General features: G+C 64.8%; 60 protein-coding genes, 2 tRNA genes and 1 riboswitch (1 of these 63 only partly in view). Of the genes, 17 read left to right on the forward strand and 45 right to left on the reverse strand.

What is annotated here, in order from left to right:
* The 3 genes from RMO95_RS02915 to RMO95_RS02925 all read right to left on the reverse strand — a co-directional run.
* Positions 1-583 (reverse strand): hypothetical protein (locus RMO95_RS02915; protein ID WP_409574920.1); only part of this gene is annotated, 583 nt, incomplete at its 3' end.
* 16 nt (positions 584-599) lie between these two features.
* Positions 600-1,250, reverse strand: a complete 651-nt coding sequence (locus tag RMO95_RS02920) for a TetR/AcrR family transcriptional regulator (RefSeq protein WP_310449093.1) — start codon at positions 1,248-1,250, stop codon at positions 600-602.
* 92 nt (positions 1,251-1,342) lie between these two features.
* The gene (locus RMO95_RS02925) at positions 1,343-1,840 is read right to left on the reverse strand and encodes a phasin family protein (RefSeq protein ID WP_310449094.1); all 498 of its coding nucleotides are present in this window, start codon (positions 1,838-1,840) and stop codon (positions 1,343-1,345) included.
* A gap of 207 nt (positions 1,841-2,047) precedes the next feature.
* On the opposite strand from RMO95_RS02925, the gene RMO95_RS02930 reads away from it, so the two are divergent.
* A complete protein-coding gene (locus RMO95_RS02930; protein ID WP_310449095.1) occupies positions 2,048-4,033 on the forward strand; it encodes an SDR family oxidoreductase in 1,986 nt (661 codons plus the stop codon).
* Between the two features lie 165 nt (positions 4,034-4,198).
* Here RMO95_RS02930 and RMO95_RS02935 read toward each other — a convergent pair whose 3' ends face one another.
* Genes RMO95_RS02935 through RMO95_RS02950 form a run of 4 tightly spaced genes read right to left on the reverse strand, consistent with a single transcriptional unit; the run spans position 4,199 to position 8,708 of the window.
* Positions 4,199-5,110, reverse strand: coding sequence for an esterase/lipase family protein (locus RMO95_RS02935; protein WP_310449096.1), 912 nt, complete (start codon positions 5,108-5,110; stop codon positions 4,199-4,201).
* A gap of 9 nt (positions 5,111-5,119) precedes the next feature.
* Positions 5,120-6,730, reverse strand: coding sequence for a GMC family oxidoreductase (locus RMO95_RS02940; RefSeq protein WP_310449097.1), 1,611 nt, complete (start codon positions 6,728-6,730; stop codon positions 5,120-5,122).
* Complete coding sequence (locus RMO95_RS02945; protein WP_310449098.1) at positions 6,727-7,257, reverse strand: twin-arginine translocation signal domain-containing protein; 531 nt, start codon at positions 7,255-7,257, stop codon at positions 6,727-6,729. The genes RMO95_RS02940 and RMO95_RS02945 overlap by 4 nt, the downstream gene beginning before the upstream one ends.
* Before the next feature lie 5 nt (positions 7,258-7,262).
* Positions 7,263-8,708, reverse strand: coding sequence for a coniferyl aldehyde dehydrogenase (locus tag RMO95_RS02950; RefSeq protein WP_310449099.1), 1,446 nt, complete (start codon positions 8,706-8,708; stop codon positions 7,263-7,265).
* Between the two features lie 114 nt (positions 8,709-8,822).
* Between RMO95_RS02950 and RMO95_RS02955 the strand changes: the two genes are divergently transcribed.
* Positions 8,823-9,542 (forward strand): FFLEELY motif protein, encoded by a 720-nt coding sequence (locus tag RMO95_RS02955; RefSeq protein ID WP_310449100.1) that lies wholly within the window; start codon positions 8,823-8,825, stop codon positions 9,540-9,542.
* On the opposite strand, the gene RMO95_RS02960 is transcribed toward RMO95_RS02955, so the two are convergent.
* The 4 genes from RMO95_RS02960 to RMO95_RS02975 are packed head-to-tail and all read right to left on the reverse strand — an operon-like array spanning position 9,543 to position 11,728.
* A complete protein-coding gene (locus tag RMO95_RS02960) occupies positions 9,543-10,343 on the reverse strand; it encodes an alpha/beta fold hydrolase (RefSeq protein ID WP_310449101.1) in 801 nt (266 codons plus the stop codon).
* 47 nt (positions 10,344-10,390) lie between these two features.
* Entirely contained in the window at positions 10,391-10,942 is a 552-nt protein-coding gene (cobU, locus tag RMO95_RS02965) for a bifunctional adenosylcobinamide kinase/adenosylcobinamide-phosphate guanylyltransferase (protein WP_310449102.1), read from the reverse strand.
* A 13-nt stretch (positions 10,943-10,955) separates the two neighbouring features.
* Positions 10,956-11,333: a MarR family transcriptional regulator gene (locus tag RMO95_RS02970; RefSeq protein ID WP_310449103.1), complete on the reverse strand. Its 378-nt coding sequence runs from the start codon at positions 11,331-11,333 to the stop codon at positions 10,956-10,958.
* Between the two features lie 2 nt (positions 11,334-11,335).
* Positions 11,336-11,728, reverse strand: a complete 393-nt coding sequence (locus tag RMO95_RS02975) for a DUF6516 family protein (protein WP_310449104.1) — start codon at positions 11,726-11,728, stop codon at positions 11,336-11,338.
* A 106-nt stretch (positions 11,729-11,834) separates the two neighbouring features.
* A riboswitch (cobalamin riboswitch) is annotated at positions 11,835-12,039 on the forward strand.
* A gap of 73 nt (positions 12,040-12,112) precedes the next feature.
* Here RMO95_RS02975 and cobT point away from each other — a divergent pair.
* Genes cobT through cobC form a run of 3 tightly spaced genes read left to right on the forward strand, consistent with a single transcriptional unit; the run spans position 12,113 to position 14,501 of the window.
* Positions 12,113-13,195 carry a nicotinate-nucleotide--dimethylbenzimidazole phosphoribosyltransferase gene (gene cobT / locus RMO95_RS02980; protein WP_310449105.1) on the forward strand — a complete coding sequence of 361 codons (1,083 nt, stop codon included), beginning with the start codon at positions 12,113-12,115 and terminating at the stop codon, positions 13,193-13,195.
* Positions 13,195-13,962 carry an adenosylcobinamide-GDP ribazoletransferase gene (locus RMO95_RS02985; protein WP_310449106.1) on the forward strand — a complete coding sequence of 256 codons (768 nt, stop codon included), beginning with the start codon at positions 13,195-13,197 and terminating at the stop codon, positions 13,960-13,962. Before cobT ends, RMO95_RS02985 begins: the two co-directional genes overlap by 1 nt.
* Positions 13,947-14,501 (forward strand): alpha-ribazole phosphatase, encoded by a 555-nt coding sequence (gene cobC / locus RMO95_RS02990; RefSeq protein WP_310449107.1) that lies wholly within the window; start codon positions 13,947-13,949, stop codon positions 14,499-14,501. Before RMO95_RS02985 ends, cobC begins: the two co-directional genes overlap by 16 nt.
* 12 nt (positions 14,502-14,513) lie before the next feature.
* Here cobC and RMO95_RS02995 read toward each other — a convergent pair whose 3' ends face one another.
* Positions 14,514-15,407 carry a MaoC family dehydratase N-terminal domain-containing protein gene (locus tag RMO95_RS02995; protein WP_310449108.1) on the reverse strand — a complete coding sequence of 298 codons (894 nt, stop codon included), beginning with the start codon at positions 15,405-15,407 and terminating at the stop codon, positions 14,514-14,516.
* Between the two features lie 27 nt (positions 15,408-15,434).
* Complete coding sequence (locus RMO95_RS03000; RefSeq protein ID WP_310449109.1) at positions 15,435-15,869, reverse strand: thioesterase family protein; 435 nt, start codon at positions 15,867-15,869, stop codon at positions 15,435-15,437.
* A gap of 819 nt (positions 15,870-16,688) precedes the next feature.
* On the opposite strand from RMO95_RS03000, the gene RMO95_RS03005 reads away from it, so the two are divergent.
* The 3 genes from RMO95_RS03005 to RMO95_RS03015 all read left to right on the forward strand — a co-directional run bounded on the left by RMO95_RS03005 (position 16,689) and on the right by RMO95_RS03015 (position 18,213).
* Complete coding sequence (locus RMO95_RS03005; RefSeq protein WP_310449110.1) at positions 16,689-17,213, forward strand: hypothetical protein; 525 nt, start codon at positions 16,689-16,691, stop codon at positions 17,211-17,213.
* A gap of 314 nt (positions 17,214-17,527) precedes the next feature.
* Complete coding sequence (locus RMO95_RS03010) at positions 17,528-17,782, forward strand: type II toxin-antitoxin system prevent-host-death family antitoxin (protein WP_310449111.1); 255 nt, start codon at positions 17,528-17,530, stop codon at positions 17,780-17,782.
* The gene (locus RMO95_RS03015; RefSeq protein ID WP_310449112.1) at positions 17,782-18,213 is read left to right on the forward strand and encodes a type II toxin-antitoxin system VapC family toxin; all 432 of its coding nucleotides are present in this window, start codon (positions 17,782-17,784) and stop codon (positions 18,211-18,213) included. Before RMO95_RS03010 ends, RMO95_RS03015 begins: the two co-directional genes overlap by 1 nt.
* A gap of 145 nt (positions 18,214-18,358) precedes the next feature.
* Here the strand turns inward: RMO95_RS03015 and RMO95_RS03020 are convergent.
* From RMO95_RS03020 to rluD, 14 genes are all read right to left on the reverse strand, one after another.
* Positions 18,359-18,434 (reverse strand) — tRNA-Glu (locus tag RMO95_RS03020).
* 8 nt (positions 18,435-18,442) lie between these two features.
* Positions 18,443-18,518: transfer RNA gene (locus tag RMO95_RS03025), tRNA-Ala, on the reverse strand.
* Between the two features lie 59 nt (positions 18,519-18,577).
* Entirely contained in the window at positions 18,578-19,981 is a 1,404-nt protein-coding gene (locus tag RMO95_RS03030; RefSeq protein WP_310449113.1) for an FAD-binding oxidoreductase, read from the reverse strand.
* Positions 19,978-20,874 carry a patatin-like phospholipase RssA gene (rssA, locus tag RMO95_RS03035; RefSeq protein ID WP_310449114.1) on the reverse strand — a complete coding sequence of 299 codons (897 nt, stop codon included), beginning with the start codon at positions 20,872-20,874 and terminating at the stop codon, positions 19,978-19,980. The genes RMO95_RS03030 and rssA overlap by 4 nt, the downstream gene beginning before the upstream one ends.
* Positions 20,875-20,886: 12 nt before the next feature.
* A complete protein-coding gene (gene rimO, locus RMO95_RS03040) occupies positions 20,887-22,245 on the reverse strand; it encodes a 30S ribosomal protein S12 methylthiotransferase RimO (RefSeq protein ID WP_310449115.1) in 1,359 nt (452 codons plus the stop codon).
* 14 nt (positions 22,246-22,259) lie between these two features.
* Positions 22,260-22,613: a hypothetical protein gene (locus RMO95_RS03045; protein ID WP_310449116.1), complete on the reverse strand. Its 354-nt coding sequence runs from the start codon at positions 22,611-22,613 to the stop codon at positions 22,260-22,262.
* Positions 22,610-22,897 carry a DUF6516 family protein gene (locus RMO95_RS03050; RefSeq protein WP_310449117.1) on the reverse strand — a complete coding sequence of 96 codons (288 nt, stop codon included), beginning with the start codon at positions 22,895-22,897 and terminating at the stop codon, positions 22,610-22,612. The genes RMO95_RS03045 and RMO95_RS03050 overlap by 4 nt, the downstream gene beginning before the upstream one ends.
* 130 nt (positions 22,898-23,027) lie before the next feature.
* Entirely contained in the window at positions 23,028-23,585 is a 558-nt protein-coding gene (phaR, locus tag RMO95_RS03055) for a polyhydroxyalkanoate synthesis repressor PhaR (protein ID WP_310449118.1), read from the reverse strand.
* Positions 23,586-23,682: 97 nt separating this feature from the next.
* A complete protein-coding gene (locus tag RMO95_RS03060; protein ID WP_310449119.1) occupies positions 23,683-24,423 on the reverse strand; it encodes a beta-ketoacyl-ACP reductase in 741 nt (246 codons plus the stop codon).
* 80 nt (positions 24,424-24,503) lie between these two features.
* The gene (locus tag RMO95_RS03065; RefSeq protein WP_310449120.1) at positions 24,504-25,244 is read right to left on the reverse strand and encodes a beta-ketoacyl-ACP reductase; all 741 of its coding nucleotides are present in this window, start codon (positions 25,242-25,244) and stop codon (positions 24,504-24,506) included.
* Positions 25,245-25,328: 84 nt separating this feature from the next.
* Positions 25,329-26,996: a class I poly(R)-hydroxyalkanoic acid synthase gene (locus tag RMO95_RS03070; protein WP_310449121.1), complete on the reverse strand. Its 1,668-nt coding sequence runs from the start codon at positions 26,994-26,996 to the stop codon at positions 25,329-25,331.
* Positions 26,997-27,292: 296 nt separating this feature from the next.
* Positions 27,293-28,084, reverse strand: a complete 792-nt coding sequence (locus tag RMO95_RS03075; protein WP_310449122.1) for a ZIP family metal transporter — start codon at positions 28,082-28,084, stop codon at positions 27,293-27,295.
* A gap of 19 nt (positions 28,085-28,103) precedes the next feature.
* Positions 28,104-28,838, reverse strand: a complete 735-nt coding sequence (gene pgeF, locus RMO95_RS03080; protein ID WP_310449123.1) for a peptidoglycan editing factor PgeF — start codon at positions 28,836-28,838, stop codon at positions 28,104-28,106.
* The gene (gene rluD, locus RMO95_RS03085; protein WP_310449124.1) at positions 28,831-29,814 is read right to left on the reverse strand and encodes a 23S rRNA pseudouridine(1911/1915/1917) synthase RluD; all 984 of its coding nucleotides are present in this window, start codon (positions 29,812-29,814) and stop codon (positions 28,831-28,833) included. The genes pgeF and rluD overlap by 8 nt, the downstream gene beginning before the upstream one ends.
* Between rluD and RMO95_RS03090 the strand changes: the two genes are divergently transcribed.
* From RMO95_RS03090 to RMO95_RS03105, 4 genes are all read left to right on the forward strand, one after another.
* Positions 29,813-30,637 (forward strand): outer membrane protein assembly factor BamD, encoded by an 825-nt coding sequence (locus RMO95_RS03090; RefSeq protein WP_310449125.1) that lies wholly within the window; start codon positions 29,813-29,815, stop codon positions 30,635-30,637. The genes rluD and RMO95_RS03090 overlap by 2 nt on opposite strands.
* Before the next feature lie 72 nt (positions 30,638-30,709).
* The gene (locus RMO95_RS03095; RefSeq protein ID WP_310449126.1) at positions 30,710-32,242 is read left to right on the forward strand and encodes a 3-hydroxyacyl-CoA dehydrogenase; all 1,533 of its coding nucleotides are present in this window, start codon (positions 30,710-30,712) and stop codon (positions 32,240-32,242) included.
* Between the two features lies 1 nt (position 32,243).
* Positions 32,244-32,690, forward strand: coding sequence for a thioesterase family protein (locus RMO95_RS03100; RefSeq protein ID WP_310449127.1), 447 nt, complete (start codon positions 32,244-32,246; stop codon positions 32,688-32,690).
* Positions 32,691-32,800: 110 nt separating this feature from the next.
* Positions 32,801-34,408 carry a diguanylate cyclase domain-containing protein gene (locus tag RMO95_RS03105; RefSeq protein WP_310449128.1) on the forward strand — a complete coding sequence of 536 codons (1,608 nt, stop codon included), beginning with the start codon at positions 32,801-32,803 and terminating at the stop codon, positions 34,406-34,408.
* Positions 34,409-34,456: 48 nt separating this feature from the next.
* Here the strand turns inward: RMO95_RS03105 and rlmB are convergent, their stop codons facing one another.
* Genes rlmB through RMO95_RS03145 form a run of 8 tightly spaced genes read right to left on the reverse strand, consistent with a single transcriptional unit; the run spans position 34,457 to position 41,502 of the window.
* Complete coding sequence (gene rlmB / locus RMO95_RS03110; RefSeq protein ID WP_310449129.1) at positions 34,457-35,206, reverse strand: 23S rRNA (guanosine(2251)-2'-O)-methyltransferase RlmB; 750 nt, start codon at positions 35,204-35,206, stop codon at positions 34,457-34,459.
* Positions 35,199-36,473: a mechanosensitive ion channel family protein gene (locus RMO95_RS03115; protein WP_310449130.1), complete on the reverse strand. Its 1,275-nt coding sequence runs from the start codon at positions 36,471-36,473 to the stop codon at positions 35,199-35,201. The genes rlmB and RMO95_RS03115 overlap by 8 nt, the downstream gene beginning before the upstream one ends.
* 1 nt (position 36,474) lies before the next feature.
* A complete protein-coding gene (locus RMO95_RS03120; protein WP_310449131.1) occupies positions 36,475-37,092 on the reverse strand; it encodes a phospholipase D family protein in 618 nt (205 codons plus the stop codon).
* A complete protein-coding gene (locus tag RMO95_RS03125) occupies positions 37,089-38,669 on the reverse strand; it encodes an RsmB/NOP family class I SAM-dependent RNA methyltransferase (protein WP_310449132.1) in 1,581 nt (526 codons plus the stop codon). Before RMO95_RS03125 ends, RMO95_RS03120 begins: the two co-directional genes overlap by 4 nt.
* Positions 38,670-38,709: 40 nt before the next feature.
* Positions 38,710-39,453 carry a DUF3108 domain-containing protein gene (locus RMO95_RS03130; protein WP_310449133.1) on the reverse strand — a complete coding sequence of 248 codons (744 nt, stop codon included), beginning with the start codon at positions 39,451-39,453 and terminating at the stop codon, positions 38,710-38,712.
* Positions 39,450-40,091: a phosphoribosylglycinamide formyltransferase gene (gene purN, locus RMO95_RS03135; RefSeq protein WP_310449134.1), complete on the reverse strand. Its 642-nt coding sequence runs from the start codon at positions 40,089-40,091 to the stop codon at positions 39,450-39,452. The genes RMO95_RS03130 and purN overlap by 4 nt, the downstream gene beginning before the upstream one ends.
* Positions 40,088-40,843 carry a hypothetical protein gene (locus RMO95_RS03140; protein WP_310449135.1) on the reverse strand — a complete coding sequence of 252 codons (756 nt, stop codon included), beginning with the start codon at positions 40,841-40,843 and terminating at the stop codon, positions 40,088-40,090. The genes purN and RMO95_RS03140 overlap by 4 nt, the downstream gene beginning before the upstream one ends.
* Before the next feature lie 2 nt (positions 40,844-40,845).
* The gene (locus RMO95_RS03145) at positions 40,846-41,502 is read right to left on the reverse strand and encodes a DedA family protein (protein ID WP_310449136.1); all 657 of its coding nucleotides are present in this window, start codon (positions 41,500-41,502) and stop codon (positions 40,846-40,848) included.
* 56 nt (positions 41,503-41,558) lie between these two features.
* Here RMO95_RS03145 and mutL point away from each other — a divergent pair, with 56 nt between their 5' ends.
* Positions 41,559-43,391, forward strand: a complete 1,833-nt coding sequence (gene mutL, locus RMO95_RS03150; protein ID WP_310449137.1) for a DNA mismatch repair endonuclease MutL — start codon at positions 41,559-41,561, stop codon at positions 43,389-43,391.
* A gap of 247 nt (positions 43,392-43,638) precedes the next feature.
* On the opposite strand, the gene bktB is transcribed toward mutL, so the two are convergent.
* The 3 genes from bktB to RMO95_RS03165 all read right to left on the reverse strand — a co-directional run bounded on the left by bktB (position 43,639) and on the right by RMO95_RS03165 (position 46,538).
* Positions 43,639-44,826, reverse strand: coding sequence for a beta-ketothiolase BktB (gene bktB / locus RMO95_RS03155; RefSeq protein ID WP_310449138.1), 1,188 nt, complete (start codon positions 44,824-44,826; stop codon positions 43,639-43,641).
* Between the two features lie 22 nt (positions 44,827-44,848).
* Positions 44,849-45,784 carry a CobD/CbiB family protein gene (locus RMO95_RS03160; RefSeq protein WP_310449139.1) on the reverse strand — a complete coding sequence of 312 codons (936 nt, stop codon included), beginning with the start codon at positions 45,782-45,784 and terminating at the stop codon, positions 44,849-44,851.
* A gap of 184 nt (positions 45,785-45,968) precedes the next feature.
* Positions 45,969-46,538, reverse strand: a complete 570-nt coding sequence (locus tag RMO95_RS03165) for a CoA pyrophosphatase (protein WP_310449140.1) — start codon at positions 46,536-46,538, stop codon at positions 45,969-45,971.
* A gap of 55 nt (positions 46,539-46,593) precedes the next feature.
* On the opposite strand from RMO95_RS03165, the gene RMO95_RS03170 reads away from it, so the two are divergent.
* Complete coding sequence (locus RMO95_RS03170; protein WP_310449141.1) at positions 46,594-47,304, forward strand: type 1 glutamine amidotransferase; 711 nt, start codon at positions 46,594-46,596, stop codon at positions 47,302-47,304.
* 192 nt (positions 47,305-47,496) lie between these two features.
* Here RMO95_RS03170 and RMO95_RS03175 read toward each other — a convergent pair whose 3' ends face one another.
* From RMO95_RS03175 to RMO95_RS03200, 6 genes are read right to left on the reverse strand one after another with little or no spacing between them, the layout of a single operon-like run.
* Positions 47,497-47,991 (reverse strand): YajQ family cyclic di-GMP-binding protein, encoded by a 495-nt coding sequence (locus tag RMO95_RS03175; RefSeq protein WP_310449142.1) that lies wholly within the window; start codon positions 47,989-47,991, stop codon positions 47,497-47,499.
* Between the two features lie 15 nt (positions 47,992-48,006).
* Complete coding sequence (locus RMO95_RS03180) at positions 48,007-48,318, reverse strand: pyrimidine/purine nucleoside phosphorylase (RefSeq protein ID WP_310449143.1); 312 nt, start codon at positions 48,316-48,318, stop codon at positions 48,007-48,009.
* A gap of 1 nt (position 48,319) precedes the next feature.
* Entirely contained in the window at positions 48,320-48,529 is a 210-nt protein-coding gene (locus tag RMO95_RS03185) for a DUF2788 domain-containing protein (protein ID WP_310449144.1), read from the reverse strand.
* 32 nt (positions 48,530-48,561) lie between these two features.
* Complete coding sequence (locus RMO95_RS03190) at positions 48,562-49,830, reverse strand: argininosuccinate synthase (protein WP_310449145.1); 1,269 nt, start codon at positions 49,828-49,830, stop codon at positions 48,562-48,564.
* Positions 49,831-49,840: 10 nt separating this feature from the next.
* The gene (argF, locus tag RMO95_RS03195) at positions 49,841-50,764 is read right to left on the reverse strand and encodes an ornithine carbamoyltransferase (protein ID WP_310449146.1); all 924 of its coding nucleotides are present in this window, start codon (positions 50,762-50,764) and stop codon (positions 49,841-49,843) included.
* Between the two features lie 2 nt (positions 50,765-50,766).
* Positions 50,767-51,939, reverse strand: a complete 1,173-nt coding sequence (locus RMO95_RS03200) for an aspartate aminotransferase family protein (RefSeq protein WP_310449147.1) — start codon at positions 51,937-51,939, stop codon at positions 50,767-50,769.
* 215 nt (positions 51,940-52,154) lie between these two features.
* On the opposite strand from RMO95_RS03200, the gene RMO95_RS03205 reads away from it, so the two are divergent.
* Together RMO95_RS03205 and RMO95_RS03210 are read left to right on the forward strand one after the other, a co-directional pair.
* Complete coding sequence (locus RMO95_RS03205) at positions 52,155-52,910, forward strand: ParA family protein (RefSeq protein ID WP_310449148.1); 756 nt, start codon at positions 52,155-52,157, stop codon at positions 52,908-52,910.
* Positions 52,911-52,941: 31 nt separating this feature from the next.
* Complete coding sequence (locus tag RMO95_RS03210; RefSeq protein WP_310449149.1) at positions 52,942-53,223, forward strand: hypothetical protein; 282 nt, start codon at positions 52,942-52,944, stop codon at positions 53,221-53,223.
* A 159-nt stretch (positions 53,224-53,382) separates the two neighbouring features.
* Here RMO95_RS03210 and rpsT read toward each other — a convergent pair whose 3' ends face one another.
* Entirely contained in the window at positions 53,383-53,643 is a 261-nt protein-coding gene (gene rpsT / locus RMO95_RS03215) for a 30S ribosomal protein S20 (protein WP_310449150.1), read from the reverse strand.
* A 103-nt stretch (positions 53,644-53,746) separates the two neighbouring features.
* Here rpsT and murJ point away from each other — a divergent pair, with 103 nt between their 5' ends.
* Positions 53,747-53,808, forward strand: partial view of a murein biosynthesis integral membrane protein MurJ gene (gene murJ, locus RMO95_RS03220; RefSeq protein ID WP_310449151.1) — the start only. The gene runs 1,474 nt beyond the window's last position; only the first 62 of its 1,536 coding nucleotides appear in the window; its start codon is at positions 53,747-53,749; the stop codon falls past the right edge of the window.

Here is a 53,808-nt window from a genome sequence, read left to right on the forward strand (position 1 = left end):
TTGCTTGGGCAAGGCTATCACTCATCTCGCTGTCCGATTTCCTGGGGCCGGCTCTCTTGTCCACCACCTCGGCATGGTAGGCGCCCAGCGCGCTGTACGCGTCGGCGTGCTTGGGGTCGAGCTTCAGCGCGGTTTCCAGCGCCGCCTTGATCTTGCCGCCGAGGCCCTGCGCCAGCGCCTTGATCACCGAGATGCCCTGGCTGTAGCGGCCCAGCGCATAGGCCTGGATGTAATAGGCATTGGCGTTCTTCGGCTGCACCTGCTGCAGTTCCTCGCAGCGCGAGGATATCTCCTGGAACAGCGTCAGCTTGCGCTTGTCGTCCGTCTCGATGTAGTTGGCATAGATCATCGCCGCCTTGTTGGCCGCGTTGTAGCCGTCGATGCCGGCCGCCAGCCCGGCCTCCAAGGCCTTGTGGAATTCGCCCTGATGATGGAGGCGCCACGCCTCCTGTACCTCGGCGTCGGCCGGGAAGGGTTCGCGGTCGCCGCGATGCAGGCGCTCCCAGTTTTTCTTCAGTGCCGCACCGGTGAAAACATAAGCCTTGTCCGCATACGGAAATTTCTTCCAGGCCGCCTTTGCCATGATGGGTCTCCTCCGCTCAGTCAGTTAGGTAGTTCTTCGACAGTTCCACGAACAGCTCGCGCGAATGCCCCGTCAGGTAGGGCGCGGCCAGCGCCATGACCTGGAAGGCGCCACGCGCCAGGCTCTTGCCGTCGATCTTTTTGCGCGGGTCGCTGACGAACTCGAACGACAGCCAGTAAGTCGCCACCACGGTCATGTTGATCGCCAGCGCCTGGATTTCCGCCGGGCTGGCCCGCATGTCGCCGGTCGACACCAGGCCGCGGCAAATCACCGCGGCGGTATGAACTTTATGGGCGACGATGCGCTTGAAGTGGGTTTCGAGCACCCGGTTGCGCGACAGCAGTTCGTTGATGTCGCGGTAAAGGAAGCGGTACTGCCATATGCCCTCGAATACCAGGTGCAGGAACAGCCAGATGTCCTCCACGTTCGGCGGCCGCCGCGTCGGCGCCGCCAGGGTTTCCTCGATGCCGCGCTCGAAATCGGCGAACAGGGACTCGATGATCTCGTCCTTGTTGTGGAAGTGGTAATAGAGATTGCCCGGGCTGATGCCCATTTCATCGGAAATCAGCTGGGTCGTGACGTTCGGCTCGCCGAATTCGTTGAACAGCGTCAACGAAGTTTCCAGGATGCGCTCGCGCGTGCGGCGCTTGGGCTTCTTTTCGCTCATCGATCACCAGTCCCGAACAGTCCGGCGAGGATAGCAGAAACCAGCGCCCGGCCCGGCGTCGGGCGGCACGGCGCCCGACGCCGCCATTCCGTTCAGGAATCCAGCTTGGTCGCGGGCTTCCGCACTGCTGCCTTCCGGGGCGCGGCCTTCTTCGTTGCCACCGCAGGCTTGGCGGCTGGCTTGGCAACCGCGGCCTTCGGCTTCGCGGCCGTGCCGAGCTTGTCCACCGCGGCCTGCAACTCGGCCACGCGCTTGCTCAGCGCCGCGACGTCGTCCCTGGTCGGCACGCCCAGGCTGTGCAGCGAACGGGCGACGCGATTCTCGAATACCTGTTCCAGCTTGTCCCAGGTGCCGGTCGCCTTGGATGCCATTTCCGTAACCTTCTCTTCGGCCACCTTGCGGGTTGTCTTCTGGATCGTCTCGCCCTCGCGCACCAGCGCATCGAACACCTTGCTGCCTTCCTCCTGCGCCTTGGCAAAGGCGCCGAGTCCGGCCAGCCAGATCTGCTGAGCGGATTCGCGAATGGTGGCGGAAAGCTGACTGTCCTTGCCGACGGATTTGAGTTTCTTTACCACGAGTTTCTTGACCATGAAAATCTCCTGAAATGACTAAGTCATGGGCCCCGGCGTCGAGACCGCGGCAGACGCCCTGCCTGCCATGAAGGCGAGTCTAGCGAGTCCGATTAGAGAGGTCACACTAATGACCGGCGCCAAACCCGCTTAGGCTTCGGCTTCTGTATCATTCCGCATACGCACACCCCATCAGGCCGCAGTTCAAACAATAACGAGGAGGCAGCAATGAACTATTTCGTTACCGGGGCGACCGGGTTCATCGGCAAGCGACTGGTTGCCAAACTGCTGGAAAAACCGGCAGCCACCGTCTACTTCCTCACCCGCGACAAGAGCCCCGAACGCCTGGAGGCGCTGTACGACTTCTGGCAGACCGACAAGAGCCGCGCCGTCCCCGTCGTCGGCGACCTGCGCCAACCCGGCCTCGGCGTCGGCAAGGCCGAGCTCAAGAAGCTCAAGGGCAAGGTCGATCACTACTACCACCTCGCCGCCGTGTATGACCTGAAGGCCAGCGCCGAAGACCAGATGGCGGCCAACGTCGATGGCACGCGCCATGCCGTCGAACTGGCGCAGCAGATCGACGCCGGCTGCTTCCACCACGTCAGTTCGATTGCCGCCGCCGGCCTGTTCGAGGGCATTTTCCGCGAAGACATGTTCGAGGAAGCCGAGAACCTCGACCATCCCTACTTCGGCACCAAGCACGAATCCGAACGCATCGTGCGCGCCGAATGCAAAACTCCCTGGCGCGTCTATCGCCCCGGCGTGGTGGTCGGCGATTCGCGCACCGGCGAAGCGGAGAAGATCGACGGCCCCTACTATTTCTTCAAGCTGATCCAGAAAATGCGCGGCATGCTGCCGCCCTGGATGCCCAGCATCGGCCTCGAAGGCGGCCGCATCAACATCGTCCCGGTCGATTTCGTGGTCGACGCCCTGGCCTATCTCTCGCACCAGAAGAATCTCGACGGCCGCTGCTTCCACCTCACCGATCCGCACCCGATGCGCGTCGGCGACGTGCTCAACATCTTCGCCCGCGCCGGCCATGCGCCGGAGATGGGAATGCGCATCAACGCCGCGCTGCTCGGCTTCGTCCCGCGCAGCGTGCGCAAGTCGCTGATGGCACTGACCCCGGTGCGCCGCATCCGCAACGCCGTGATGAAGGATCTCGGCCTGCCCGAAGACATCATGCAGTTCATCAATTACCCGACCCGCTTCGATTGCAAGGAAACCCAGAAAGCCTTGGCCGGCAGCGGCATCTCGGTGCCATCGCTCGACAGCTACGCCTGGAAGCTGTGGGACTACTGGGAACGCCGCATGGACCCCGACCTGTTCATCGACCGCAGCCTGAAGGGCCGCGTCGGCGGCAAGGTGGTGCTGATCACCGGCGGCTCCAGCGGCATCGGCAAGGCGGCGGCATTCAAGATCGCCGCGGCCGGTGCGATCACCGTCATCGTCGCGCGCGACAAGGAAAAGCTGGACGAAACCGTGGCCGAAGCCAAGGCGCAGGGACTCACGCTGATCCCCTACTCCGCCGACGTCGCGGATGAAGCGCAATGCGCCGAGGTGGTGCGTCGCGTCATCGCGGAGCATGGCGGCGTCGACATCCTGGTGAATAACGCCGGCCGCTCGATCCGCCGCGGCATCGAGAACTCCTTCGACCGCATGCACGATTTCGACCGCACCATGCAGGTCAATTACTTCGGCTCGCTGCGCCTGACCATGGGCTTGCTGCCGAAGATGCTCGACAAGCGCGCCGGCCACGTCATCAACATCTCATCGATCGGCGTGCTGACCAATGCCCCGCGCTTCTCGGCCTACGTCGCCTCGAAGGCCGCGCTGGACGCCTGGACGCGCTGCGCGGCTTCAGAGTTCGTCGATCGCGGCATCGAGTTCACCACCATCAACATGCCGCTGGTGAAGACGCCGATGATCGCCCCGACCAAGCTCTATGACCACGTGCCGACCCTGACCCCGGACGATGCCGGCGACATGATCGTGGATGCCATCGTGAACCGGCCGGTGCGCATCGCGACGCGGCTCGGCATCTTCGGCCAGGTGCTGCATGCGGCGGCGCCGCGCGTGGCGCAGATCATCATGAACACCACCTACCGGATGTTCCCCGACTCGTCGGCGGCAAAGGGCAAGGGTGAAGCGCCGGCCATGCCCTCGGCCGACCAGATCGCGTTTACGCAGATCATGCGCGGCATTCACTTCTAGAGTGGCGTATGGAGTAGTCGTGGGGCTGAAGGGCGGACGTAGGGCGGACTTCAGTCCGCCATCCACCTTGGCCGACTGAAGCCGGCCCTACCGCGCCGTCCACCTTGGCCGACTGAAGTCGGCCCTACAGCGTTTCGACATTTGCGCGGCCGATCGGCTCCTGCCTCACGGCGACTCCAGCACCTCGCGCAGCTTTCCCAGCAGGCGGGGTGAAATTGCCATACCCAGATGGCTGACGCCGCTGATGGCGACATGGGCGGCGCCGTCCAGCCGCGTGGCGGCTTCCTGCGGGTAGACGTAGTTGTCGTGGCCGCTGTAGATCGACATCGAGCCTTGCGGAAGGACATCCCGCGCCGCGAGCTCGGTCAGCCAGGAACTGCCGAGGCGCATCTGGCGCGCGTTGCTGCCCGGCCCCAGGCGCGCCAGGCGCGTGCCGCGATGCGGCGTACCGAGCGTTATCAGGCGCGCCACCCTGGCCTTGCCGTGGCGCCGCAGGTAGGCGCGGATGGCCAGCCCGCCCATGCTGTGGCCGACCAGGATCAGCTGCGCCGCCCCGGTCGCCGTCAGCACCTCGTCGATGCGCCGCGCGATGCCGTCAGCGTAGCCGTCGATATCCGCAAACACCGGCTCCAGGTTGTGCGTGGCCACGGTCCAGCCGGCGGCTTCGAGCTTGCGCCGCAACCAGAACCAGAAGCCGCGGTTGCACTGGTAGCCGTGGATCAGCAACAGCGGCGTGCGCCGGGCGGCGCAGTGGCCGAGCCGGTCCGGCCCCAACCAGAACTTCTCGAAAGGCTGCACCACGGTGAACAGCAGAATCAATGCCGCATATTCTTCCAACACCATGCGCAGCGCCTGCAGCGGGCCGATGCGCAGACTCGTGGGCACGCTGCGCTCACCCCCCAGCATCAGGCCGAAGCTCAGCAGCACGAAGTACAGGCGCATACCGAGAGCGCCTGCCAGCCCGAGGCAGACCGCCTGCAGCGGCGTCCAGCCGCCGCGCGACACCAGCCAGTTGCCCAGCAGCGTGTAGAACAGCAGTTCGCCGCACAGCAGCCAGCGCAGTTGCCGTGCCGCCATCGCCAACTCTCAGACCAGCGGCGCCGCGGCGCGGCCGGCGAGCGCCCCGGCCAGCGCCGAGATGTTGCGCGCGACGATGCCATACACCGACTGCTGCGGATTGGCGCCGATACTGGTGGGGAACAGCGAACCGTCGGCTACCGTCAGGTTGCCCAGCTGGTGGTGGTGCCCGCGCGCATCGACCACCGATCTGGCGGCATCCGGACCCATGGCGCAACCGCCCATGACGTGAGCGCTGACCACGCGCATCGAGAGCAACTGCATCGGCAGCTGCGCGATGCCCTGCTTCGCCGCCGCCCAGCTGTCCCAGCCGGCGCACTCTTCGTGCACCGCGTAGACCTTCTTCGCACCCGCCGCGAACTGGATCTCGGCCATGGAGAGCAAGGCGCGCCGGGCGCCGTCCCAGATGACGTCGTCGAGCGGGTAGTCGAGCAGCGGCGTGCCGTCGTCACGCAGGCGCACCTGGCCGCCGCGACTGGCGGGATTGAAGCCGTCGCGCAGCAGCGCGAGCAAGACATGGGCGTGGTTGAACTGCTGCATCAGGGCGGCATGGCCCGCGCCGAAGCCCTGCAGCGTGGTGGCGAACAGCACCGGATGCAGCGGCGGCGCTTCGAGCTTGTAACCGAGCGGGCCGTCGATCGGCAGCTTGTCGAGGAAGTGATCGGAATACAGGCTTTGCGGCGCGCCCGCGTGACCGGCGACCACGGAGTCCATCAGCGCCGAACTGATCACCGTCGGATGCAGGAAGCTGCGCCGGCCGAGCTGGCCCGAGGGATCGGGCGCGGCGCTGCGGAGCAGCAGCGCCGGGCTGCCGATGGCGCCGCCGGCGAGCACGAAATGTTTCGCCCGCAGCAGCACGCGGCGCGCCTGCGGATGGATGCCGGCCGCATCCATGGCGCGGCATTCGAGGGCCGTAACCTGGTCCCCGCTCAGCACCAGGCGTTCGGCACGCAGGCCGGAATAGATCGTCGCGCCGTGATCGAGCGCGGCCGGCAAGGTGGTCACCAGCATCGACTGCTTGGCATTGGTCGGGCAGCCGGTGCCGCAGTAGCCGAGGTTCCAGCAGCCATTGACGTTGCGCCGTATGACCTGGGTGGCGATGCCGAGCTTGCTCGCGCCCGTGCGCAGCAGCTCGTTGTTGGCATTCGGCGGCACATACCAGGCGCTGATCGACAGCCGCCGCTCGACCATCTCGAACCAGGGCAGCAAGGCTTCCTGCGTGTAGTCGGCGAGGCCGAACTGGCGCTGCCAGAACTCCAGCGTGGCCGGCGGCGTGCGAAAGCTGCTGGTCCAGTTGACCGTGGTCGAGCCGCCGACGCAGCGCCCCTGCAAAATGTTGACGCCCTTGTCGGCCGTCTTGCGCGCCGCGGATTCCTGGTAGAGCTGCGGGTAGGCCTCGGCCTCGCGCATGTGGAAATCCGCGGTGGAGCGCAGCGGGCCTTCCTCGACGACGATCACGGAGAGGCCCGACCTGGCCAGGATCTCGGCGCTGATGCCGCCGCCGGCGCCGCTGCCGACGATGACCACGTCGGCCTCATCCTCGCGGTCGCTTTCCAGCCGCGCCGCGTCGACGATTTTCCAGCCGCGCGCGATGCCTTCCGGGTAGGGGTCCCTGATCATGATTTCACCAGCACTGGAGGACCGGGATAGCCGATCGCCGCCCAGGATTGCGGATCGGCATACCAGGCGCCGAGCACCAGATCGTGCAGCGCCTGATAGCCGCTTTTCAGCAGGTCGAGGCGGCTGTGCTGCCAGCGCCGCAGGAAGCTTTCGATGTCGGCCACGCCGGCCTGATCCCAGGACGGCGTGAGGCCGGCCACTGCGATGCGGGTCGGCGCGAAGGCCAGTAGGGCGAAGAGTTCCGCCACTTCCTTTTGCGACGCGGCGCTCAACGCGCCGACCGCCAGCGCCACGCCCTTGGTGATGCGCTCCAGCGCCGCGGCGCGGTCGGCGCCGGACGGAAAGACGCCCAGCAGTATCACCGGTGCGATCACCGGAACCACCGTGCGCATGGAGGCATCAAGCGGATTGCCGGCCACCAGCGCCTGCTTGCCGGCACGATCCAGCGGCTTCTGCAACATCGCCGCGGCGGCCAGCAGCAGCGCGCCGGCGATGCCGGTCTTGATGAATTGGCGTCGGCTGAACATCGCCATCAGCGAATGAGGAATTTGGTGAGGCGCTCGAACAGCGCGCCATAGGGCGGATTGAACAGCGACATGCCGTTGAGCCCCGACTGGTAAAACACCGCCTTCTGCTTGGAGAAGGTCTTGAAGCCTTCGCTGCCGTGGTAATGGCCCATGCCGCTGGGGCCGACGCCGCCGAAGGGCAGGTTCTCCTGCGCGATGTGCAGGATGGTGTCATTGACCGTGACGCCGCCCGCGATCGTCTCGTGCAGCACGCGGTCGCGGCGTCCCGCGTCGTTCTCGAAGCAATACAGCGCCAGCGGGCGCGGATGCTGGTTGACGTAGTCGATGGCGGCGTCGAGGTCGGTGTAGGGCAGGATAGGCAGCAGCGGGCCGAAGATTTCGTCCTGCATCACGCGCATGTTGTCGTCGACATTCAGCAGCGCCAGCGGCGGCAGCTTGCGCCGGGCGGCATCGGCGGCCGCCGTCGACAGCGGCTCGAGGCGCGCGCCGCGCGCCTCGGCGTCGGCGACGTAGCCCTGCAGGCGCTGGTAGTGGCGGTCGTTGACGATCGCGGTGTAATCCGGCGTGCTTGCCATGGCCGGGAAGCACCTGGCCACCACCGCGCGCGCGGCGTCCACGAAAGCCTGCTCACGCCCCGCCGGCACCAGCACGTAGTCGGGCGCGATGCAGGTCTGGCCGGCGTTCAGCAGCTTGCCGACCATGATGCGCTCGGCCGCTTTCTGCAAGGGATAGTCGGGGCCGAGGATCACCGGCGACTTGCCGCCGAGTTCCAGCGTGACCGGCGTCAGGTTGTCGGCCGCCATGCGCATGATGTCGTGGCCGACCTTGGTCGATCCCGTGAACAACAGATGGTCGAAGGGCAGGCGGGCGAAATCCGCGCCGACCGCCGCATCGCCCAGCACCACCGCGACATCGTCGGCGGCGAAGTACTTCGCCGCCAGTTCGGCCAGCAGTTCGCCGGTGCGCGGGGTGAATTCCGACATCTTGACCATGACGCGGTTGCCCGCCGCCAGGGCCGCAGCCAGGGGCGACACGGCGAGGAACAGCGGGTAGTTCCAGGGCACGATGATGCCGACCACGCCCAGCGGCTGCGGGATGATCTGCGCCCACCCCGGGCGGAACCAGATCGACGCCGCCTTGCGCTGCGGCTTCATCCATGCGCCGACGTGGGAGCGGTTGTGGCGTATCGATTCGAGGCTGGGGAAGAGTTCCAGCAAGCGGGTTTCGTGCGCGGAGCGATGGCCGAAGTCGGCCGAGATCGCGTCGACGAAACGCTCGGCGTTGTCGTGCACCAGGGCGGCCAGCGCGTCGAGGCGCGCCTCGCGCAGGCCGCGCTCGACGCTCGAACTGCGCCGGGTCGCGGCGTGCATGCGCGCGAAGAGGTTCTTGTAGGCTTCAGCCCCAGCGGCATGAGGCGCCGATTGATGTGCTGCCGGTTCGATCGCGGTCATTCCAAGCTCCTCCTGGATGGGCACAGCATATTGCCGTAGTTTAGGCGCGCGGGCAGCCTCCGATTAGGCAAGGCACTCTAACGAAGCCCCTTGTGCGGGATGGATAATCCGCCCATGGATGAACACCTCGACAAGGACGCGATCGGCCACGAACTGGCGACCTGCATCGCCGAGGCGCGCGAGTTGCGCGCGGCGCGGGCCGACGATCCGCGCGCCGAGGATTATCCGCACCTGAAGGAATACCAGGCGGCCCGCCTCGCCCACAGCTACGCCGATTTGCTGGCCAGCGCACGCTACAAACCGGCAGCCGAGTTCTTCCTCAGCGACCTTTACGGTCCCAAGGATTTCCGCACGCGCGACGAGGAACTGGCGCGCGTCGTACCCCTCATGGTCCATGTGCTGCCGGCGCGCGCCTTGGCCACGCTGCTCGAAGCCGTGAAGATGGATACGCTGTCCGAGTCGCTCGACACGGCGATGGTGCTGGCCCTGCGCAAGGCCGGGCGCAACCGCGCCATCGACTGGCCCGCCTATGTCGCTGCCTATCGCAGTTGCGGGCGGCGCGAGGATCGCGAACTGCAGATCGCCTTGGTCGACCAGATCGGCAAGACCCTGGACCGCCTGACGCGCATGCCCTTGGTCCGCTACTCGCTCAAACTCATGAGCGGCCCCGCGCATCTGGCCGGGCTGGAAGCACTGCACGGATTTCTGCAGGGCGGCTACGACGCCTTCAGCCGCATGAAGGGCGCCGACGAATTCCTCGCCATCGTCGGCGCGCGGGAGACGGCACTGATGCGGGAGCTGTTTGCCAATCCGGACGCGAGTTATCCGGTGTAATCAGCGCGCCGCTTCGCGGGTCCAGCGCAGTATTTCGTCGAGCGACGCGGACGGCGCCCCGAGGTGCGTCGCGTCGGGCTCGTAGAGTTTGGTCAGCGGATGCCGCGGCAAGGCGTCGAACATGGACTGCTTGATTTTCTGCAGACCGGGATAGTCGCCCTTCGGCGCAATGAACAGGACCGGAACTTTCGGATTCATGTTCTTCATGGCGATCACCTGGTTCATTGCGCCGTCTGGATCGAACCAGGCAAGGTAATTGGCTGGCGTGGCGACAATCGGGTAGGTGCCGCGGGAACTTTCGAAGTCGAGCAACCGGGCTTTCTCATCGCCCTTGCCGTCGGCGGCCAGCTGGCGGGCCTGGGCCACCGCGGCGCCGAGCTTCTCGCGGAAGATCGGGCTGCCGACGCTGCCGCCCGGGGCTATCGCGACGATGCCATCGACCGGATGTTTGCCGCCGAAATAAAGCGCAAAAAGCCCGCCCTGGCTGTGGCCGGCGACGAACAGTTTCGCCGCTCCCTTGGCGCGCAGGCTCTCGAGTGCGGATTCCACCTGCTTTTCCGCCGCCGCGACGTTCGCATCGTAATCGCGCTGCCCGGACCAGGGCATGTCGAGGTTGGCGACCAGGTATCCCTTGCCTTCGAGAGATGCAGCCAGATCCGCCACGTGTTTGGTCGGCGAGCCGCCCTTGCCATGCATGATGACGATGCCGATGCCCGGCAACTGGGCGGCAGCCGGCTGGACGATGCCGGCGACAATCATGGCGAGAACCCATGCCATGTGCTTGCATGCGCTTCCAAACATTTGCTTCTCCTTCGGGGCGTTCGAAAAATCGGACGGCATGACCGGCCTCAGCCGCCCTTGAGTTCCAGCGGCAGGCCGGCCGCGACGAACGTCACCCGCTGCGCGATGCGGGCAATCGACTGGTTCATGCGGCCGGCATCGTCGACATAGAGGCGCGTCACGGCGCCCAGCGGCACGATGCCCAGTCCGACCTCGTTGCTGACCAGGATCACGCGGCCGGGCAGATTCGGCAGGCAGTCGAGCAGTGCCGCGGTCTCGAAAGCCAGCAGCGGGCAATTCACGGCTTCGCCGGCCTCGGCCTGCTGCGCGGCGGAGCCGGCATAGAGCAGGTTGGTCAGCCACAGGGTCAGGCAATCCACCAGCAGGCAGCGGTCGGCCGCGGCATGGTCGTTCAGCGCCGCGGCGAGATGCAGCGGTTCCTCCACCAACACCCAGTGCTGCGCTCGGCGCGCCTGATGATGGGCGATGCGCCGCGCCATTTCCGCGTCGCCGGCCTGCGCCGTGGCGATGTAGCTCACGGCCAGGCCGGACTCGGCCGCGCGCTGCTCGGCCAGTGCGCTCTTGCCCGAACGGGCGCCGCCAAGAATGAGTTCGATCATGGGGCGTCGCCGCTCAGGCCACCGCCACTCGATCCTCGAAACGGCAGACGTCGATATCCACCGTCAGTCGGTGGATCGCGACTTCCGGCACCTTGGCCTTGCCGGCGCCCGGCTTGAGGCGCACGAAACCTCCGGCAACCAACCGGCTCAGCGTGCGGCTGACATTCGATTCGGCGCGGCCGACCAGGCGCGCAAGGTCGGCAACCGATGCCGGCTTGCTGTTCTCGATCACCGCGAGCAGTTGCCGGTTGTCCGGGGTCAGCAAGCGCATTACCGCCTCCACGGAATCGAACGACATCTGTCCGGCATCGACGGGAGGCTGGCGCGTGCCCTTGGCGACGGCAAGCATTTCCGCCTTGAGTTGTTTCATCGATTGAATCTTGAGTCCCATGGTCATTCCTCCTGCTCATCCACAATTTCAAAGCTCACGCCCTGCTCGTTCAAGGTGCACTCGGCTTCCCTGAAAAAATCCTCAAGCAGCGTCTCGACCGAAACGAAGTCGTAGGGACGGCCTTCGTCGCTCGCCGTGCGGTGCCAGTGATCGGCTTCGAGCTTCCGTTTTACGTAGCGCCCGCCCCGATGAGGCACCGAATGTGCGTTGTCGAAACCCAGCAATCGCGTTCTGTCGGGTGCGTGCAAAGTCAACGAATACGCAATGCCGTAAGGCGCCCTGGCCGATTTCTCGATCTGCCGTACCTCAAATCTCAGCGTATGCCCGCTGGCGAAATAATGTACCCGGCCATCGTAGGCCAACAGAAGTTCGAGCGCGTACTCCGGCAAATCCATAGGCACATCATATCAGCCATCGATATGATGTGCAATGCTGTGGGTGCCGCATCCGCCGCGGCAAGCAGCGCGCTGATGGACTGTTGCAGATGTCGGTGCCAGGCCCCATAATTCGCCGCGATTCGGTGGAGGCCTCATGTTGCATGAAGCCTCCTGGGAACACGGTGACAGGTTGATACCTCATTCCGTGGCGGGCCCGCCGCTGTGACCGGGGACGAAGCTTGCAATATGCCACTGGATGAAAATCCGGGAAGGCGCAAGCCAAGGACGATCCGGGAGCCAGAAGACCGACCGATGATTTTCATCAAGCCCGTGGTGCGGGCTTGTGCCGCGTTTGGACGCGCGGGACAAGGCCGCGCCGCTTATGAAAAAAGGATGAATCGGATGCGTTCCCCGCAAGTATTTCCCCGCTTTGAGATTGCCCCGCTGGATCGCGCCCTGAGCGCCGCTTTGCAGCACAAGATCGACCAGAAGACCAAACCCCTGGGCGCGCTCGGCCGCCTCGAAAGCCTGGCCCTGCAGCTCGGCCTGATCCAGCAGAGCCTTTCGCCGCGCATCGCCCTTCCGCACGTGCTGGTCTGCGCCGGCGATCACGGCGCGGCGAAAGCCGGCGTCTCGGCCTTCCCGCAGGAAGTCACCTGGCAGATGGTGGAAAACTTTCTTGCCGGCGGCGCCGCGATCAACGTCCTGGCGCGCCAGGCCGGCATGACGCTGGTGGTGGCCGATGCCGGCGTGGCGCATGAATTCGGTCCGCGCGACGGGCTGGTCGATGCGAAAGTTGGCGCTGGCGGCACGGCGAATTATCTCGAAGGCGCAGCCATGAGCGAGACCGAGTGCGCCACGGCGATGAACAACGGCGCCCGTCTGGCGCGCGAATTCGCCGCCGCCGGCTGCAATGCGCTGGGCTTCGGCGAAATGGGCATCGGCAACACCGCCGCCGCCTCGCTGCTGACCCACTGCATCACCGGCCTGCCGCTGGCCGACTGCGTCGGGCGCGGCACCGGGCTCGACGACGCCGGGCTGGAACGCAAGCGCGCGCTGCTGGCGCAGGCGTTGTCCTTCTGGCCGGAACGGCCCACCGCCAGCGGCGTTGCGCCAGACGATGCGCTTCGCATCCTGAGCCGTTTCGGTGGCTTCGAAATCGCGATGCTGGCCGGCGCGATGCTGGCCGCCGCCGAAGCGCGCATGACGCTGCTGATCGACGGCTTCATCGTCACCAGCGCGCTGCTGGTCGCCGCCCAGGTGTCGCCGGCGATCCTCGACTATTGCGTCTTCGCGCACTGCTCGAACGAGGCCGGCCACCGCCTGCAGCTCGCTTGGCTCAAGGGCCAGCCGCTGCTCGACCTCGGCCTGCGCCTGGGCGAGGGCACCGGCGCGGCGCTGGCGCTGCCGCTCCTGAACGCCGCCTGCGCCTTCATGAACGAGATGGCGAGTTTCGAGTCGGCCGGAGTCAGCGAGAAAAGCTGATGAAGCGCGAGCTGGAATACTTCTTCGCCGCGCTGCGCTTTTTCACGCGCCTGCCGGTGCCGGCCTGGGTCGGCCATGGACAGGACCAGCTCAACCATGCGGCGCGCTACTTCCCGCTGATCGGCATCCTGGTCGGCATCATCGGCGCCGGCGTCACGGAACTCGCGGCGCTGGCGCTGCCGATCGGCGTCGCCGTGCTGCTCGGCATGGCGGCGACGATACTCGCCACCGGCGCCTTCCACGAGGACGGCTTCGCCGATTCCTGCGACGGCTTCGGCGGCGGCTGGGACAAGGCGCAGGTGCTGACGATCATGAAGGACTCGCGCATCGGCAGCTACGCGGCGCTCGGCGTCGGCCTGATCCTGCTCACCAAATGGAGTGCGCTGACCGAGCTCGACGCCGGTCTCGGCCCGCCCTTTCTCGCCATCGCGCTGGTCGCCGGTCACGCAGTGTCTCGCCTGGCCTCGACCGTGCTGATCTATTTCCTCGACTACGTGCGCGACGACGACAGCTCGAAGTCCAAGCCGCTGGCGCAGCGCATGGCGCCGCATGAACTCGCCGTCGCGGCGCTGTGCGGCCTCGCGCCCTGCCTGCTGCTGCCCTTGGCCGAAGTGCTGACGGCGCTGGCGGCGGTGACCCTGAGTACGCTGCTCGCCGCGCGCTACTTCGTGCGCCGCATCGGCGGCTACACCGGCGACTGCCTCGGCGCCGCGCAGCAACTCGGCGAAGTGGCCTTCTACCTGGGGCTGCTGTGCAGCTTTACCTGATCCGCCACCCCGCGCCGCAGGTCGCCGCCGGCGTCTGCTACGGCCGCACCGACCTGGCGCTGGCGGCAGACGTTGCCGCCGCCGCGGCGCGCATCGCCGTGCAACTGCCGCCGCAGTTGCCTGTCTTCACCAGCCCGCTGCAACGCTGCGCGCAACTGGCGCAGGCCCTGCATCCGGCTCCTCAAAGCGATGCGCGGCTGCAGGAAATGCACTTTGGCGTCTGGGAAATGAGCCCCTGGGACCGGATACAGCGTGAGGCGCTGGACGGCTGGGCCGCCGATCCGCTCGGCTATCGGCCGCCGCAGGGCGAATCGGTCGGCGAACTGCAGCGCCGGGTGCATGGCTTCCTCGCCGACGTCCGCCAGCAGGGCCTGGAAAGCGCCGTGCTGGTGACCCATGCGGGCGTGATGAAAGTCATCGTCGGTCAGGCGCAGGGTCTGCCGGCGCGGCGCTGGATGGCGCTCAGCTTCGACTATGAAAGCGTGGTCCGCGTCACGCTCACCGACCAGGATGCTGCCGCGGCAAGCGGCCGCGCCTGATGCCGACGGGATTCAGGCCAGGCTGGCGCTGGCGCTCATCGCCAGCCAGCCTTCGGCATCCGTCGCCCAAAGCCTGACGGTCTTGCCGTCGCCCTCGGGCTGGCCATGGACAGAAAACGGCGCGATGTCGAACAGCGGCTTGTGGGCCTTGAACTCGAACGCCGCGATGGCCGCGCCGGGCAGGTTCCGCCGCAGCAGGTCGAGCAGCAGCGTGGCGATCAGCGGACCATGCACGACGAGGCCGGGATAGCCCTCGACCTCGGTCACATAGCGGCGATCGTAGTGGATGCGATGGCCGTTGAAGGTCAGCGCCGAATAGCGGAACAGCAGCACGTCGTCGGGCACGATCTCGCGCTGCCAGGCGCAGCTTGCGGGCGCCGCAGCAAGAGTTGGCGCTTGCCGGCCCGCGAAGCGGAATCCCCGGCAGACAGAGTCCGACACGGCGCTCGGCAGCTCACGGTAGACGATGTCGTGCTCTTCGGTGACCGCCAGTCCGTGCGCACCGTGGAATTCATGGCGCACCAGGACGAAGACCAGATCGCCGGAGCGCCCGCTCTTGTGGTCGACCGAGAGCACCTGCGAGCGGCGCTGCACGGCCTCGCCGACACGCAGCGGCTGCGGAAACGTCAGCCGGCCGCCGGCCCACATGCGGCGCGGCAGCGGCACCGGCGGCAGGAAGCCGCCGCGCGCCGGATGGCCATCGGGGCCGAGCGCCGACTGGCGCGCCGCGGCCACGCACAGCGTCCAGTGCCAGGGCGGCGGCAGCGCATCGCCCGGCAGCGGCGCAGGGTCGTCGCGATCCAGCGTCGCCGCCAGCGCGGCCACCCTGGAAGGCGCGATCAGGTCGTCGACCTGTTCCCGCCGACCGACCCAGGAGCGCAAGTGATCGAGTGTCTGCGAGTCCATGTTTTCCAGCATCGCCGGGCTGGCCGCCTAGAGCCGATTGACCCGCGGAAACTTGGAGGCGAAGAACTCGGGCATGGCCACCACTTTCTTCGCCCGATAGTCGAAGAAGACGAAGCCCGACTTGGCCATGGCGATCAGCGTCGCATCGGCCGGCCGCGTGACGCGGAAAATGATGTCGCCGCCGTACTTGTTGAAATCCATGACGCCGACCTCGAAGCGCAGCTCGTCGCGCGTATAGGCCTCGGCCAGATAGGTGGTGGCGAGGTCGGTGACGATGATCTGGTCGTCGGTGGTTTCCTCGACGCCGAAGTCGAACAGGAAGCGCGCCCGCGCCTCCGAGATCATCGAGATCATCGAATCGTTGCCGAGATGGTTGGCGCCGTTGATGTCGGTGATGCGGACCGTGAGATCCGTCGAATAGCAAAACTGGTCGTCGGGAAACTGCAGGGAGATGCGTGCCATGGTGACTTCGGGCAGGTCTGGCCAAGTAACCTCGACCGCGGCCCGCCCGCTGTTCAGGTAAAGGAGGTGTTCGAATTTTAGCTGCATCGACGGACACGCAGTCACCACGCACGGGAGACGATGGCAGGGCAGTCCCAGCGGGCAAAAAACGCATCTGATTTGATTGTGGGATCAGGTGCTTGATGCTTGCGTCGCCACAAGTAGCCGACCTAACCCAACTTCGCGTGGGTTGTGCCGTTTCAAACGTCCAGAAACCAGAAGGTAGCGTGATCAACTTTTCCGGTGACACCTACTATATATAGTAGGCAATATAAGGTTAGCCACTAGACGGAACGGTAACCACTTGTTTTCCACAGATTTTCCACATCTTGTCCACGTTGATTGCGTGAGCGAAACCGGTATACTTCATCTATCGGCCGTCGACAGGCGGCCGATTAAAGAGAAACGCCCCGGCCGGATGGTCCGGTCGAGGCGGAAAAGCCGGTTACCCGACTTGAAGAACTGCCAATTTAGCAAAGGCGACAGACCTTGTGCAAGGGCAGGCAAATATGGTACCGGGGCATTCTCTCTGCACGGCAATGCCAGAAAGGAACACCGCCATGACCGCCAAGACCACTACTCGCGTGGTACATCGCTCGTCGGTTCTCGGTCAGTTCGTGAAACCGTCTTACGTCAAGACGCACCCGAACACGACTGAAACCGAGCGCGTACGCATTCCGGCTCCGAAGCCGGCACCTACCAAAAAGCGTAGTTAAGTCTAGTAGTATCCGGGGCCTTCGTGCCCCGGCCTGCCATGCAACCCACCCAAGCGAGAATCACATGAAGCGATCGCAAATGGATCCCACGCAGGTGCAAAGCTTTTATCAATGGGCAAGCACTGAATGGGCGCGTTGCAGTTCCAACACCGTGACAATTGAAAGCCATGCGATCACATATCTGGTCGGCACGAATAGCGGTGGCGTCGCCGCGGTGGCGACATTTGCGGCTACGGCCAGTTATTCCAGTTGGCTCATCACTTTGGCGATCTGCGCATTTCTCTGTGGGCTCTTTGCAGCCGGATTGGGAATTGCGTTAGGACTGCGGCGCCTAGGTTGGATAACACGCTCCCTCGGCGATGACCAGCGATTATTCAACACAAATCAACTCGATGTGGAGGCTGTCCATGAGCGCCATCGTATTAGATTCAAGACTGCCAGCATAGGCACAATTCTCGGGTGGACTTCATTTATTGCATTCTGGATTGGTGCAGGCGTAAGTCTTTATACGTTCAATGACTACATGGATAAGAAGGCAGTTGCAACCGTCAAGGTCACTGTCCCAGCGCCGCAATCGACCGGTTCGTAAATGCTAGCTCGTGGCTTGCCCGGTGCTGCCACCGTGCGGTAGATATGGTGTAGGTAATCTCCAGCGCCATAAACTGGCTCCACCAAGAAAATCCGTAGCATGAAAAACGCCAAGCCCCGGTCAGCGTCAGGCGTCTGGTGCTGGCATCCCCACGGCGAACCAAGCAATTCCCCACCTTCCAAAATCCCGCCACAAGGGTCATTCGTTCTCAGGATTTGGCCGTCCAGACTGCTGGATTGACCGGCCGCAGCGCGATCGACGGCCCGATCGGGCCTGGCCTATAATCAGGCTAGCCAGATCACCAAAGGGCCGCCATGGAAACCGTCGCCATCTTCGAAGCCAAATCCCGCCTCTCGGAAATCCTTGCCGCTGTCGAGCATGGAGAGGAATTCACCGTCACCAAGCGGGGCGAACCGATTGCCCTCATCGTGCCCTATCACAAGGCGCAACAAGGCGAGGCCGCAAACAAGTTGCGCCGTGCCTTGATTGCCCGCTGCCGCGCGGCCAGCAAGGCCGCTCCCGTCGACGGGGTTGACCTTCGCGCCGCCATTGAAGAGGGCCGGGACTGATGCCCTTTGTAGTCGATAACTCTGTCGTTATCGGCTGGCACCTCAGCAGCCAGGCCACCGACTACACCGATGCAATGCTCGACCAACTGGCCAGCGACGTGGCCCATGTCCCTGCCTTGTGGCCGCTGGAATTCTCGAACGTGGTGCGCAAGGCGCTGACCGGCAAGAAGATCACCGAAGAGCGCGCCCGGGAGATCATGCAGATTCAGGCCGGGCTGTCGCTGATCGTCCACGCCGACGTACCCGATCCCGCCGAAAACATGGCGCTGGCTCTGCGCTACAACCTGAGCAGTTACGATGCCGCCTATCTCGAACTGGCCATGCGTCTGAAACTTCCGATTGCTGCCCAGGATGAAAATTTGAGAATCGCCGCTGAAAAGTCGGGCGTTGGGGTTGTCAGACCGGAAGCGGCACAATCGCCCGGTTCGTAAATGCCTGCCAGTGGCTTGCCCGGTGCTGCTGCTCTGCGGCAACCATGGTGTAGGCATTCTCCAGCGCCACAAGCTAGCTCCAGCAAGAAAATCCTCGGCATAAAAAAACGCCTGACTCCGGTCGGAGTCAGGCGTTTGGTGGTGCTGGCGTCCCCACGGGGATTCGAACCCCGGTTCATACCGTGAAAGGGTATTGTCCTAGGCCTCTAGACGATAGGGACTTATCGTTTGGTGGAGGTACGCGGGATCGAACCGCGGACCTCTTGCATGCCATGCAAGCGCTCTCCCAGCTGAGCTATACCCCCACAAGAGAGCGCGCATTATATGGAGGTGAAGGCCGCCTGTAAAGCCCTAAAGCGATCTTCTATAGCAGCTTGCCGGGGTTCATCAGGCCGCGCGGATCCAGCGCCTGTTTCACGGCGCGCATCATGTCCATCTCGGTCTCGCTCTTGTAGCGCAGGACTTCCTCGCGCTTCAGCTGCCCCAGCCCGTGTTCGGCGGAGATCGAGCCGCCGAGCCGATGCACCAGGTCATGCACGATGCGGTTGACGGCCGCGGTCTGGGCGATGAAGTCGGCATTGGACTGGGCATCGGACCGCGACTGGTTGTAATGCAGGTTGCCGTCGCCGATGTGGCCGAAGCAGACGATGCGCACTTCCGGAAAAGCGGCCAGCAACGCGGCATCGGCGCTCGCGATGAATTCGGCGATGCGTGAAACCGGCACCGCGATGTCGTGCTTGATCGACACGCCCTCGATCTTCTGCGCTTCCGACACATTCTCGCGCAGCGCCCACAGCGCGGCCGTCTGCGCCTCGCTGGCGGCCAGCACGGCGTCGTCGATGACGCCTGATTCCGCGGCGGCTTGCAGCGCTTGTTCCAGCGTGGCGGACAGGTCGTCGCGTACCTTACCCGATCCGCTGAGTTCGATCAGTACCTGCCACGCCGGCTTGCCGGCAAGCGGGTCGCGCGCATTCGGAATGTGTTTGAGCACCAGGTCCAGCGCCGGACGGCTGACAATCTCGAAGGCCGTGACGTTGTCGCCCGCGGCATCGCGCAGGCGCCCCAGCAGGCGCACCGCGGCCGCCGGATCGGGCACCGCGACCCAGGCCGTGGCGTGGGTGCGCGGGCGCGGAAACAGCTTCAGCGTCGCCGCCGTGATCAGGCCCAGGGTGCCTTCGGCACCGATGAACAGGTGCTTGAGGTCGTAGCCGGTGTTGTCCTTGCGCAGCGCGCGCAAGCCGTTCCAGATGCGGCCGTCGGCCAGCACTACTTCCAGCCCCAGGGTCAGCTCGCGGGCGTTGCCGTAGCGCAGCACCTGGACGCCGCCGGCATTGGTGGACAAATTGCCGCCGATCGTCGCGCTGCCCTCGGCCGCCAGCGACAGCGGGAACAGGCGATCGACTTCGGCCGCGGCTTCTTGCACTGCCTGCAGGGTGCAGCCGGCCTCGACGGTGATCGAGTTGTTGTCGGCATCGACGGCGCGGATGCGGTTCAGGCGCCGCAAACAGACCACCAGCTCGCCGCCCACCGGCGTAGCGCCGCCGCACAGCCCGGTATTGCCGCCCTGCGGCACGATGGCGGTGCCGGCCGCGGCGCAGGCGCGCACCACGGCGGCGACTTCTTCAGTGCTGCCGGGCAAAGCCACGCACAGCGCGCTGCCTGCATAGCGGCCGCGCCAGTCGCGGCAAAACGGCGCGACATCGTCGGCGGCGGTGAGCACATGGCGCTCGCCCAGCAGTTCCTGCAATTCGGCGATCAGTGCATTCATGCGGAAAGCGCGTGTTCGAGCGTCGGCAGCATGCGGATCACGGCGGCGCGCCCCTCCTCGATGGCTTCGGAGCCGCGATGGTAATCCATCAGCGCCAGGTGGCCCAGGCGCGGCGTCAGCAGCACGTCGGCCGGTTCGCCGGCCAGGCGGCTCCTGGCGATGCGCATCTGCATGATGTGGATGCTGGTCGACAGCACGCCGGCCATCGACGGCAGCAAGTCGCCGTTGGCCAGGCGCGGCCGGCTGAAGGTCTTGCGCAGCCGGGCTGCCCAGCCGGGTTCCTGGTCGTCGCCGGTGGCATCGGCTCGCGCGGCCACGACCGGTTTGTGGCGCGCACCACCGCCCATGCGGTCCGAGCCCAGATCCACGGCGATCACGACGTCGGCGCCCATGGCACGGCACAAGGAGACGGGAACCGGGTTGACCAGGCCGCCATCGACCAGCAGGCGATCGTTGTGCAGAACCGGCGTGAACAGGCCGGGCAAGGCGATCGAGGCACGCACGGCGCCGGCCACCGAACCCTCGCGCAGCCAGACCTCGCGCCCTGTCGCGAGATCGGTGGCGACGCAGGCGAAGGGTAGCGGCAGGCGGGAAAATTCCTTGTCGACGAAATGCCGCTGAAAAAATTCGATGAGCTTCTCGCCCTTGATCAGGCCGCCGGAAAAACTGACGTCGATCAGGCTCAGCACTTCCTTCCAGGCCAGCCCGTCGACCCAGCCTTCCAGTTGGTCGAGGTCGCCGTCGGCATAGGCCGCGCCGACGAAGGCGCCGATCGAACAGCCGGCGACGACATCCGGCACATAGCCGGCTTCCGCCAGCGCGCGGATGACGCCGATGTGGGCCCAGCCGCGCGCCGAACCGCTACCGAGGGCGAGACCCAGCTTCGGCTTCATGACGGTAGTGCTTCAGTCGGGAGCTGCGAGCGTCGCGTAGAGGTCGTGCACATCACAGTCGATGACGCTGACCTCGGCGAACTCGCCGATTTCGAGGTCATGGCCGTCGGTGACGTAGACCAGACCGTCGACATCCGGCGCGTCGCCCTCGGAACGGGCTATCGCGCCGTCCTCGTCGATCTCGTCGACCAGCACCTTGATGCGGCGACCGATCTTGCGCTCCAGGCGCTGGGTCGAGATGTCTTCCTGATGGCGCAGCAAACGTGCCTTGCGCTCTTCGCGCAGGCCCTCGGGCAGCGCGCCGGGCAGTTCGTTGGCGCTGGCGCCCGCGACCGGCGAATAGGAAAAGGCGCCGACGCGGTCGAGCTGGGCCTCGTCGAGGAAATCCAGCAGCTCGTTGAACTCGGCCTCGGTCTCGCCGGGAAAGCCGGTGATGAAGGTGCTGCGGATGGCGAGATCCGGCACTTCCCTGCGCCAGGCCGCGATGCGGTCGAGCACCTTCTCCGCCGAGGCCGGCCGTTTCATCAGCTTGAGAATACGTGAGCTGGCGTGCTGGAAAGGGGCATCGAGGTAAGGCAGAATCTTGCCTTCGGCCATCAGCGGAATCAGGTCGTCGACGCTCGGATAGGGATAGACGTAATGCAGGCGCACCCAGAGGCCGAGCTTGCCGAGTTCGCTGCATAGTTCCAGCAGCCGCGTCTTCACCGGCCGGCCGCCATGGAAGCCGGTACGGTACTTGACGTCGACGCCATAGGCGCTGGTGTCCTGCGAGATCACCAGCAGTTCCTTGACGCCGGCCTCGGCCAGCACTTCGGCTTCGCGCAGCACCTCGCCGATCGGACGCGACACCAGGTCGCCGCGCAGCGAGGGAATGATGCAGAAGCTGCAACGGTGGTTGCAGCCTTCGGAAATCTTCAGGTAGGCGTAATGGTCGGGCGTCAGGCGTATGCCCTGCGGCGGCACCAGATCGACGAAGGGATCGTGCTCATTTGGCAACCTCGGAGGCAGATGCTGATGCACCGCCGCCATGACTTCGGGCATCGCGTGCGGCCCGGTAACGGCCAGCACCTTGGGGTGGGCGGCGCGGACCACGTCGTTGCCCGCCGCATCCTTCTTGGCGCCGAGGCAACCGGTGACGATGACCTTGCCATTTTCGGCCAGCGCTTCGCCGATCGCGTCGAGCGATTCCTCGACCGCCGCATCGATGAAGCCGCAGGTATTGACCACCACCAGGTCGGCGCCGTCATAGCTGCCGGAGATTTCGTAACCTTCGGCGCGCAGCCGGGTCAGGATCTGTTCCGCGTCGGAGGCCGCCTTGGGACAGCCCAGCGAAACGAAGCCGACGGTAGGTATCTTCTTTTTCCGTTTCATGGTTGTAAGCAAACTCAGGCGTCGAGCGACACGATGGCCTGTACGCTGTCGTAGGGAGCCCGGATTCCATTCTCGTCGCGCACGATCAGCCCCGCATGGGCCAACGCCGAAACGTCGTCATGCACCCGCTTGTAATCCCGCCCGAGCGTCTTGGCCAATTCCGACACGGTACCCGCCGGATGCCGATGGACATGCTTCAACAGTTCAAGACGCTTGGGCGAGAGGGTCGACATCATGGCTTCGAGACTGAAGAAAGTCAGATGGGTTTCCTTGACCGTCTTGCCGCGCTCAAGCCGATGCCACGCACCGGCGAAGCGCTTCCCCATCTCCTCGATGGAACCCACATGAAGCCGGACAGTTTCGCTCATGATTCACCTCGCACATGCCGCACATCGGACAGGAAATCGGAAACCAGCTGTTCCACGGACGAAAAGGCATAGCGTTCTTCACGATCCTGGATATGCCTATGATCGCCTTTGCCGCGCTCGTTGTCGTAGCCAACGAGGCGCTTGTCGGGAAATCCGTAGAACAGGCTGTATTTGAAAGCGTGAGCACTACCCGACACCGGCTCGGGAACCTTCCAGATCGTCATTTCGACAATGGCGCCATCCGGAAACTCGCCTCGGTCGTAGAACGCTCGCGTCGCCTTCATATGGCGTACTTTGCCATAGGGCGATTATGGCGTCAAGCGACATACCCGCATCGAATGCGCTCGCCGCGCACGCCAATGAAAAGGGCTCCCGCAAGAGCCCTCTTGTATCGGTGTCGCAAAGACCCTGGGCTTACTTCTTCTCGGCCTTTTCTTCCGGCTTGACGTAAATGCCCGGGAAAATCTTGCGCGTCTGTTCCTGCATGGTGTCCTGCATCTGCTGGAACATTTTCTGGCTCTGCTCGACGTAGGTGCCCATCATGTGCTGCATCGCCGGTCCCTGGAACTTGAGGAACTGCGCCCACAGATCCTGGCTGCTGTCGCCAGCGGTTTCGCCGCCATACAGGACCTTGGCCTGCTCCTTGAGCTTGGCCTGCACCTCGGTGAAGGACTTGATGTTGTTCTCGATGTAGTTGCCCATCATGCCCTGCATCGCATTGCCGTAGAAGCGAATCATCTGCGACAACAGATCGGAAGAGAACATCGGCGCTCCGCCGGCTTCCTCTTCGAGAATGATCTGCAGCAGGATGGCACGCGTCAGATCGTCACCCGACTTCGCGTCCACCACCTGAAACGCCTCGTGGGCAAGCACCAGTTCCTTGACGTCGGCCAGCGTGATGTAGGTGCTGGTGCGCGTATCGTACAAGCGGCGATTCGGATACTTCTTGATAAGTCGGCTCTGTGCGGCCATTGGGCTCCCCTCCATGGAAATACATTTTACTACCAAGGTGCCAACTGCGGAGGACCCCGCCGGAGCGGGGCGCTCTATCGACCAAGCTCGGTGCGGATCAGCAGTAGTGCAGTCCCCCGTTGATGTTCAGGGTTGCACCCGTCATGTAGCCGGCGAGATCCGACACCAGATAGGCACACAGCGCGCCGATTTCTTCCGGCTTGCCGAGGCGGCCGACCGGAATCGTGGCGACGATCGAGTCGCGGACTTCCTGCTTGATCGCCATGACCATGTCGGTGCCGATATAGCCGGGAGCGATGGCATTCACCGTTACACCCTTCTTCGCCACTTCGGCGGCAATCGCGCGGGTAAAGCCGAGGATGCCGGCCTTGGCCGCCGAGTAGTTGGCCTGGCCGAACTGGCCCTTGATGCCATTCACCGACGACATGTTGATGACGCGGCCCCAGCCGCGATCCGCCATGCCCGGCAACACCTGGTGGGTCACGTTGAACACGGAGTCGAGGTTGGTGGACAGCACCGCATCCCACTGGCCCTTGTCCATCTTCTTGAACACGGAGTCGCGCGTGATGCCGGCGTTGTTGATCAGCACATCGATCGGGCCGACTTCCGCCTCGATCTTCCTGACCATCGCGGCACAGGCATCGTAATCGGTCACATCCGCCTCGGCGGCGATGAAATCGAAACCTTCCGCCTTCATTTTCGCCAGCCATTCGTCCTTGGGCGGGAAATTCGGCAGGCAGTTCGCTGCCACGGTGAACCCGCTTTGCGACAGCGCCTTGCAGATCGCCGTGCCCAGCCCACCCATCGCGCCCGTTACCAATGCAATTTTCTTTGCCATTTTTGAAACTTCCTATCCGACTAAAAAACCTTTTGCGGACCGAAGACGCGCTGCAAGCCGCCAACTTCGGTCCGCGGCGATCAGTACATGTGCTGACCGCCGTTGATTGAAATATTGGCGCCCGTGACAAAAGCCGCCTCTTCGGACGACAGGTAGGCCACCAGGCCCGCGACCTCTTCCGGCTTGCCCAGGCGCGACTGCGGAATCTGCGGCAGGATCTTGCTCTCCAGCACTTCCTGCGGGATCGCCATGACCATCTTGGTGCCGATGTAGCCCGGCGAAATGGTGTTCACGGTGACGCCCTTTTTCGCCACTTCCAGCGCCAGCGCCTTGGTGAAACCATGCATGCCGGCCTTGGCCGCCGAATAGTTGGTCTGGCCGAAGGCGCCCTTCTGCCCGTTCACCGACGAGATGTTGATGACGCGACCCCAGCCGCGCTCCGACATGCCGTCCATCACCTGCTTGGTCATGTTGAAGCAGGAGTCGAGGTTGGTGTGGATCACCGCGTCCCAGTCGGCCTTGGTCATTCTCTTGAACGTCATGTCGCGCGTAATGCCGGCGTTGTTCACCAGCACTTCGACCGGACCGACGTCCTTCGTCACCTGGTCGACACAGGCCTTGCACGAGTCGAAATCACCCACGTCGCAGGGATAGGCCTTGAAGCCGTAGCCCATGTCGTTCATGGTGCGCAGCCATTCCTGCGCCTTGGTGTTGCTGGGGCTGTAGGTGGTCACCACCTTGTAGCCAAGCGCCGCCAGCTTGATGCAGATCGCCTCGCCGAGGCCGCCCATTCCTCCGGTTACCAACGCAACTCTTAGCATTTTCCTGTCCTCTCTTTTTTTGTTGGGATGGGGCTCACATTGCCGCACCGAAATCCGCGCCCCTGGCAAACCCCGGCGAATTCATTATGCCTTTTCCTTAACGTAGCGTCCCGGAGCCGGTTCGCCGGGCGGATAGGCCTTGCTGCCGAGGCGTCCGCGCGCCGGAATTTCCTTGTCGCCGAAGCCCTTCAGCCATTTCGCCCAGACCGGCCACCAGCTGCCCTTGACCTCGCTCGCGCCGTCGAACCACTCGTCGGCGTTGGCGGTCTTGCCATCGTTCAGCCAGTAGCTGCGCTTGTTCTTCGCCGCCGGGTTGATGACGCCGGCAATGTGCCCGGAAGCGCCGAGGACAAAGCTGGTCTCGCCGCCGAGCAGGCTGCGCGACTGGTAGGAGGTCTTCCACGGCACGATGTGGTCCTCGCGGCTGGCGTAGAGGAAAGCCGGCATGTCCACCCGGCCGAGGTCGGCCTTGACCCCGCACATTGCCAGCTTGCCCGGAACCCGCAGGCTGTTTTCGAGATACAGGTTGCGCAGATACCAGGCCAGGAAAGGGCCGGGCAGATTGGTCGCGTCGGCATTCCAGTAGAGCAGGTCGAAAGCCGGCGGCTTGTTGCCCTTGAGATAATTGCCCACCACGTATTGCCAGATCAGGTCGTTGGCGCGCAGCGCCGAGAACACCGTGGCCAGTTCGCTGCCGCGCAGCAGGCCGCCCTTGCCGATCCCCGCCTCGCGCGCCTGGACCGCGGTCTCGTCGATGAAATAGCCGATCTCGCCGGTTTCGGAAAAATCCAGCAGCGTGGTCAGCAGGGTCAGCGAGGCGACCGGGTTTTCGCCGCGCTGACGCGCCACGGACAGCGCCGAGCCAAGTATGGTGCCGCCGACGCAGAAGCCCAGGGCGTTGATCTGGTCGACCTTGCAGATTTCCCGCACCGCCTTGATCGCCGTCAGCGCGCCCTTTTCGATGTAGTCGTCCCAGGTCAGGTGTCCGTTATCGGCCTGCACATTGCGCCAGGACACCAGGAACACCGTGTTGCCCTGCTCCACGGCATAGCGCACCAGGGAATTTTCCGGCTGCAGGTCGAGGATGTAATACTTGTTGATGCAGGGCGGCACCATCAGGAAGGGCCGCTGCGCCACCTTGTCGGTCAAGGGCGAATACTGGATCAGCTGCATCAGCTCGTTTTCGAACACCACGGCGCCGGGCGTGATGGCCAGATTGCGGCCGACCTCGAAGGCGGAATCGTCGGTCATCGAGATGCGGCCCTTTTCCAGGTCGCCGAGCAGGTTCTGGATGCCCTGCTGAATGCTGTTTCCCTTGGTTTCCAGCGCCTTCTGGACAAACTCGGGATTGGTGGCGAGGAAGTTCGACGGCGCCATCGCATCGACCATCTGCCGCGTCAGGAAGCGCATGCGGTTCTTCGCCTGGCCGTCGGCCACCGGCGCCGCCTCGGCCATCCGCTTCATGTATTCGGCATTGATCAGGTAGGCCTGGCGCAGGTAGTCGTAAACGGGACTTGCGGCCCAGGCCGGGTGATCGAAGCGCTTGTCGCCGGCAGACGGACTCGCCACCTGGGGCGCCGGCTGATCGGGCGCCTTGCCCAGCATGCCCTGCCAGAGTTGGGCCTGGCGCGCCATCCATTCCTGCTGGAGGGTCTTGAGGGCCTCCGACTCGGCGTTCCAGGCCGCCGCATTCACGCCTTGGGGTGCCGCCGGCTGCTGCTGCGCAAGAAACTGGTTGAAGCCTTGTGCCATGGCATTTCCCGCCTGCAACATGGCTTTGAAAGGGTCATTCTGATCGGGGGGGGACGACATCCGGGACTCCTCAAGACGATGTTTATTTTGCACTGCACAATAAATGGTGTCAAGAAAACGGAACGTAGAATGACGAAATGTATGTAATCGCGATCGGGTGGCTCTATGTCACCCTGCTGATGGCCGCCACCGAAGCGAATCCTGTCGCCGGCGTGCTGAGCTTTGTCGTGTATGGCGCCGCGCCCCTCGCCCTGTTTCTCTGGCTCATGGGAACGCCGCAACGCCGGCGGACCCGCCTATCCCGCGAAACGATCGACGATGTGGTGAGTAAGGACGATGGTGCCGATGCCCGCCGCGATCAATAGCACCTGCTGCACCGTGGCGCGCAGTTCCGGCCGTTTGTGCAGGCCGGGGATCAGGTCGGCCACGGCGACATAGATCATGCTCGCTGCGGCGAGCGCCAGCAGCACCGGCACGGCGCTTTGCACCTGGCCCAGAGCGACATAGGCGAGCAGCGCGCCGACCAGCGTCGCCAGGCTCGACAGCAGATTGAAGGCCAGCGCGCGTCCCTTCGAATAGCCCGAGTGCAGCAGGATCATGAAATCGCCGACTTCCTGCGGAATCTCGTGGGCGATCATCGCCAGCGCGGTAACGATGCCGAGGCGCACGTCCTCCATGAAGGCCGCCGCGATCAGCACGCCATCGACGAAGTTGTGGAAGGTGTCGCCGACCAGGATCAAGAGGCCGCTGCGGCCGTGATCGTGAGCATGCGCATGGCTGTGCACCAGCGGCTCGTGGCCTTCGCAGGCCTCGATGTGGCAATGGCGCCAGAGCACCAGCTTTTCCATGACGAAGAAGGCCAGGATGCCGCCCAGCACGGTCGCCGTGGTGGTCGCCGCATCGCCGCTGGCGGTGATCGCATGCGGCAGCACTTCGAGGAAGGAGGCGCCAAGCAGCGCGCCGATGGCATAGCTGATCAGCAGCGACACCCATTGCACCCGCGCCGTCCAGGCAAACGCCGCGGCGGCGAGCACGCTCAGCGCGCCGCCGGCCAATGACATGACGATGATCCAGGAAAGAACGGACATGGGCGCAGGATTATAGGGGTTATTCCAGCCAGATCAGGCTGGCCATGCGCCCGGTGACGCCGTCGCGTCGAAAGGAATAGAAAGTTTCCGCGTCGCCCAGCGTACAAGAGTTGGCGCTGGCGATACGGCGAATGCCCAGCGCATCGAGCCGCTGCCGTGCCAGCCGGTGGATGTCGCACAGCCACTTGCCCTTGTCGGTCGCGGCAAACGCGCCAACCGCCTGCGGATCGTGCGCGATGAAGATCTCGCGCACCTCGCTGCCGACCTCGAAGGCCTGCGGCCCGATGGCGGGGCCCAGCCAGGCCGTCAGACGCTCGCCAGGCACGGCCATGGCGCCCGCCGTCGCCTCGATCACGCCGGCCGCGAGTCCGCGCCAGCCGGCGTGGGCGATGGCGACCACGGTCGCCTGATCGTCGCACAACAGCACCGGCAGGCAGTCGGCGGTAAGCACCGCGCAGACCACGCCGCGTTGCCGCGTGAAGCTGGCATCGGCCTCGGTGCCCGTTGCCACCATGGCCGCCATGGCCGCATCGACGCAGCGGGTGCCATGCACCTGGCGCAGCCAGACCGGCTCGGCGGGCAATTCGCGACGCAGCAGCGCGCGATTCGCCGCCACCGCCTGCGGCTCGTCGCCAACATGGTCGCCGAGATTGAAACTGTCCCAGGGCGCACGGCTCACGCCGCCGCGCCGCGTCGTCGCCAGCGCGCGCACGCCGGGCGGCGCCGGCCAGTCGGGCAGGATCAGGCTAGTCACGCCGCAATTCGTCCAGCAGTTGCGCGAAGTCGGCCGGCAGCGGCGATTCCCAGGCCATTTCGGCGCCGGTCGCCGGATGGCGCAGGGCCAGCCGCCAGGCATGCAGCGCCTGGCGCGCAAAGGCATCGAGCCGCGCGTCGCCGCTCCTGGCCTTGCCGTAGGCCGGGTCGCCGGCCAGCGGATGCTTGATCGAGGCGAGATGAACGCGGATCTGGTGGGTGCGCCCGGTTTCCAGGCGGCATTCGAGCAGCGTGGCCTTGGCGAAGCGCTCCAGCACCGCGTAATGGGTGCGCGCCTCCTTGCCGCTGCTGCGCACGATGGCCATCTTGGTGCGCTGCACGGCATGACGGCCGAGCGGCGCATCGACGGTGCCGTCGCGCTCGACATTGCCCAGGGCCAGGGCCAGGTAGTGCCGCTTGACCGAGCGCGCCTGCATCTGGCGCACCAGGTCGGTCTGCACCGTCAGCGTCTTCGCCACCACCAGCAGGCCGCTGGTGTCCTTGTCGAGGCGATGCACGATACCGGCGCGGGGGATCCCGGCGAGCTGCGGTGCATGATGCAGCAGCGCGTTCAGCAGCGTGCCGGACGGCTGGCCGTTACCGGGATGGACCACCAGTCCGGCCGGCTTGTCGATCACCATCAGATGCTCATCCTCGAACACCACGGCAAGCGGGATGTCCTCCGCGGCCTCCGCAAGAGTTGACGCTGGCGGCACGGCGACGCCGACATCGAACTCGATGCGTTCGCCGCCATAGACCTTGCGCTTGCCCTCCGCCGCGCCGTCGTCGAGGCGGATCAGGCCATCCTTGAGCCAGGCCTGCAGGCGGCTGCGCGAGTGTTCGGGAAAGAGTTTGGCCAGGGTTGCGTCGAGCCGCCAGCCGGCGCATTCCGCGGGCACCTGGGTGCTCAGCCTGGCCTGGGACGGGCTGGGGCTTCGGCTATAATCGGCCGCAAATTCATTCGAGGTTTTCACCATGCGTAGTGTAGCGGCATTCCTCCGGGCGCTCGCCCCTGTCGTATTCATTGGTGCCGGCCTCGGCTCGACCCTGCTAGGCGGCTGCGGCCTGCTGCCCGACGTGGTCGACGAGACCGCCAGTTGGTCGGCCAGCAAGCTCTACAGCGAAGCCAAGGACGCCATGGCCGAGAGCAGCTACGACAAGGCGATCAAGTATTTCGAGAAGCTCGAAGCCCGCTTTCCCTACGGCCGCTATGCGCAGCAGGCACAGCTCGAAGTCGCCTACGCGTATTACCGCCAGAACGAGCCGGCCTCGGCGATTGCCGCCTGCGACCGCTTCATCCGCCTGCATCCGAACCATCCCAACGTCGACTACGCCTACTACCTGAAGGGCCTCACCAACTTCAACGAAGATCTCGGCCTGCTCGGCTACGTCAGCCTGCAGGACCTGACCGAACGCGACCCCAAGGCCGCCCGCGATTCCTTCGACGCCTTCAAGGTGCTGGTCAACAAGTATCCCGAAAGCAAGTACACGCCGGACGCCACGGCGCGCATGAAATACCTGGTCAATGCCCTGGCCTCGCACGAGGTGCATGTCGCGCGCTACTACATGAAGCGCGAGGCCTACGTCGCCGCGGTGAATCGCGCGCAGGCCGCGATCAAGACCTACCCCGACGCGCCGGCCAACGAGGAAGCCCTCTTCATCATGATCAAGGCCTACGACCTGCTGGGCATGAACGATTTGCGCGACGACGCCGAGCGCGTGATGCGCACCAACTTCCCCAAGAGCGAGTACTACGCGCGCGGCCTCAACCGCGTCGAACCGTGGTGGAAGCTCTGGTAGTCCACTGAGCAGGATTCCGGCCCGGCCCGCGTTCCTGGCCGGCCGTGCACGCAAGCCCCAAGGAGAAACACCATGCCTGTCGACATCCAGTCGCCCTCCCTTTGTCTCGGCATCGTCGGCACCGGCGCCATGGGTCGCGGCATCGCCCAGATCGCCGCGCAGGCCGGCATCCGTGTGCTGCTGTTCGACGCCCTGCACGGTGCGGCGGCTGGCGCGCGCGAAACGGTGATCGGCACGCTGGACAAGCTCGCCGGGAAAGGCAAGATTTCGGCCGACGCGCTGGCGGCGGCCTCGGCCAAGCTGGAAGTCGTGCCGCGGCTGGAAGGACTGGCCTCGGCGCAGGTCGTGATCGAGGCCATCGTCGAGAATCTCGACGTCAAGCAGAAGCTGTTCCAGCAGCTGGAAGACATCATCACCGCCGACTGCATCCTCGCCACCAATACCTCCTCGCTTTCGGTCACCTCGCTCGCCGCCGCCTGCAAACGCCCGGAACGCGTGGTCGGCTTCCATTTCTTCAACCCCGTGCCGCTGATGAAAATCGTCGAAGTCATCGCCGGCCTGCTCACGGCACCGGAGGTATCGGCGGCGATGCTGGATCTGGGCCGGCGCATGGGCCATACGGCAGTCGCTGCGAGCGACACGCCGGGCTTCATCGTCAATCATGCCGGCCGCGGTTTCGTCACCGAAGCGCTGCGCATCCTCGGCGAAGGCATCGCCGAATTCCACGAGGTCGATCGCATCATGCGCGAGGCCGCCGGCTTTCGCATGGGGCCTTTCGAATTGATGGACCTGACCGGCCTCGACGTGTCGCAGCCGGTCATGGAATCGATCTACCACCAGTACTACGAAGAGCCGCGCTACCGGCCCTCGCCGCTGGCGGCGCAACGCCTGGCCGGCGGGCTGCTCGGGCGCAAGACCGGCCGCGGCTTCTACCGTTATGCCAACGGCACGGCAGAGGCGATGCCGGTCGCCGCCGTGCCGACCGCCCCGCCCGGCCGCGTCTGGTTCAGCCAGACCCATCCGGAATGGGCCGACGTGCTGCGCGAAATCGCCGTCGCCGCCGGGGTCGAAGTCGAAACCGACTACGTGCCGAGCGCCGAGGCGCTGTGCATCGTCACCCCGCTCGGCGCCGACGCCACCACCTGCTGCGTCGGCCAGGGGCTCGACCCGCAGCGCACGGTCGGCATCGACTGCCTGTTCGGACTGGTTACGGGCCGCAGACGCACGCTGATGACCACGCCGCTGACCGACCCCGCCATGCGCGATGCGGCGCATGCCCTGTTCGCCGCCGACGGCACGGCGGTCGGCGTGATCCGCGACAGCGCCGGTTTCATCGCCCAGCGCATCGTCGCCTGCATCGTCAATATCGGCTGCGACATCGCCCAGCAGCGCGTCGCCACTCCGGCCGACATCGACCGCGCGGTGACCCTCGGCCTGGGCTACCCCAAGGGGCCGCTGGCCTTCGGCGATGCGCTCGGCGCGCGCAAGATACTCGGCGTGCTGGAAGCCATGCAGAGTTTCTACGGCGACCCGCGCTACCGCCCCAGCCCCTGGCTCAAGCGCCGCGCGCTGCTCGGCGTCTCGCTGCTGACGGAGGAAAGCTGAAATGCAGAAGCCCTCCGAGCTCGCCGCCTTCCGCCTGCGCCACAGCCTGCGCGTGCGCTGGGCCGAAGTCGATCCGCAGAACATCGTCTTCAACGGCCACTACCTGAGCTACTTCGACATCGGCGTCACCGAATACTGGCGCGCCATCGGCCTGCCCTATCCAGAGGGCATGGCCGGTACCGGCGGCGACCTATTCGCGGTGAGGAGCGTGATCAACTACCATGCCTCGGCGCACTTCGACGAGATCCTCGACATCTGCGTGCGCGCCGAAAAGCTCGGCAATTCGAGCATGACTTTCGAGATGGGCATCTTCCGCGACGGCGAGCGCCTGATCAGCGGCGAGATCGTCTATGTCAATGCCGATCCGGAGAGCAAGACCTCGCGTCCCCTGCCGGAAAAGCTGCGCCAGGCGATCGAAACCTGGGAGGCGGGCGGTTCCGCCGGCTGAGCAAGCGCGCTCGATACAACCGACGAGCTGCAAGGCATCCCCAAGTCGTTAAACGACTACACTGCTACCGCCGCTTGCCAACCAGGGAAGCACGATAAGGAAACCTGTCCATGTTTCCGCTGCTCAGGTATTTCTCCATCGCCAGCCTCGCCGCCGTGATCGTCACCACGGCCTTGCTCGGACTGCTGCACCATCGCGTGGAGCGAATCCAGTTGCTGAGCATCGGCGAAAGCAATCACGTCGCGCTGACCCAGTCCTTTGCCAATACGCTGCTGCCGTCATTCCGCGAACTCGCTGCAACGGCAAAGAATCTCGATACCGATGCATTGAAGCGGCACCCGCTGACCGCATCGATCGACAGTAATGTGCGTGGCGCAATGCAGAATGCGCGGGTGGTCAAGGTGAAGTTCTATGACACCGAAGGGCGCACCATCTTCTCCACCGATGCGACGCAGATCGGCCGCGATTACCGCGCCAACCCGGGCTTCATCTCGGCCTTGCAGGGCCGTCCGCTGAGTGAATTGACGCATCGGGACAGCTTCAGCGCCTTCGATCGGGAAATCGTCGACCGCGATGTCCTTTCCAGCTATGTCGCGATGAGGGCGTCTGGCAATGCGCCCGCGGAAGGCGTTCTGGAGGTCTATAGCGACGTCACCGACTGGATCGAGCACACCAATCAGCAGGCCTTCGTCGTCACGCTCGCCACGATTCTTTCCCTGTGCCTGCTGTATGCCGCCCTCTACTTCATTGTCCGCCACGCCGACGGCTTGTTGCGTACGCAATATCGGCAACTGCAGCGTTCGGAATCAGAGCTCAGGGTGGCAGCAACCGCCTTCGAGTCCCAGGAGGCGATGATGGTGACCGATGCCGACGGCGTCATCCTGCGCGTCAATCGCGCATTCGTCGAAATCACCGGCTACACGGCTGAGGAAGTCGTCGGCAAGACGCCGCGGGTGCTCAAGTCAGGTCGCCACGACGCCGACTTCTATCGGACCATGTGGCAGAGCATCGTCCAGTCCGGCTCATGGCAGGGCGAACTGTGGGATCGCCGCAAGAATGGCGAAGAGTATCCCGAATGGCTGACGATCTCGGCGGTCAAGGACAGCAATGGCATCGTCACCCACTACGTCGGAGCGCACCTTGACATCACCGAACGCAAGAAGGCCGAGGAACAAATCAAGGCCATGGCCTTTTATGACCAGTTGACCGGATTGCCCAACCGGACTCTGCTGATGGATCGGCTCGGGCACGCGATGACGCTGTGTGCCCGCAGCAACTGGCATGGCGCACTGATGTTCATCGATCTCGACCACTTCAAGGCGGTCAATGACTCGCTCGGACACAATGCCGGAGACATGCTGCTGCAGCAGGTGGCGCAGCGCCTGCAGCACTGCATCAGAGCCTGCGACACGGCATCGCGCCTGGGCGGCGATGAATTTGTCGTCATGCTGGAGAATCTTGCCGCATCGCGCCTGGATGCCGTGCAGCAACTCGATGAAATCGGCAACAAGATACTCGCCGAACTCAATCAGCCGTTCCAGCTCGGAGCCGATGTCGGACATAACACGCCGAGCATCGGCGCGGTCCTGTTCAATGGACGGGAAAGTTCAGTGGATGTCCTCTTGAAGCTGGCCGATGAGGCGATGTATCAGGCCAAGGGCCGCGGGCGCAACGGAATGGTCATTCATCAACAGCCTGCGCTCGATGGGCAGGCATGATCCGCCGGACTGCCCCGGGCGTCGGCTGCTGACTCTCGGTTACCCGGATCAGGCGCCGCGCTGACGCCGCGCCTCGAACAGGCAGATGCCGGCGGACACCGAAACGTTGAGGCTTTCGACGCTGCCGTGCATCGGAATCCTCGCCAGTTCGTCGCAGGTCTCGCGCGTCAGGCGGCGCATGCCGGCGCCTTCGGCGCCGAGCACCCAGGCGCAGGGGCCTTTCTGGTCGATCGCGTAGAGTTCGCGCTCGGCCTCGCCCGCCGCACCGATGACCCAGATGCCGCGTTCCTGCATCTCGCGCAGGGAGCGCGCGAGGTTGGTGACGACGATGTAGGGCACGGTGTCGGCGGCGCCGCTGGCGACCTTGATCACCGTGGCGTTGAGGCCGCAGGCCTTGTCCTTCGGCGCCACCACGGCATGCGCGCCGGCGGCGTCGGCGACGCGCAGGCAGGCGCCGAGGTTGTGCGGATCGGTGACGCCGTCGAGCACCAGCAGCAGCGGCGGTTCGGTCAGGCCGTCGAGCACGTCGTCCAGCGTCAGGTGTTTGGCTTGCGCAGCGACCTTGGCCACCACGCCCTGATGCTGGCTGCCGCCGGCCAGACCGTCGAGCCGTTTCGCGTCGGAGAGGATCACGCGCACGCCGTGGGTCTCCGCGAGTTTCAGCAGATCGCGCATGCGGCCGTCCTGGCGGCCTTCGGCGACGGTGATTTCCTTGACGTCGTCGGCGGCGTGGCGCAGCTTGGCGGTGATGGCGTGGAAGCCGTGGATCAGTCGGGTGTCGCTTCGGGTTTCACTCATGGCCTGCCTCTTTGAGAATGCGGATTTCGCGTTGCGGGAAAGGGATTTGGATACCGGCCTGCTTGAATTCGCGCCAGATCGCCAGGTTGATGTCGGAGCGCAGTTGGCCGGTGCCGTTCTGCGGATCGGCAATCCAGAAGGCGAGTTCGAGATTGATGCCGGAATCGGCAAATTCCCTGAGCAATATCGCCGGCGCCGGCTCGGCGAGGACACGCTCCTGCGCCGCTGCCGCCGTCGCCATGATGGTCATGGCGCGTTCCAGGTCGCTGTCGTAGGCGACCTGCACCGGCAGCGCGATGCGTACCTGCGGATCGCTGTAGGACTCGTTCTGCACCACCGAGCCGACCAGCAGTTCGTTGGGCACCAGCGCCTCGACGCCGCCCAGGCTGCGCAGCACGGTGTAGCGCGTGGTGATGCGCGTCACCTCGCCGCGGTCGGTGCCGACCGTGATGGTGTTGCCGATGCGGATGGAATTGTCGAGCAGGATGATGAAGCCCGAGACGTAGTTGCTGGCGATCTTCTGCAGGCCGAAGCCGAGGCCGACGCCGAGCGCGCCGCCGAATATCGACAAGGTGGTGAGATCGATGCCGACCTGCGGCAGGACGATCAGCACCGCCAGCAGGATCAGCAACGCCTTGGTCAGACGCGCGAATACCATGCGCAAATTGTTGTCGAGCCCGACCGCCTTGTTCAAGCGGGCTTCAATCGCGCTGGACAGCCAGAGCGCGGCCAGCACAGTGGCGAGTACCGCGACCAGGCCTTGCAGCACATGCCACAGGTTGAGTTTCTGCTTGCCGGCATTGAAGGTCACCGATTCGATCACCGCAATCACCTCGGGCAGCAGGCCGACGATGTGCAGGGCGACGACACCCCAGACCAGCAAGGCGAACACGCGCTCGAAGGGCACCAGCCAGGTGGCGCCGACCAGGCTGACCCGCAAGATGTAGAACACCGCGCGAATCACCGCCAGCGAGGCCAGCAGCGGCACGGCCAGCGAGAACAGGCCGACGCGGATCGAGCCTTCCGCCACCCAGCGCGCCAGCAGCACCAGGATCAGCGCCAGCACGGGGAAGCTGATGCGTTTCAGCCCGCCGCGGCCGAGTTCCGCGACGCGGCCTTCACCGGCCTGCCGACGGCGCAACAGGCTCTCGCCCAGCAGTGCCAGCAGCAGGCATCCGGCCAGGATCGCCAGTTGCCAGATCAGATCCGGTTCGTGCAGATCGGCCTGGACTTCCAGCCAGACGGTGGCCAGAGCGCCTTGCTTCATGTCATTGGGCTCCGTTCATTTTCTGCGCGTCGTCGCGATGACGCCGCCAGTTGTCGAGGTAGCGCCGTACCAGCGCCGGATTGCCACGCAGGATCAGCAGGTTTTCGGCGTTGCGCGCCTGCGCCGACCAGCTGAAATTGTAGCTGCCGGTGATGACGACGGCGTCGGCATGAGCGGCATCGATCAGCATCACCTTGTTGTGGGCCGCGGCATAGCGCGTTTCCAGCCAGACCGGGATGCCGCCCTCGACCAGCAGCGGCAGCAGCGACTTGTCGCTCTTTTCCAGCATCTCGCGGTCGGCCAGGATTTCCACGGCAACGCCGCGCGCCTTGGCATCCGTCAGCGCCTTGGCGATCGAGCGGCTGGTCAGCAGGTAGGCCTGGACGTGGATGCTCCGGCGCGCTTCGCCGACCACGCGCACGATGGCGCCTTCGGCATCGTCCCAGGGCGTGAACAGCACTTCGACCGTGCCCGTCGCCGGTAACGCCGTGGCGCCAGCGCCAACTGTCAGGCAGAGCAGCAGCGCGGCGACGAGAAACGACCTTCCCCCCAGCCCCCTTCCCGGGGAAGGGGGTGACCTCGGTTCGCGGCCTATGGCCGCTCCATGTATCACGATCACTTGCTGCGTTCCAGCACCGCCGCGTAGAAGCCGTCGGTGCCGTGCTTTTGCGGCGACAGGCGCATGTCCTCGCCGCAGTCGATGACGATGCCCTGCGCGGCCAGCACTTCCTGCGCCGGAAGGCGCTGGAAGTCGGCATGGCCGGCGAGGAAGGCATTGACGATGTCTTCGTTCTCCTCGGCGAGGATGCTGCAGGTGGCATACACCAGGCGGCCGCCGGGCTTCAGCAGCCTGGCCGCGGCGGCGAGGATCGCGGCCTGCTTGGCAGTCAGTTCATCGACGCTCTGCGGCGACTGGCGCCACTTCAGGTCGGGGTTGCGACGCAGGGTGCCCAGGCCGGAACAGGGCGCATCGACCAGCACGCGATCGACCTTGCCCTGCAGCCGCTTGACGCGCGTGTCGTTCTCGCCGGAAAGGCAGGCCGGATGAACGTTCGACAGGCCGGCGCGGGCCGCGCGCGGCTTCAGCTTGGCCAGGCGCTTGTCGGATACGTCGAAGGCATACAGGCGCCCGGTGGAGCGCATCAGCGCACCGAGAATCAGCGTCTTGCCGCCGGCGCCGGCGCAGAAATCCACCACCATTTCGCCGCGCTTGGGCGCGACCAGGAAGCCCAGCAACTGCGAGCCTTCGTCCTGCACCTCGATGCTGCCGTCGAGGTAGGCCGGATGCTTCTGCAGGTAGGGCTTGGTCTTCAGGCGCAGGCCGAGCGGCGAATACGGCGTAGGTGCCGCGGCGATGCCATCGGCGGCGAGGCGCGCGATCACGCCCTCGCGCTCGGCCTTCAGCGTGTTCACGCGCAGGTCGAGCGGCGCCGGCGTGTTCAGCGCGCGCGCCAGGGCCAGCAGTTCTTCGGGCGTCATGCGCGGAACCGGCACGACCCCCGGCGCGGAAGCACCGTCCGCGCCGCCCCCCGTGGGAGCCAAGTCAATCTCGGGGCGGCCCGTCGCTTGACTTGAGAGGCGCTCGACCAGCCAGTCGGGGAAATCCAGTTGTTCGGCCAGCGTCAGTTCCGGTTCGGGCTGGCGCCGGATGTCCGCCAGCCATTCGGCCTCGCCCGGCAGCAGCGCGCCTTCGAGCTGGCGCTGCGACATGCCGCGCACGCGCGACAAGGAGAGCAGCACCAGTTCGCGCGGCGAGATGCGACGCGCGCCGGCCGCCGGCTTGGTTCCGTCCCTGGGCCCGCGCTTGGGCGTCGAACCGGGGGCGAGGAAGGCCGCTTCCAGGTTCGGCCCGCAGGCGGCCAGGCGCTCCAGCAGGCGCTTGCGGCGCAGCACGGCGTAGGCCGTTTCGGCAATGAAGGCGCGGTCTTTCGCGCCGCTCTTGCGCGCGCGGAAGAACGCCGACAGGGCCGCGTCGGCCGGCAGGGCGAAGCTCAGCAACTGTGCCGTCGCCGCCACCGCGGCGTTCAGCAGATCCGCGGCCAGCCCTTCCGCCACCGGCGCGGCCTCGCCCGCAGCGGGTCTGGCGGCGGGCCGGGCACCGGGTCGGGCACCGGCTGCAGCGCCTTCGCGGCGCCGGCCGTCGGCTGCACTGCGCCGCGCCGCGTTCTTGCCGCCGTGTTTCCTGTCGTCGTTCATGCTGTCTCCCCCTTTCGCGGAAAGAGGTGGGTGAGTATGCTCATGGCTTGTCCTGGACGGCGATTTCCTGCATGTTCTGGTCGAAAATTTCGCCCTTGCGGTCGGTGAAACGGATTTTCACGGGCAAGCCGCGCAGCTCGGGCGCGATCCACACCTCGATGCTGTCGCCGCCGCTGCCGCGGGTCTTCAGGCGCACCGTGCGGCGCTTGCCGATCGGCACAGTCACGACTTCTTCGCCGAGGACTTCGACACGGTAGCTTTCCAGCTTGCGTCCCGTGGCGATCGGCATTTCCAGCGCACCGCTTTTCAGCCCGAGCAAGACCAGTTGGTAATACATGGACAGCATGTCCTGGGTGCCGGCGACGATCTTGTCCTCCTGCCCGGCATAGCTGACCACCCGGCGCGTCCAGTCGAAGCTTGCCGTATCGAGCCCCTTGACCCGTTCGTGGCGAAATTCCTTCGGCCTGAGGCCGGCGGCCGATACCTCGCCCTGGCTGCTCTGCACGACCCGCGCCGGTTTCAGCAAGGCGGCGATGCCGGTGGTTTCGGTCACGCTCTGCATCCTGTAGTTGCGGCCGTCATGTTCCCAGGTATGCAGCACCTGACCGACCACGAAGCCATCGGCGCCATGGGCCAGGGCGTAGCTGACCTTGCCCTGGCGCGGCAGGACCTGCATGGCGGATGCCTGAAGAGTTGGCGCTGGCGCACCGGCGGCGAGGGCGGGCGGCACCAGGCCGCAGCCGATCCAGGCCGCGAGTTGCAGCAGGCAGGCGATGGCCTTCATGTCGCGACGACCTGCGGCACATGCAGCGCGCCGCCGACCGCGACCTCGCCCGAGAGCTTCACGCGCTCCGCGATCAATTGCAGCCGGCCTTCGAGAAACCAGCGCGCGACGCGCGGGTAGAGCAGGTGTTCCTCGGCCAGCACGCGGCGGCCCAGGCTCGCCTCGTCGTCGTCGGCCTGCACCGGCACCGCGGCCTGGGCGACGATCGGCCCGCCGTCCAGCGCCGGCGTCACGAAGTGCACGCTGCAGCCGTGCAGCCGCACCCCGGCCGCCAGCGCCTGGGCGTGGGTCTTGACCCCGGGGAACAGCGGCAGCAGCGAAGGATGAATGTTCAGCAGGCGGCCTTCGAAGCGGCGCACGAAACCGTCGCTAAGGATGCGCATGAAGCCGGCCAGCAGCACCAGATCCGGCTTGTGGCGCTCGATTTCGGCGGCCAGCGCGGCATCGAATTCCTCGCGCGAGGCGAAGCCGCGATGATCGATCACGGCGGTGGCGATGCCGCGGCGGGCGGCAGCGTCCAGCCCGGCCACAGCGGGCCGGTTGCTGAGCACCAGCGCGCACTCGCCGGGCAGGCCGGCGTCGAGCAGCGACTCCATGTTGCTGCCGCGCCCGGAAATCAGGATCACATAGCGCTTCATCGCAGCCCCGCGACCGGGAGAAATACCGCCGTGGCCAGGCTTTGCGCGACGCGGGCGATGGTGCGGTGGCCCTTGTCGGCGATCAGGGCGGCGAGCAGATCGAGATTGCCGATCATCTTGCCGAATTCGCGCTCGAAGCTGAGGTTGGCCGGCTGCTGCGTCATGTCGTTGGAAAGCAGCAGCAAGGCGCCGCCGGCATCGCGCGCGTTGGCCAGCTTCCAGGCGGCGACTTCGAGGTTGCGCGCGCTGTTGTAGAGCTTCTGTGGATCGAGTTCGTCGAGCATGAAGAATTCCGTCTTTTCATCGAAAGCGACATTCAGCATGTCGCCGACACCGGCGACGAATACCGCCACGCGGTCGCCGCCGAAGTCCTCGCGCAGCGCCAGCGACATCGCGTCGGTGCCGCGCCGGCCCGCGGCTGCGGGCAGGCGCCAGCCGGTGCGCGGATCGAGCAGGCGGTCGAGCGCGATCTCGACGCCGGCATGGCCGCCTTTTTTCCATTCGCGCGGATTGCGCCGGTAGAGCTTTTCGGCCAGCACGCGCAGGCTGGCGAACACCTCGCGGCGATGGATGTCGGCGACGCGGTCGACGTCGCTCTTGCCGATCTGCTTGGGATCGAAGCTGGCGACCGAATCGCCGATGGCGCGCGTCTGGTCACTGCCTGGCGCGGCATTTTTCGCCGCCGTTTGCGCGCCGCTGTGGGAGCACGCCGCCAGCAGCAGCACGGTGCCCAGGGCCAGCGCGACGCGCATGTTCAGGAGGCCTTCGTCGCAATGCGCTGACGCAGCCACGCCAGAACCAGCGGCACCAGCGACAGACCAATGGTGCCAAACACAATCACGGAAAGATTCGCCTTGACCCATGGCAGATTGCCGAACCAGTAGCCGGCGAGGCAGAGCGAGACCACCCACAGCACCGCGCCCGCAAGGTCAAACAAAAAGTAGCGCGGGTAGGTCATGTTGGCCACCCCCGCGACGAAGGGCGCAAAGGTGCGCACGAAGGGCATGAAGCGCGCCACCAGCATGGTCTTGCCGCCATGCTTCTCGTAATAGGCGTGGGTCACGTCGAAGGCCTTGCGATTGAAAAAGCGCGACTTTTCGCCCCAGGCCAGGATGCGCTTGCCGGCCCAGCGGCCGATCCAGTAATTGGTGTTGTCGCCGAGAATCGCCGCTGTCAGCAGCACGGCAATCACGGCACCGATGTCGAAGCCGCCGCCACTTGTGGCGGCCAGCGCGCCGGCAACGAACAGCAGCGAATCGCCGGGCAGAAAGGGCGTGACGACGAGGCCGGTTTCGCAAAACACGATGAGAAACAGAATCGCGTAAATCCAGGTGCCGTACTGGGCCAGCAGCGTGGCCAGATACTTGTCCACATGCAGGACGATGTCGATAAATTGGGCGAGAAGTTCCACGGGGCAGCGATGTCGAGAGAAAGCGTGATTTTACCGGAAGCTATAATCCTCACCCCATGGGAATCATCAAGCCGCTGCCGGACCTCCTGATCAGCCAGATCGCCGCCGGCGAGGTGGTCGAACGTCCCGCGTCGGTGCTCAAGGAACTGCTGGAAAACAGCCTCGATGCCGGCGCCACGAAAATCGAAGTTCAGCTCGAAGAAGGCGGCGTGCGCCTGATCCGCGTCGCCGACGACGGCGCCGGCATCGGCCCCGAGGACCTGCCGCTGGCCCTGGCGCGCCACGCCACGAGCAAGATCGCCAGCCTCGACGACCTGGAACGGGTCGCCAGCTACGGCTTTCGCGGCGAGGCGCTGGCCTCGATCGCATCTGTGGCGCGCGTCACGCTGACCAGTCGCGCGCCAGATTCGGCGCACGGCTGGCGCATACAGAACCATCCCCCCGTCCCCCTTCCCGAGGAAGGGGGCGACGATATTTCCGCCGCGCGGCGCGCGGCGCGCTATCGGGTGGAACCGGCGGCGCTGGGCGGCGGCACGGTGATCGAGGTTGCCGACCTGTATTTCAACACTCCGGCGCGGCGCAAGTTCCTCAAGACCGAGACCACCGAATTCGCCCACTGCGACGAAGTGCTGCGGCGCATGGCGCTGGCACGGCCCGACGTCGCCTTTACCCTCTCCCACAACGGCAGCGCAAAACGCCGTCTCGCCAGCGCCAACTTTGCAAGGCGCGCACGGGAAATCATCGGCGAGGAGTTCTTCCCGCATGCGCGCCCGCTCGATGCCAGCGCGGGGCCGCTGCGGCTGTCCGGCCTCGCCGCGCTGCCGGCCTATTCGCGCGCGGGACGCGACGAGCAGTATTTCTTCGTCAATGGCCGTTATGTGCGCGACAAGCTGCTGACCCATGCCGCGCGCCAGGCCTGGGCCGACATCCTGCACGGACAGCGCCACCCGGCCTACGTGCTGTTCCTCGAACTCGACCCGGCCGGCGTCGATGTCAATGTGCATCCGGCGAAGACCGAGGTGCGCTTTCGCGATGCGCGCGGCATACACCAGTTCATCTTCCATGCGCTGCAGCGCACGCTGGCGACGCCGCTGTCCGGCGCAGCGAGCTCGGTGGAGACGGCGCCGGCCGCAACGGCCTACGTGCCCTCGGCTTTCTCCTACGCGCGCCAGTCGGGACTGAGCGTGGAAGAGCCGGCGGCGCGTGCCTACCTCGAATTCGCCCGCGCGGCATTCGCCGACGCTGCCGACAGCCCCAACGCCGTGTCGCCAGCGCCAACTCTTGGCGCGCATCAGAACGGCGGCGCACCGCTGCTCGGCTACGCCATCGCGCAACTCCACGGCGTCTACATCCTGGCCCAGAATGCCGGCGGCCTGGTGCTGGTGGACATGCATGCCGCGCACGAACGCATCCTCTACGAAAAGCTGAAAACCAGTCTCGACGCCGGACCGCCGGCGACGCAAGCCGTGCTGGTGCCGCTGCTGCTGTCGGCCAGCGAAGCCGAAATGGCCACCGCGAGCGAACAGGCCGAGGCGCTGGCCCAGCTCGGCTTTGCCGTCGCCGCCGCCGGCCCGCGCGAGCTCGCCGTGCGCGGCCTGCCCGCGCTGCTGGCGGGCGGCAACGCGGTCGAGCTGGTGCGCTCGCTGCTCAAGGATCTGGCCGAGCATCCCGCCAGCCGCGTGGTGGAGACCCGGCGCAACGAACTGCTGGCGACCATGGCCTGCCATGGTGCGGTGCGCGCGCACCGGCTGCTGACTCTGCCCGAAATGAACGCCCTGCTGCGCCAGATGGAAGAAACCGAGCGCGCCGACCAGTGCAACCACGGCCGGCCGACCTGGGTTCAGCTGTCCATGACGGAACTCGACCGCCTGTTCATGCGCGGACGCTGACGCGGCGACGATAAGGCCAATAAGGCGGCCAGCGCGCAAAGTCAGCGCTGGCGGCACCGCGCCCTGATAGTCAGTCAACAAGGAAAGGCGCATTCCCTGTAGGAGCGAGCTTGCTCGCGATAAGCCGTTGTCGCGAGCAAGCTCGCTCCTACATCCATCGGTTTCAACATGTCTGCGTACTAGGGCGCCGTATACGAAAAAAGCCCGGCATTGCCGGGCTTTTTTATGAGGTGAAACCCGATCCGGCTTAAATCATTTCCCAGATCGTGGTGATGCCCTGGCCGCCGCCGATGCACATGGTGGCGAGGCAGTACTTGCTGCCGACGCGACGCGCTTCGTAGAGGGCCTTGGTGATGATCACCGCGCCGGAAGCGCCGATCGGATGGCCGATGGCGATCGCGCCGCCGTTCGGGTTGGTCTTCTTCGGATCGAGGCCGAGCACCTTGGCCACGGTCAGCGACTGGGCGGCAAAGGCTTCGTTGGACTCGACCACGCCGATGTCGTCGATCTTGAGGCCGGCCTTGGCCAGCGCGATGAGGGTCGACGGGATCGGGCCTTCGCCCATGACTTCGTGCGACACGCCGCCGATGCCGTAGGACACCAGACGGGCCATCGCCTTGTGGCCGCCGGAAGCGGCCTTGGCCGCATCGGCCAGCACCAGGAAGCCGGCGCCGTCATTGATGCCGGACGCATTGCCGGCGGTGACGGTGCCGTTCTTGTCGAAGGCCGGCTTCATCTTGGCCAGCGATTCCATGGTGGTGTTGGCCTTGATGTGCTCGTCGGTATCGAACACCACGTCGCCCTTGCGGGTCTTCAGCGTGATCGGCACGATCTGTTCCTTGAAGTAGCCGGCAGCGACGGCGGCGGCGGCACGGCGCTGCGATTCGCAGGCGAATTCGTCTTGCTGCTCGCGCGTGAAGCCGTGCTTCTTGGCCAGGTTCTCGGCGGTGATGCCCATGTGGCCGGCGCCGAAGGGATCGGTCAGCGCGGAGACCATGGCATCGATCATCTTGGTGTCGCCCATGCGCGCGCCGGAACGCATCGCCGGGGACAGGTAAGCGCCGCGCGACATGACTTCGACGCCGCCGCCGAGGGCGAAGTCGGCATCGCCGAGCAGGATCGCCTGGGCCGAGCTGACGATGGCCTGCTGCGAGGAACCGCAGAGGCGATTCACGGCGAAGGTGACCGATTCCATGCTCATGCCGCCCTGGATCGTGGCATTGCGCGCGACGTAGGGGTAGCGGGCTTCGGTGGGGATCACGTTGCCCACGGTGGCAAAAGTAATGGCCTTGGGATCGACGCCGGAACGGGCGATAGCCTCCTTGACCACCAGACCACCGAGGTCGGCGGGTTCCATGCCGGACAGCGAACCCATGAAGGTGCCGACCGCGGCACGAACGGCACTCAGTACAACGACTTCTCTCTTGTCAGCCATTACAAAACTCCTAAATTAGATATCAACTGCCGACCCAGCTGGAAATCCAGACCAGGGCCAGCACTGCCAAACCGAGCACGAGACTGCGCCAGACGAGGCCTATGGTGCTCTGCATGAAGTCGGGATCGGCGTCCTCCCCCAATCCCAGTTCCGGGCGATCGCTCGCGTCGCCCGTGTCTTGAATTACGTCATGTACCGGCATCCCCAGGCGTACGCCCAGCGCGCCGGCACCGCTGGCCAGCAGTATACCGGAGCCGCCGTCGGGCCATAGATCGGCCTGATTTCGCCAGCAATACACTGCATCCTCGAAATCGCCGACCACGGCAAAGGCCGCGGCGGTGACGCGCAAGGGCAGCCAGTCAATGAAGGCAAAGGCCTGATGCGCGAATTGGCCGAACTCGCCGAACTCCTGCTCGCTGCGCTTGCCCCAATGTTCGTCGAGCGAATGCGCCAGCCTGTAGAACAAGGCCCCCGCCGGACCCAGTACGGCGAACCACAGCAGCGGTGCAAAGACATGGCGATGCGACGCGAGCAGGGCCTGCTCGATCGCCAGCCGCGCGATTTCGCCGGAAGTCAGGCGGTCGCCGGCGCCTCCGCGCCATTGCGCGAGCAGTTGCCGCGCCTGCTCGATGTCGCCGACCCGCAGCGCCAGGTGAATATTGGTGAAGAAATGGCTGAACTGGCGAAAGCCCATGGTCAGGTACAGCACGCCGATGCCCAGCAGAAACCCCAGCAGCGGCTGGAAGACCATCAGCAAGGCATACAGCAGCGACAGCAAGGCGGCCGGCAGCGCCGCTCCCAGTCCCCAGGCGATCGCCCCGTGGCTGCGGCCGCCGTCGTTGAACTTGTCCTCCAGAAACTCCGCCATCCGCGCCAGGGGATCGCGCACCGCGCGCTGCACCGGGAGCGCATGCAGCTGTTCGATGATCAGGGCGATGACGATCGAAATCAAACTCATTGAACTGCCCTCCCCCCGGCCCCGATCCCACGGCCGGCTCTGCATAGCCGGCCGGCTGCGGCAGCGCGGAGCAATGCTCCGCGAAACCCTGCCTTCGCCCCAAGGCAGGGGATGACGGTGGTTCGCCGCTGCGCGGCTCCGTATGTTGGCTGCCCCCCCCTTGGGGCGGCCCGGCGGCGGGTGCTCATGTCCCCGAATACAGCAGACGGTGCAAGGTCACCAGCATGCCGGCGGTCGCACCCCAGATGAAATAACCCTGCCACGGCATCGCCCAGTATTCGTGCCGGACGCCGCGCACTTCGATAGTCTGGCGCTGATGGTTGGCGCTGTCGAGGAGGAATTCGAGCGGCGGCTCGAAAGCTTCGGCCACCTCGAAATCGTCGAGCTTCAGGTTCAAGGGCGGCGTCACCAGCCCCACCACCGGGGTGATGACAAAGCCGGTGCCGGTGCGGTATTCCGGCAGGCGGCCGAGAATTTCGATTTGCGACGCCGCCAGGCCGACCTCTTCCTCGGCTTCGCGCAAGGCAGTAGCTTCGGGTGAGGCATCGCTGGCTTCGCAGCGTCCGCCGGGGAAACTGACTTGTCCGGCGTGGTCGCGCAGGTGCGCAGTGCGCTGGGTCAGCAGCATGGTCAGCCCGGTTTCGCGTACCACCACCGGCACCAGCACGGCGGCGGCAATCAGCTCCTTCTCGGCGGCGACCCAGGATTCGATTACGGGGGACGCGACAAGGCCTTCGCTGAATCGACGACGCATCAGGGAAAGCAAGCCTCCGTTAGAATTCGGGCCTGCGTTAACAAGAGACTCCGGCATGAAACCGATCGCAATATTCCGTCATAGCCCCGGCGAGGGGCCGGGCTATTTTGCCACATTCCTCGACCGCCACTCCCTGCCGTGGACGTTGTTCAGGATCGACGAGGGCGTGGCGCCACCGCCAACCCCCGACGAGTTCTCCGGGCTTTGTCTGATGGGCGGGCCGATGAGCGTGAATGACGAGCTGGCGTGGATCCCGCAGGAACTTGAACTCATCCGCGCCGCTGACCGCCTGGGTATCCCGGTCATCGGCCACTGCCTCGGCGGGCAGCTCATGGCCAGCGCCTTCGGCGGCACGGTGGGCCGCAATCCGGTCAAGGAAATCGGCTGGGGCCGGGTGGCGGTGACCCCTGCCGCCGCACAGCTGGCAGTCGATTGGCTGGGCGACAGCGCCGGCTTCGAAGCATTCCACTGGCACGGCGAGGCTTTCAGCATCCCGCCCGGCGCGACACGCATTCTCGGCAACGCCCACTGCGCCAACCAGGCCTTCGTGCGCGGCCCGCATCTGGGCATGCAATGCCATGTTGAGATGACCGAGACGATGATCCGAAGTTGGTGTCAGCAATGGGCAGCAGAAGGGGTTCCGCCCTCGGCCTCGGTGCAGACGCCGCAGCAGATGCTGACCGACATGGAGCCGCGCATCGCGGCGATGCGCGCCGTCGCCGACCGGCTCTATGCGCACTGGATCGGCGGCTTGCGCGAAGATTGAAGAGTTGGCGCTGGCGGTACGGCGATTGCCCTAGCTTATGAAGCAACCGTCCCCCAAGGGGACTTCCTTCGGGGCGTAGCCGCGGGCCGCAGCGGGGTGCGGCCGGAGCACAGCTACCGGAATGTACGAGTTTGTACATGAGGACCGCCCAAGCCCCGATCCGGCTCGCGCAGTAGGTTGATTCGTAAGATCTCAGTCCCTGAAGTTGCCGTACTGCAAGGGAAAGTCGGTGATCGACTTCTTCACCAGCGCGATGGCTTCCTGTAGCAGGTCGCGCTTGGCACCGGTGACGCGCACGGCGTCGCCCTGGATGCTGGCCTGGACCTTGATCTTGCTGTCCTTGATCAGCTTGACGATCTGCTTGGCCAGTTCCTGCTCGATGCCGACCTTGATCTTGAGTTCCTGCTTGGACTTGTTGCCGCCGACCGACTGCACCGGACCGTGATCGAGCCGCTTGGTGCTTTCGCGTTCCTTTTTTTCCATTTCCGGAAACAGGATGTCCTTGATCTGGCTGAGCTGGAACTCGGAATCGCCATGCAGCGTGATGGTCTTGTCCTTCTCGTTCAGCTCGGCGCGCGCCGAGGTGCCCTTGAAGTCATAGCGGTTGCCAATGTGGCGCCCCGCCACGTCCACGGCGTTCTTCAGCGCCACCAAGTCGGCTTCGGAAGTGATGTCGAATGAAGGCATGGCGCTCTCTCCGGATCAGGCGAAATGGCAAACGTAATGGTAGGGCTCACCGGCGACTTCGATATCGAAGCTCGAATTGCCCGGCACCGTGAAGCTTTGCCCGGCGCCGCTGGTCTTCCAGTCCTCGCCCTTGATGCGATAGCGGCAGACGCCGGAGACGCATTCCATGATTTCCGGCACGCCGGTGTTGAAGGTCAGGGTCGCCGGCATGATCACGCCGACGCTCTTCTTCGTGCCGTCAGCGAGCTGCACGGTGTGGCTCACGCACTTGCCGTCGAAATACACATTGGCCTTCTTGAACACTGCGACATTATCGAATTGCGACATATCAGATTCCCCACATTTTTTGGATGATGAACTTGGCGACGAAACCGAGCATGCCGAACGACAGGACAAAGAACAGGATGAAGGTGCCAAGCTTGCCCGCCTTCGACTTCCAGGCCAGTTCGCCGATGATGAACAGCATGTAGAGCATGAAGGCGCCAAGGCCGAACGTCATGCCGAACTCTGTCAGTTGCTCCTCCGAAATGCCGAACATCGGCGCGTAATCCGTCTACCCTCGGTGCTTCGTCAGCCCTTCTTCTTGCCGGCCCGGCTCTCGGTCCTGTTTGCGCCAATGCGCAGGCGCAGCGCATTGAGGCGGATGAAGCCGTGGGCGTCCTTCTGGTTGTAGGCGCCGGCGTCGTCCTCGAAGGTGGCGATGGTCGGGTCGAACAGCGAATCGGACTTCGAATCGCGGCTGACCACGATCACGTTGCCCTTGTAGAGCTTGAGGCGGACCCAGCCGTTGACGTGCTGCTGGGTGTGGTCGATCAATGCCTGCAGGGCGCGGCGCTCCGGACTCCACCAGTAGCCGTTGTAGATCAGGCTGGCGTAGCGCGGCATCAGGTCATCCTTGAGATGCGCCTCTTCGCGGTCGAGGCAGACCGACTCGATGGCGCGATGCGCACGCAGCAGGATGCTGCCGCCCGGAGTTTCGTAGCAGCCGCGCGATTTCATGCCGACGTAGCGGTTCTCGACCAGGTCGAGGCGGCCGATGCCATGCTTGCCGCCCAGTTGATTGAGCGTGCCGAGCAGTTCGTGGGCCTTCATTTTCTTGCCGTTGATGGCAACCAGATCGCCGCACTTGAATTGGAGATCCAGATACTCGGCCTTGTCCGGCGCCTTCTCGGGCGACACGGTCCAGCGCCACATCGATTCCTCGGCTTCGGCGCCAGGATTTTCAAGGTGGCGGCCTTCGTAGGAGATGTGCAGCAGGTTGGCATCCATCGAATAGGGCGAGCCGCCCTTCTTGTGCTTCATCTCGACCGGAATGCCGTGCTTCTCTGCGTAGGCCATCAGCTTCTCGCGCGAAAGCAGATCCCACTCGCGCCACGGCGCAATGACCTTGACATTGGGCATCAGCGCATAGGCCCCGAGTTCGAAGCGGACCTGGTCGTTGCCCTTGCCGGTGGCGCCGTGGGAGATCGAGTTGGCGCCGGTCTTCTTCGCGATCTCGACCAGGCGCTTGGCGATCAGCGGCCGCGCAATCGAGGTGCCGAGCAGGTATTCGCCTTCATAGACGGTGTTGCAGCGGAACATCGGGAAGACGAAATCGCGAACGAACTCCTCGCGCAAATCGTCGATGAAAATGTTCTTCGGCTTGATGCCCATCTGCAGCGCCTTGGCGCGCGCCGGTTCCAGTTCCTCGCCCTGGCCCAAGTCGGCGGTGAAGGTCACCACCTCGCAGTTGTAGGTGTCCTGCAACCACTTGAGGATCACCGAGGTATCCAGTCCGCCCGAATAGGCGAGGACGACCTTGTTGTTTTCCTTGCTGCTTGATTTCTTTGCCGCGCTCATCGATCTTTCCTCAGTCATTCACCCTGCCCAGGAGCAGGAATTCCATAAGTGCTTTCTGCGTGTGCAGCCGGTTCTCGGCCTCGTCCCAGACCACGCTTTGCGGCCCGTCGATCACGTCGGCGGTGACTTCCTCGCCGCGATGCGCGGGCAGGCAGTGCATGAACACCGCATCCGGCTTTGCAGCGCGCATCATTTCGGCATCGACCTGCCAATCGGCGAAGTCGCGCAGACGCTCATCGTTCTCGGCTTCGAAGCCCATCGAGGTCCACACATCGGTGGTGACCAGATCGGCTCCGCGCGCGGCATCCATCGGATCGGCAAACTGCTCGAAGTGGCCCGTGCCATAGAGGCCGGCGCGCTCCGCTTCGACTTCGTAGCCGGGCGGGGTCGATACATGGACATTGAAATCGAGGACTTCCGCGGCCTGCAGCCAGGTGTTGCAGACATTGTTCGAATCGCCGATCCAGGCCACCGTCTTGCCCCGAATCGGACCGCGGTGCTCGATGAAGGTGAAGATGTCGGCCAGTATTTGACAGGGGTGGTATTCGTTGGTCAGGCCGTTGATCACCGGCACCCGCGAATGCCTGGCAAAGCGCTGGATGATGTCCTGCTCGAAGGTGCGGATCATGACAATGTCGCTCATGCGCGATATCACCTGGGCAGCATCCTCCACCGGCTCGCCGCGACCGAGCTGCGAATCGCGCGTATTCAGGTAGATCGCCGAGCCGCCAAGCTGATGCATGCCGGCCTCGAAGGAGAGGCGAGTGCGGGTGCTGGCCTTCTCGAAGATCATCACCAGGGTACGGTCCTGCAGCGGCCAGTGGCGCTGGTAGGACTTGAAGCGTGCCTTGATGATGCGCGAACGCTCGAACAGGTAATCGAGTTCGTCGCCGGAAAGATCCTTGAATTGCAGAAAATGCCGCGGCGCCGCCATGATCAGGCTCCGAGAAACTCTTTGATCAGGGCAACCAGGGCGGCGACCAGTTCCGCCCCTTCGGCGTCGCTCATGACCAGGGCCGGCAACAGGCGGACGACCTTGTCCGCGGTGACATTGATCAGCAGGCCGGCCGCCAGGCCGCGCTGGACCAGGTCGCCGCAGGGGCGATCCAGCTCGACGCCTATCATCAAGCCGTCACCGCGCACCTCGACCACGCCCGGAATGCCGGATAAGCCTTCGCGCAGACCGTTGCGAATCGCTTCGCCGAGTTTGGCCGCATGCGCCATGAGGCCGTCGGCTTCTATGACATCCAGCGTGGTCAATGCGGCGACGCAGGCCAGCGGATTGCCGCCGAAGGTGGAACCATGATTGCCGGGCTTGAATACGCCGGCGGCGCGTCCCGTCGCAAGGCAGGCGCCGATCGGCACGCCGGAGCCCAGCCCCTTCGCCAGGGTCATGACGTCGGGAACGATGCCGGCATGCTGATGCGCGAACCAGACGCCGGTGCGACCGATGCCGCACTGCACCTCGTCCACCATGAACAGCCATTCCTTCTGATCGCAGACCTGCCGCAGCGAACGCATGAAATCCTTGTGCGCAAGGTTGATGCCGCCTTCACCCTGAATCGGCTCGAACAGCACCGCCACAATGTTCGGGTTGCGCTCGGCCAGTTGCTCGATCGCAGCGAAGTCGTCGAACGGCACACGCACAAACCCGGTCACCAGCGGCTCGAAACCCGCCTGCACCTTACGATTGCCGGTGGCGGAAAGCGTTGCCAGGGTGCGGCCGTGGAAAGCCTGCTCCATGACGATGATCGCTGGTTGCTCGATACCGCGTTGGTGTCCATACAGCCGCGCCAGTTTGATCGCCGCTTCATTGGCTTCGCAACCCGAATTGCAGAAAAACACTTCATCCATGCCGGACAGCGCGGCAAGCCGATCGGAAGCGGCTTCGGCCTCGCTGATGCGATACAGGTTCGATGTGTGAATGAGACGGCCGACCTGCTCGCGCAACACCTTCACCAGTCGAGGATGATTGTGGCCCAGCGTATTGACCGCGATTCCAGCCAGGGCGTCGAGGTAGGCCTTGCCCTGCTCGTCGAACAGCCGGCAGCCCTCGCCGTGGGTAAAGGCAACCGGCAGCCGCCCATAGGTATTCATCAGATGCGGCATGAATGCACTCCGCGAAAACGTAGTTTCAGTGTAGGGTAATGCCGGCCTTATCGGCGCTTATCGTTGTTTAGCACCGCGACCGCAACTAAAAGCTCCACGCAAAAAACATACGGCGGCCGAAGAGCAACGCGGCCGCCGTGCTTGAAAACGCCTCTATACTAAGTGAAAAATTTGCCCCTGTACAGAGCAGCACAGCGGAGGATTCGGCAGTGCGGATGGCGATATTCAATCAGAAGGGCGGGGTCGGCAAGACGACTACTGCACTCAATCTCGCCGCCGCATTGGCAAGGAATTCCGTACCTGGCTTGCTGATCGACCTCGATCCCCAGGCGCATCTGACAGCGATACATGGCCAAGCACTGGGCGAGGCTCACAACAGTGTGTTCGCGCTGTATCAGGACAACCGGCCGCTCGATGAACTCGCCGTATTCTGGAACGGGGTAGGTCGCCTGATCCCGGCGCATGCCGAACTGATCAAGGTCGATTCCATCTTCGGCAAGGGGCCGGCCATCCTCAACCGGCTCAACAACGGCTTGCAGGCGCTGGAAGGGGCTGGCGGCGAAAGCGTCACCATGATCGACTGCTGTCCATTTCTTGGCGTGCTGTCGCTCAATGCGATTTTTGCCGCGGACAGGATATTGGTTCCCGTGTCCTCGGACTATCTGTCCCTGCGCGGCGCCCTGCAGATCGAGCACACACTGAAGGCGCTGGAGCCGGTAATCAAGCGGCGTATCGAACGCCGTTACCTGCTGACACGCTTCGACCGGCGGCGCAGGATGAGCTTCGAGATCCAGGATCGTCTGCGCCGGCAGTTCGGTGCCGAGCTATGCGAAACAGTGATTTCGGAGAATGTCGCCATCGCGGAGGCGCCGGCCATGAGTCGCGACATATTCAGCCACAACGCGTCCAGTCGGGGAGCCCTGGACTATCTGGCCTTGCTGGAAGAATTACGGACGGCGCGATTTCTCTGAAACTCCGGTAGCGCCAACCGGAGCGTGGCTGATGCCTGACGCAAGCTCAGCGAACGATGAGGTTTGCGACTTCCTCGAAGCTGGCCACCGGGACCCGAACGCTGCCGTGGTGGCAAACACATTCCAGAATCTGGCAATCGTGATACACCTGCCGCAGCTTGCGCTGGGCTTCGTGCTCGTCGCGGCCATGGATCATCAAATTATCCACAACCACGCCAAGCCGGGTCTTGATACGAAATGCATATTTTATGAACTGATGGGATTGCATAAAACCCCTTTCACTTCAATGAAGTCAGGTGATTATATGCAGTGACTTCGGCAAACTCAACCTATTTATATAATTTAGCAGGGGATTTCACAAATCAGTATGCCATACGTGGTTATACGGATATCCAGACAGGCTGCGGCAAATAAAAAAAGGCCGCCTCGATTATCGAGGCAGCCTTTTTTCGGAACCCTTGATACTGGGCGTTCAGAGTGCCTTGATGGCAGCCGAGAGGCGGCTCTTCGAACGCGCAGCGAGGTTCTTGTGCACGATGTTCTTGTCGGCAATCGAGTCGATGATCGGCTGCGACTCCTTGAACACTGCCTGCGCCGCGGTCTTGTCGCCAGCGTCGATCGCCTTGCGTACCTTCTTGATTGCGGTACGCAACGTCGAACGCAGGCTCATGTTATGAGCGCGCTGCTCGGTCGCTTGACGGGCACGTTTGCGGGCTTGGACGGTATTGGCCATGTGTCGATATCCGGTAGATCTTGGGAAAGCGCGTGATTATAGGGGGGTCTTCCTCCCATTGCAAGCAGCTTCTGCCCGCGACATCCCGGATACCATACAGGCGATGAATCTGCTCCGTGCTCTGGCCACCGTCAGCGGGATAACCCTGCTGTCCCGAATTCTGGG

This window comes from Sulfuritalea sp., from assembly GCF_031426875.1.
In the GTDB taxonomy this organism is placed as follows: domain Bacteria; phylum Pseudomonadota; class Gammaproteobacteria; order Burkholderiales; family Rhodocyclaceae; genus Sulfuritalea.

What these genes read in the sequence shown, in the direction of transcription:
- RMO95_RS02920 (WP_310449093.1), bottom strand. Translation starts at nt 1,250, where the DNA reads ATGAGCGAAAAGAAGCCCAAGCGCCGCACGCGCGAGCGCATCCTGGAA.
- RMO95_RS02925 (WP_310449094.1), bottom strand. Translation starts at nt 1,840, where the DNA reads ATGGTCAAGAAACTCGTGGTAAAGAAACTCAAATCCGTCGGCAAGGAC.
- RMO95_RS02930 (WP_310449095.1), top strand. Translation starts at nt 2,048, where the DNA reads ATGAACTATTTCGTTACCGGGGCGACCGGGTTCATCGGCAAGCGACTG.
- RMO95_RS02935 (WP_310449096.1), bottom strand. Translation starts at nt 5,110, where the DNA reads ATGGCGGCACGGCAACTGCGCTGGCTGCTGTGCGGCGAACTGCTGTTC.
- RMO95_RS02940 (WP_310449097.1), bottom strand. Translation starts at nt 6,730, where the DNA reads ATGATCAGGGACCCCTACCCGGAAGGCATCGCGCGCGGCTGGAAAATC.
- RMO95_RS02945 (WP_310449098.1), bottom strand. Translation starts at nt 7,257, where the DNA reads ATGTTCAGCCGACGCCAATTCATCAAGACCGGCATCGCCGGCGCGCTG.
- RMO95_RS02950 (WP_310449099.1), bottom strand. Translation starts at nt 8,708, where the DNA reads ATGACCGCGATCGAACCGGCAGCACATCAATCGGCGCCTCATGCCGCT.
- RMO95_RS02955 (WP_310449100.1), top strand. Translation starts at nt 8,823, where the DNA reads ATGGATGAACACCTCGACAAGGACGCGATCGGCCACGAACTGGCGACC.
- RMO95_RS02960 (WP_310449101.1), bottom strand. Translation starts at nt 10,343, where the DNA reads ATGTTTGGAAGCGCATGCAAGCACATGGCATGGGTTCTCGCCATGATT.
- cobU (WP_310449102.1), bottom strand. Translation starts at nt 10,942, where the DNA reads ATGATCGAACTCATTCTTGGCGGCGCCCGTTCGGGCAAGAGCGCACTG.
- RMO95_RS02970 (WP_310449103.1), bottom strand. Translation starts at nt 11,333, where the DNA reads ATGGGACTCAAGATTCAATCGATGAAACAACTCAAGGCGGAAATGCTT.
- RMO95_RS02975 (WP_310449104.1), bottom strand. Translation starts at nt 11,728, where the DNA reads ATGGATTTGCCGGAGTACGCGCTCGAACTTCTGTTGGCCTACGATGGC.
- cobT (WP_310449105.1), top strand. Translation starts at nt 12,113, where the DNA reads ATGCGTTCCCCGCAAGTATTTCCCCGCTTTGAGATTGCCCCGCTGGAT.
- RMO95_RS02985 (WP_310449106.1), top strand. Translation starts at nt 13,195, where the DNA reads ATGAAGCGCGAGCTGGAATACTTCTTCGCCGCGCTGCGCTTTTTCACG.
- RMO95_RS02995 (WP_310449108.1), bottom strand. Translation starts at nt 15,407, where the DNA reads ATGGACTCGCAGACACTCGATCACTTGCGCTCCTGGGTCGGTCGGCGG.
- RMO95_RS03000 (WP_310449109.1), bottom strand. Translation starts at nt 15,869, where the DNA reads ATGGCACGCATCTCCCTGCAGTTTCCCGACGACCAGTTTTGCTATTCG.
- RMO95_RS03005 (WP_310449110.1), top strand. Translation starts at nt 16,689, where the DNA reads ATGAAGCGATCGCAAATGGATCCCACGCAGGTGCAAAGCTTTTATCAA.
- RMO95_RS03010 (WP_310449111.1), top strand. Translation starts at nt 17,528, where the DNA reads ATGGAAACCGTCGCCATCTTCGAAGCCAAATCCCGCCTCTCGGAAATC.
- RMO95_RS03015 (WP_310449112.1), top strand. Translation starts at nt 17,782, where the DNA reads ATGCCCTTTGTAGTCGATAACTCTGTCGTTATCGGCTGGCACCTCAGC.
- RMO95_RS03030 (WP_310449113.1), bottom strand. Translation starts at nt 19,981, where the DNA reads ATGAATGCACTGATCGCCGAATTGCAGGAACTGCTGGGCGAGCGCCAT.
- rssA (WP_310449114.1), bottom strand. Translation starts at nt 20,874, where the DNA reads ATGAAGCCGAAGCTGGGTCTCGCCCTCGGTAGCGGTTCGGCGCGCGGC.
- rimO (WP_310449115.1), bottom strand. Translation starts at nt 22,245, where the DNA reads ATGAAACGGAAAAAGAAGATACCTACCGTCGGCTTCGTTTCGCTGGGC.
- RMO95_RS03045 (WP_310449116.1), bottom strand. Translation starts at nt 22,613, where the DNA reads ATGAGCGAAACTGTCCGGCTTCATGTGGGTTCCATCGAGGAGATGGGG.
- RMO95_RS03050 (WP_310449117.1), bottom strand. Translation starts at nt 22,897, where the DNA reads ATGAAGGCGACGCGAGCGTTCTACGACCGAGGCGAGTTTCCGGATGGC.
- phaR (WP_310449118.1), bottom strand. Translation starts at nt 23,585, where the DNA reads ATGGCCGCACAGAGCCGACTTATCAAGAAGTATCCGAATCGCCGCTTG.
- RMO95_RS03060 (WP_310449119.1), bottom strand. Translation starts at nt 24,423, where the DNA reads ATGGCAAAGAAAATTGCATTGGTAACGGGCGCGATGGGTGGGCTGGGC.
- RMO95_RS03065 (WP_310449120.1), bottom strand. Translation starts at nt 25,244, where the DNA reads ATGCTAAGAGTTGCGTTGGTAACCGGAGGAATGGGCGGCCTCGGCGAG.
- RMO95_RS03070 (WP_310449121.1), bottom strand. Translation starts at nt 26,996, where the DNA reads ATGGCACAAGGCTTCAACCAGTTTCTTGCGCAGCAGCAGCCGGCGGCA.
- RMO95_RS03075 (WP_310449122.1), bottom strand. Translation starts at nt 28,084, where the DNA reads ATGTCCGTTCTTTCCTGGATCATCGTCATGTCATTGGCCGGCGGCGCG.
- RMO95_RS03090 (WP_310449125.1), top strand. Translation starts at nt 29,813, where the DNA reads ATGCGTAGTGTAGCGGCATTCCTCCGGGCGCTCGCCCCTGTCGTATTC.
- rluD (WP_310449124.1), bottom strand. Translation starts at nt 29,814, where the DNA reads ATGGTGAAAACCTCGAATGAATTTGCGGCCGATTATAGCCGAAGCCCC.
- RMO95_RS03095 (WP_310449126.1), top strand. Translation starts at nt 30,710, where the DNA reads ATGCCTGTCGACATCCAGTCGCCCTCCCTTTGTCTCGGCATCGTCGGC.
- RMO95_RS03100 (WP_310449127.1), top strand. Translation starts at nt 32,244, where the DNA reads ATGCAGAAGCCCTCCGAGCTCGCCGCCTTCCGCCTGCGCCACAGCCTG.
- RMO95_RS03105 (WP_310449128.1), top strand. Translation starts at nt 32,801, where the DNA reads ATGTTTCCGCTGCTCAGGTATTTCTCCATCGCCAGCCTCGCCGCCGTG.
- rlmB (WP_310449129.1), bottom strand. Translation starts at nt 35,206, where the DNA reads ATGAGTGAAACCCGAAGCGACACCCGACTGATCCACGGCTTCCACGCC.
- RMO95_RS03115 (WP_310449130.1), bottom strand. Translation starts at nt 36,473, where the DNA reads ATGAAGCAAGGCGCTCTGGCCACCGTCTGGCTGGAAGTCCAGGCCGAT.
- RMO95_RS03125 (WP_310449132.1), bottom strand. Translation starts at nt 38,669, where the DNA reads ATGAACGACGACAGGAAACACGGCGGCAAGAACGCGGCGCGGCGCAGT.
- RMO95_RS03130 (WP_310449133.1), bottom strand. Translation starts at nt 39,453, where the DNA reads ATGAAGGCCATCGCCTGCCTGCTGCAACTCGCGGCCTGGATCGGCTGC.
- purN (WP_310449134.1), bottom strand. Translation starts at nt 40,091, where the DNA reads ATGAAGCGCTATGTGATCCTGATTTCCGGGCGCGGCAGCAACATGGAG.
- RMO95_RS03140 (WP_310449135.1), bottom strand. Translation starts at nt 40,843, where the DNA reads ATGCGCGTCGCGCTGGCCCTGGGCACCGTGCTGCTGCTGGCGGCGTGC.
- mutL (WP_310449137.1), top strand. Translation starts at nt 41,559, where the DNA reads ATGGGAATCATCAAGCCGCTGCCGGACCTCCTGATCAGCCAGATCGCC.
- bktB (WP_310449138.1), bottom strand. Translation starts at nt 44,826, where the DNA reads ATGGCTGACAAGAGAGAAGTCGTTGTACTGAGTGCCGTTCGTGCCGCG.
- RMO95_RS03160 (WP_310449139.1), bottom strand. Translation starts at nt 45,784, where the DNA reads ATGAGTTTGATTTCGATCGTCATCGCCCTGATCATCGAACAGCTGCAT.
- RMO95_RS03165 (WP_310449140.1), bottom strand. Translation starts at nt 46,538, where the DNA reads ATGCGTCGTCGATTCAGCGAAGGCCTTGTCGCGTCCCCCGTAATCGAA.
- RMO95_RS03170 (WP_310449141.1), top strand. Translation starts at nt 46,594, where the DNA reads ATGAAACCGATCGCAATATTCCGTCATAGCCCCGGCGAGGGGCCGGGC.
- RMO95_RS03175 (WP_310449142.1), bottom strand. Translation starts at nt 47,991, where the DNA reads ATGCCTTCATTCGACATCACTTCCGAAGCCGACTTGGTGGCGCTGAAG.
- RMO95_RS03180 (WP_310449143.1), bottom strand. Translation starts at nt 48,318, where the DNA reads ATGTCGCAATTCGATAATGTCGCAGTGTTCAAGAAGGCCAATGTGTAT.
- RMO95_RS03185 (WP_310449144.1), bottom strand. Translation starts at nt 48,529, where the DNA reads ATGTTCGGCATTTCGGAGGAGCAACTGACAGAGTTCGGCATGACGTTC.
- RMO95_RS03190 (WP_310449145.1), bottom strand. Translation starts at nt 49,830, where the DNA reads ATGAGCGCGGCAAAGAAATCAAGCAGCAAGGAAAACAACAAGGTCGTC.
- argF (WP_310449146.1), bottom strand. Translation starts at nt 50,764, where the DNA reads ATGGCGGCGCCGCGGCATTTTCTGCAATTCAAGGATCTTTCCGGCGAC.
- RMO95_RS03200 (WP_310449147.1), bottom strand. Translation starts at nt 51,939, where the DNA reads ATGCCGCATCTGATGAATACCTATGGGCGGCTGCCGGTTGCCTTTACC.
- RMO95_RS03205 (WP_310449148.1), top strand. Translation starts at nt 52,155, where the DNA reads ATGGCGATATTCAATCAGAAGGGCGGGGTCGGCAAGACGACTACTGCA.
- RMO95_RS03210 (WP_310449149.1), top strand. Translation starts at nt 52,942, where the DNA reads ATGCCTGACGCAAGCTCAGCGAACGATGAGGTTTGCGACTTCCTCGAA.
- rpsT (WP_310449150.1), bottom strand. Translation starts at nt 53,643, where the DNA reads ATGGCCAATACCGTCCAAGCCCGCAAACGTGCCCGTCAAGCGACCGAG.